The sequence below is a fragment of the Leptothoe sp. ISB3NOV94-8A genome, from assembly GCF_043421595.1.
Taxonomy (GTDB): domain Bacteria; phylum Cyanobacteriota; class Cyanobacteriia; order Phormidesmidales; family Phormidesmidaceae; genus Leptothoe; species Leptothoe turfae.
In genome coordinates this window covers 6458841-6515054 of the sequence record NZ_JAXSQW010000001.1, presented here as the reverse complement: position 1 = coordinate 6515054, position 56214 = coordinate 6458841, and the positions used below count along the sequence as shown (strand labels likewise).

The 56214-nt window shown below is 46.7% G+C and carries 63 protein-coding genes (1 of these 63 cut by a window edge); 37 read left to right on the top strand and 26 right to left on the bottom strand.

Going from position 1 to position 56214, the window contains the following annotated elements; translation table 11 throughout:
* Positions 1-139: 139 nt before the first annotated feature.
* The 4 genes from SPB21_RS27980 to SPB21_RS27965 form a co-directional block, all read right to left on the bottom strand.
* Positions 140-2557, bottom strand: a complete 2418-nt coding sequence (locus SPB21_RS27980; protein WP_499868315.1) for a tetratricopeptide repeat protein — start codon at positions 2555-2557, stop codon at positions 140-142.
* Between the two features lie 218 nt (positions 2558-2775).
* Positions 2776-4110: an FAD-binding oxidoreductase gene (locus SPB21_RS27975; protein WP_499868313.1), complete on the bottom strand. Its 1335-nt coding sequence runs from the start codon at positions 4108-4110 to the stop codon at positions 2776-2778.
* Positions 4111-4388: 278 nt separating this feature from the next.
* On the bottom strand, positions 4389-5486 hold the full coding sequence (gene mraY, locus SPB21_RS27970; protein WP_163663424.1) for a phospho-N-acetylmuramoyl-pentapeptide-transferase: 1098 nt from the start codon (positions 5484-5486) through the stop codon (positions 4389-4391).
* Positions 5487-5692: 206 nt separating this feature from the next.
* The gene (locus SPB21_RS27965) at positions 5693-5938 is read right to left on the bottom strand and encodes a DUF3134 domain-containing protein (RefSeq protein ID WP_163663426.1); all 246 of its coding nucleotides are present in this window, start codon (positions 5936-5938) and stop codon (positions 5693-5695) included.
* Positions 5939-6302: 364 nt separating this feature from the next.
* Between SPB21_RS27965 and SPB21_RS27960 the strand changes: the two genes are divergently transcribed.
* The 8 genes from SPB21_RS27960 (at position 6303) to SPB21_RS27925 (ending at position 14572) form a co-directional block, all read left to right on the top strand.
* Positions 6303-6893 carry a PAP/fibrillin family protein gene (locus tag SPB21_RS27960; protein WP_499868755.1) on the top strand — a complete coding sequence of 197 codons (591 nt, stop codon included), beginning with the start codon at positions 6303-6305 and terminating at the stop codon, positions 6891-6893.
* Positions 6894-6898: 5 nt separating this feature from the next.
* A complete protein-coding gene (locus tag SPB21_RS27955; protein WP_499868311.1) occupies positions 6899-7678 on the top strand; it encodes a PD-(D/E)XK nuclease family protein in 780 nt (259 codons plus the stop codon).
* Positions 7679-7953: 275 nt separating this feature from the next.
* A complete protein-coding gene (locus SPB21_RS27950) occupies positions 7954-9816 on the top strand; it encodes an NAD(P)H-quinone oxidoreductase subunit F (protein ID WP_499868309.1) in 1863 nt (620 codons plus the stop codon).
* A 52-nt stretch (positions 9817-9868) separates the two neighbouring features.
* A complete protein-coding gene (locus SPB21_RS27945) occupies positions 9869-11365 on the top strand; it encodes an NADH-quinone oxidoreductase subunit M (protein WP_250565303.1) in 1497 nt (498 codons plus the stop codon).
* Positions 11366-11431: 66 nt separating this feature from the next.
* Positions 11432-12718: a CO2 hydration protein gene (locus SPB21_RS27940; RefSeq protein ID WP_499868307.1), complete on the top strand. Its 1287-nt coding sequence runs from the start codon at positions 11432-11434 to the stop codon at positions 12716-12718.
* A gap of 71 nt (positions 12719-12789) precedes the next feature.
* Positions 12790-13191, top strand: a complete 402-nt coding sequence (locus SPB21_RS27935; RefSeq protein WP_499868305.1) for a fasciclin domain-containing protein — start codon at positions 12790-12792, stop codon at positions 13189-13191.
* 8 nt (positions 13192-13199) lie between these two features.
* Positions 13200-13355: a hypothetical protein gene (locus SPB21_RS27930; protein WP_163663438.1), complete on the top strand. Its 156-nt coding sequence runs from the start codon at positions 13200-13202 to the stop codon at positions 13353-13355.
* A gap of 167 nt (positions 13356-13522) precedes the next feature.
* Positions 13523-14572 carry a bifunctional riboflavin kinase/FAD synthetase gene (locus SPB21_RS27925; protein WP_499868303.1) on the top strand — a complete coding sequence of 350 codons (1050 nt, stop codon included), beginning with the start codon at positions 13523-13525 and terminating at the stop codon, positions 14570-14572.
* On the opposite strand, the gene SPB21_RS27920 is transcribed toward SPB21_RS27925, so the two are convergent.
* Complete coding sequence (locus SPB21_RS27920; protein WP_163663442.1) at positions 14558-15448, bottom strand: AEC family transporter; 891 nt, start codon at positions 15446-15448, stop codon at positions 14558-14560. The two genes, SPB21_RS27925 and SPB21_RS27920, sit on opposite strands and share 15 nt — an antisense overlap.
* Before the next feature lie 3 nt (positions 15449-15451).
* Positions 15452-15637 (bottom strand): hypothetical protein, encoded by a 186-nt coding sequence (locus SPB21_RS27915; RefSeq protein WP_499868301.1) that lies wholly within the window; start codon positions 15635-15637, stop codon positions 15452-15454.
* Between the two features lie 89 nt (positions 15638-15726).
* Between SPB21_RS27915 and SPB21_RS27910 the strand changes: the two genes are divergently transcribed.
* Together SPB21_RS27910 and SPB21_RS27905 are read left to right on the top strand one after the other, a co-directional pair.
* Entirely contained in the window at positions 15727-16434 is a 708-nt protein-coding gene (locus SPB21_RS27910; RefSeq protein WP_499868300.1) for a queuosine precursor transporter, read from the top strand.
* Positions 16435-16542: 108 nt separating this feature from the next.
* On the top strand, positions 16543-17394 hold the full coding sequence (locus SPB21_RS27905; RefSeq protein WP_163698705.1) for an AraC family transcriptional regulator: 852 nt from the start codon (positions 16543-16545) through the stop codon (positions 17392-17394).
* A 58-nt stretch (positions 17395-17452) separates the two neighbouring features.
* Here the strand turns inward: SPB21_RS27905 and SPB21_RS27900 are convergent, their stop codons facing one another.
* Positions 17453-18667 carry a SagB/ThcOx family dehydrogenase gene (locus SPB21_RS27900; RefSeq protein WP_499868298.1) on the bottom strand — a complete coding sequence of 405 codons (1215 nt, stop codon included), beginning with the start codon at positions 18665-18667 and terminating at the stop codon, positions 17453-17455.
* 415 nt (positions 18668-19082) lie between these two features.
* Here SPB21_RS27900 and SPB21_RS27895 point away from each other — a divergent pair, with 415 nt between their 5' ends.
* From SPB21_RS27895 to SPB21_RS27875, 5 genes are all read left to right on the top strand, one after another.
* Positions 19083-20585, top strand: coding sequence for a sensor histidine kinase (locus SPB21_RS27895; RefSeq protein ID WP_163663450.1), 1503 nt, complete (start codon positions 19083-19085; stop codon positions 20583-20585).
* A gap of 15 nt (positions 20586-20600) precedes the next feature.
* Complete coding sequence (locus tag SPB21_RS27890) at positions 20601-21257, top strand: response regulator (RefSeq protein WP_163663452.1); 657 nt, start codon at positions 20601-20603, stop codon at positions 21255-21257.
* A gap of 303 nt (positions 21258-21560) precedes the next feature.
* A complete protein-coding gene (locus SPB21_RS27885; protein ID WP_163698709.1) occupies positions 21561-22316 on the top strand; it encodes a carbonic anhydrase family protein in 756 nt (251 codons plus the stop codon).
* Positions 22317-22429: 113 nt separating this feature from the next.
* Positions 22430-23113 carry a response regulator transcription factor gene (locus SPB21_RS27880; RefSeq protein WP_163698711.1) on the top strand — a complete coding sequence of 228 codons (684 nt, stop codon included), beginning with the start codon at positions 22430-22432 and terminating at the stop codon, positions 23111-23113.
* A gap of 85 nt (positions 23114-23198) precedes the next feature.
* Positions 23199-23588 (top strand): response regulator transcription factor, encoded by a 390-nt coding sequence (locus tag SPB21_RS27875; RefSeq protein WP_163663458.1) that lies wholly within the window; start codon positions 23199-23201, stop codon positions 23586-23588.
* Positions 23589-23652: 64 nt separating this feature from the next.
* On the opposite strand, the gene SPB21_RS27870 is transcribed toward SPB21_RS27875, so the two are convergent.
* Complete coding sequence (locus SPB21_RS27870) at positions 23653-24957, bottom strand: hemolysin family protein (RefSeq protein ID WP_499868297.1); 1305 nt, start codon at positions 24955-24957, stop codon at positions 23653-23655.
* Between the two features lie 101 nt (positions 24958-25058).
* Positions 25059-26006, bottom strand: a complete 948-nt coding sequence (locus tag SPB21_RS27865; protein WP_499868295.1) for a branched-chain amino acid transaminase — start codon at positions 26004-26006, stop codon at positions 25059-25061.
* Positions 26007-26090: 84 nt separating this feature from the next.
* On the opposite strand from SPB21_RS27865, the gene SPB21_RS27860 reads away from it, so the two are divergent.
* Positions 26091-26909: a TrmB family transcriptional regulator gene (locus SPB21_RS27860; RefSeq protein ID WP_163663464.1), complete on the top strand. Its 819-nt coding sequence runs from the start codon at positions 26091-26093 to the stop codon at positions 26907-26909.
* 51 nt (positions 26910-26960) lie between these two features.
* On the opposite strand, the gene SPB21_RS27855 is transcribed toward SPB21_RS27860, so the two are convergent.
* The 3 genes from SPB21_RS27855 to SPB21_RS27845 are packed head-to-tail and all read right to left on the bottom strand — an operon-like array spanning position 26961 to position 28319.
* Complete coding sequence (locus SPB21_RS27855) at positions 26961-27326, bottom strand: VOC family protein (RefSeq protein WP_163663466.1); 366 nt, start codon at positions 27324-27326, stop codon at positions 26961-26963.
* A 39-nt stretch (positions 27327-27365) separates the two neighbouring features.
* Positions 27366-27755: a hypothetical protein gene (locus SPB21_RS27850; protein ID WP_163698714.1), complete on the bottom strand. Its 390-nt coding sequence runs from the start codon at positions 27753-27755 to the stop codon at positions 27366-27368.
* Entirely contained in the window at positions 27756-28319 is a 564-nt protein-coding gene (locus tag SPB21_RS27845; protein WP_163663470.1) for a Panacea domain-containing protein, read from the bottom strand. It abuts the gene before it with no gap.
* A gap of 181 nt (positions 28320-28500) precedes the next feature.
* Between SPB21_RS27845 and SPB21_RS27840 the strand changes: the two genes are divergently transcribed.
* Together SPB21_RS27840 and SPB21_RS27835 are read left to right on the top strand one after the other, a co-directional pair.
* Positions 28501-29409, top strand: a complete 909-nt coding sequence (locus SPB21_RS27840) for an AAA family ATPase (RefSeq protein WP_163663472.1) — start codon at positions 28501-28503, stop codon at positions 29407-29409.
* A gap of 121 nt (positions 29410-29530) precedes the next feature.
* Entirely contained in the window at positions 29531-30409 is an 879-nt protein-coding gene (locus SPB21_RS27835) for a dienelactone hydrolase family protein (protein ID WP_499868293.1), read from the top strand.
* A gap of 36 nt (positions 30410-30445) precedes the next feature.
* On the opposite strand, the gene SPB21_RS27830 is transcribed toward SPB21_RS27835, so the two are convergent.
* A complete protein-coding gene (locus SPB21_RS27830; protein WP_250565752.1) occupies positions 30446-31363 on the bottom strand; it encodes a DNA/RNA non-specific endonuclease in 918 nt (305 codons plus the stop codon).
* A 304-nt stretch (positions 31364-31667) separates the two neighbouring features.
* On the opposite strand from SPB21_RS27830, the gene SPB21_RS27825 reads away from it, so the two are divergent.
* Positions 31668-32663 (top strand): tyrosine-type recombinase/integrase, encoded by a 996-nt coding sequence (locus SPB21_RS27825; protein ID WP_499868292.1) that lies wholly within the window; start codon positions 31668-31670, stop codon positions 32661-32663.
* On the opposite strand, the gene SPB21_RS27820 is transcribed toward SPB21_RS27825, so the two are convergent.
* The 6 genes from SPB21_RS27820 to SPB21_RS27795 all read right to left on the bottom strand — a co-directional run bounded on the left by SPB21_RS27820 (position 32647) and on the right by SPB21_RS27795 (position 37106).
* Positions 32647-34557 (bottom strand): hypothetical protein, encoded by a 1911-nt coding sequence (locus tag SPB21_RS27820; RefSeq protein WP_499868290.1) that lies wholly within the window; start codon positions 34555-34557, stop codon positions 32647-32649. The genes SPB21_RS27825 and SPB21_RS27820 overlap by 17 nt on opposite strands.
* Before the next feature lie 33 nt (positions 34558-34590).
* The gene (locus SPB21_RS27815; RefSeq protein WP_499868289.1) at positions 34591-34905 is read right to left on the bottom strand and encodes a hypothetical protein; all 315 of its coding nucleotides are present in this window, start codon (positions 34903-34905) and stop codon (positions 34591-34593) included.
* Positions 34906-34972: 67 nt separating this feature from the next.
* Positions 34973-35968, bottom strand: a complete 996-nt coding sequence (locus SPB21_RS27810) for a hypothetical protein (protein WP_499868287.1) — start codon at positions 35966-35968, stop codon at positions 34973-34975.
* A 3-nt stretch (positions 35969-35971) separates the two neighbouring features.
* Entirely contained in the window at positions 35972-36214 is a 243-nt protein-coding gene (locus SPB21_RS27805) for a hypothetical protein (RefSeq protein WP_499868285.1), read from the bottom strand.
* Positions 36215-36412: 198 nt separating this feature from the next.
* Complete coding sequence (locus tag SPB21_RS27800; protein WP_499868283.1) at positions 36413-36805, bottom strand: hypothetical protein; 393 nt, start codon at positions 36803-36805, stop codon at positions 36413-36415.
* A gap of 52 nt (positions 36806-36857) precedes the next feature.
* Positions 36858-37106: a hypothetical protein gene (locus SPB21_RS27795; RefSeq protein WP_499868282.1), complete on the bottom strand. Its 249-nt coding sequence runs from the start codon at positions 37104-37106 to the stop codon at positions 36858-36860.
* 641 nt (positions 37107-37747) lie between these two features.
* Here SPB21_RS27795 and SPB21_RS27790 point away from each other — a divergent pair.
* From SPB21_RS27790 to SPB21_RS27740, 11 genes are all read left to right on the top strand, one after another.
* Positions 37748-37966 carry a hypothetical protein gene (locus SPB21_RS27790; RefSeq protein WP_499868280.1) on the top strand — a complete coding sequence of 73 codons (219 nt, stop codon included), beginning with the start codon at positions 37748-37750 and terminating at the stop codon, positions 37964-37966.
* A 35-nt stretch (positions 37967-38001) separates the two neighbouring features.
* Entirely contained in the window at positions 38002-38211 is a 210-nt protein-coding gene (locus SPB21_RS27785) for a hypothetical protein (RefSeq protein ID WP_499868278.1), read from the top strand.
* Between the two features lie 210 nt (positions 38212-38421).
* Positions 38422-38628 carry a hypothetical protein gene (locus tag SPB21_RS27780; RefSeq protein ID WP_499868276.1) on the top strand — a complete coding sequence of 69 codons (207 nt, stop codon included), beginning with the start codon at positions 38422-38424 and terminating at the stop codon, positions 38626-38628.
* Between the two features lie 552 nt (positions 38629-39180).
* Positions 39181-39693: a hypothetical protein gene (locus SPB21_RS27775; RefSeq protein WP_499868274.1), complete on the top strand. Its 513-nt coding sequence runs from the start codon at positions 39181-39183 to the stop codon at positions 39691-39693.
* Entirely contained in the window at positions 39656-40282 is a 627-nt protein-coding gene (locus SPB21_RS27770; protein ID WP_499868273.1) for a hypothetical protein, read from the top strand. The genes SPB21_RS27775 and SPB21_RS27770 overlap by 38 nt, the downstream gene beginning before the upstream one ends.
* A gap of 209 nt (positions 40283-40491) precedes the next feature.
* Positions 40492-41454 (top strand): hypothetical protein, encoded by a 963-nt coding sequence (locus SPB21_RS27765; protein ID WP_499868272.1) that lies wholly within the window; start codon positions 40492-40494, stop codon positions 41452-41454.
* Positions 41455-41495: 41 nt separating this feature from the next.
* Positions 41496-41810 (top strand): hypothetical protein, encoded by a 315-nt coding sequence (locus SPB21_RS27760; RefSeq protein ID WP_499868270.1) that lies wholly within the window; start codon positions 41496-41498, stop codon positions 41808-41810.
* Between the two features lie 330 nt (positions 41811-42140).
* Entirely contained in the window at positions 42141-42524 is a 384-nt protein-coding gene (locus SPB21_RS27755) for a hypothetical protein (protein WP_499868268.1), read from the top strand.
* A gap of 219 nt (positions 42525-42743) precedes the next feature.
* Positions 42744-43211 carry a superoxide dismutase, Ni gene (sodN, locus tag SPB21_RS27750; protein WP_006518321.1) on the top strand — a complete coding sequence of 156 codons (468 nt, stop codon included), beginning with the start codon at positions 42744-42746 and terminating at the stop codon, positions 43209-43211.
* Between the two features lie 83 nt (positions 43212-43294).
* Positions 43295-43723 (top strand): S24/S26 family peptidase, encoded by a 429-nt coding sequence (locus tag SPB21_RS27745; RefSeq protein WP_499868266.1) that lies wholly within the window; start codon positions 43295-43297, stop codon positions 43721-43723.
* Positions 43724-43756: 33 nt separating this feature from the next.
* On the top strand, positions 43757-44248 hold the full coding sequence (locus SPB21_RS27740) for a GNAT family N-acetyltransferase (protein ID WP_163663478.1): 492 nt from the start codon (positions 43757-43759) through the stop codon (positions 44246-44248).
* Positions 44249-44266: 18 nt separating this feature from the next.
* On the opposite strand, the gene SPB21_RS27735 is transcribed toward SPB21_RS27740, so the two are convergent.
* Positions 44267-44704, bottom strand: coding sequence for an acyl-CoA thioesterase (locus SPB21_RS27735; RefSeq protein ID WP_490793647.1), 438 nt, complete (start codon positions 44702-44704; stop codon positions 44267-44269).
* Between the two features lie 114 nt (positions 44705-44818).
* Between SPB21_RS27735 and SPB21_RS27730 the strand changes: the two genes are divergently transcribed.
* From SPB21_RS27730 to SPB21_RS27720, 3 genes are all read left to right on the top strand, one after another.
* The gene (locus SPB21_RS27730) at positions 44819-45676 is read left to right on the top strand and encodes a universal stress protein (protein ID WP_163663482.1); all 858 of its coding nucleotides are present in this window, start codon (positions 44819-44821) and stop codon (positions 45674-45676) included.
* 163 nt (positions 45677-45839) lie between these two features.
* The gene (scpB, locus tag SPB21_RS27725) at positions 45840-46481 is read left to right on the top strand and encodes an SMC-Scp complex subunit ScpB (RefSeq protein WP_163698718.1); all 642 of its coding nucleotides are present in this window, start codon (positions 45840-45842) and stop codon (positions 46479-46481) included.
* Positions 46482-46638: 157 nt separating this feature from the next.
* A complete protein-coding gene (locus SPB21_RS27720; protein ID WP_163663486.1) occupies positions 46639-47010 on the top strand; it encodes a DUF760 domain-containing protein in 372 nt (123 codons plus the stop codon).
* 110 nt (positions 47011-47120) lie between these two features.
* On the opposite strand, the gene SPB21_RS27715 is transcribed toward SPB21_RS27720, so the two are convergent.
* Complete coding sequence (locus tag SPB21_RS27715) at positions 47121-48353, bottom strand: HhoA/HhoB/HtrA family serine endopeptidase (RefSeq protein WP_163663488.1); 1233 nt, start codon at positions 48351-48353, stop codon at positions 47121-47123.
* Between the two features lie 259 nt (positions 48354-48612).
* Between SPB21_RS27715 and SPB21_RS27710 the strand changes: the two genes are divergently transcribed.
* The 4 genes from SPB21_RS27710 (at position 48613) to trhO (ending at position 52502) form a co-directional block, all read left to right on the top strand.
* Positions 48613-49419 carry a LysM peptidoglycan-binding domain-containing M23 family metallopeptidase gene (locus SPB21_RS27710; RefSeq protein WP_163698720.1) on the top strand — a complete coding sequence of 269 codons (807 nt, stop codon included), beginning with the start codon at positions 48613-48615 and terminating at the stop codon, positions 49417-49419.
* A 143-nt stretch (positions 49420-49562) separates the two neighbouring features.
* Positions 49563-50531: a hypothetical protein gene (locus SPB21_RS27705; protein WP_499868265.1), complete on the top strand. Its 969-nt coding sequence runs from the start codon at positions 49563-49565 to the stop codon at positions 50529-50531.
* Between the two features lie 77 nt (positions 50532-50608).
* Positions 50609-51457: a histone deacetylase family protein gene (locus SPB21_RS27700; protein ID WP_250564906.1), complete on the top strand. Its 849-nt coding sequence runs from the start codon at positions 50609-50611 to the stop codon at positions 51455-51457.
* Positions 51458-51608: 151 nt separating this feature from the next.
* Complete coding sequence (gene trhO, locus SPB21_RS27695; RefSeq protein ID WP_499868264.1) at positions 51609-52502, top strand: oxygen-dependent tRNA uridine(34) hydroxylase TrhO; 894 nt, start codon at positions 51609-51611, stop codon at positions 52500-52502.
* Between the two features lie 116 nt (positions 52503-52618).
* Here the strand turns inward: trhO and SPB21_RS27690 are convergent, their stop codons facing one another.
* The 5 genes from SPB21_RS27690 to SPB21_RS27670 form a co-directional block, all read right to left on the bottom strand.
* Positions 52619-53446 carry a M48 family metallopeptidase gene (locus tag SPB21_RS27690; RefSeq protein WP_499868263.1) on the bottom strand — a complete coding sequence of 276 codons (828 nt, stop codon included), beginning with the start codon at positions 53444-53446 and terminating at the stop codon, positions 52619-52621.
* Positions 53447-53459: 13 nt separating this feature from the next.
* Positions 53460-54161, bottom strand: a complete 702-nt coding sequence (locus SPB21_RS27685) for a TIGR00266 family protein (RefSeq protein ID WP_163663500.1) — start codon at positions 54159-54161, stop codon at positions 53460-53462.
* Positions 54162-54215: 54 nt separating this feature from the next.
* Positions 54216-54893 (bottom strand): TIGR00266 family protein, encoded by a 678-nt coding sequence (locus SPB21_RS27680; protein WP_499868262.1) that lies wholly within the window; start codon positions 54891-54893, stop codon positions 54216-54218.
* Between the two features lie 37 nt (positions 54894-54930).
* A complete protein-coding gene (locus SPB21_RS27675) occupies positions 54931-55593 on the bottom strand; it encodes a TIGR00266 family protein (RefSeq protein WP_163663505.1) in 663 nt (220 codons plus the stop codon).
* 148 nt (positions 55594-55741) lie between these two features.
* A protein-coding gene (locus tag SPB21_RS27670) for a CHAT domain-containing protein (protein WP_499868260.1) crosses the window boundary here: on the bottom strand, positions 55742-56214 show its final stretch. 2326 nt of this gene lie beyond the right edge of the window; the window shows 473 of its 2799 coding nt (coding positions 2327-2799); the start codon falls outside the window, past its right edge — the gene reads right to left on this strand; the stop codon is at positions 55742-55744.

Below are 56214 nucleotides of genomic sequence, written 5' to 3'. Positions count from 1 at the left end.
ATGAGGCCATTTTATAACGAAGCCTGACGCTTTAGCCTTCACATCCGCTCCAACGCAAAGTCAGGCACGTAAAGCTCTGTGATTGCTGGGTTTCATTCTTCAACCCAGCCCACGAAGCTGTTTTCTGAGCAAGTTGCCATTAATTTGGGCCAAACTTAGGTAGTTCAGTTTGTTGGATTAATGCACTTGCCATCTCAACTGCCTCGGCAACACTCCTTAAAACTGTAGCTTTGTTACCTGGATCTTGGATAGAGTTAGCTTCAGTGAGTACTTGCTGTAGCAATGCCGTGACGACTTGGTTCTCGGCAAGCTTTCCACTAACCCGTGCAAAGCTATCTAAGAACAAAGCTTTTGCATCAGAGTCCATCGACATGTCCAAAGTGAGCGACTGTTGTAAAACTGCTTTAGCCATCTCAAAATCTTTGATTTTTCCGTATGACAATGCAATACTCCTCAAGACCCAAGCTCTAGTAACAAAATTCGGGATGAGTTCAGTTTTGGTAAGTACCTCCTGTAAAATCTCTTCAGTGGCTTGAGATCCGGAGAAACGATCTGATATCCCTGCGACTATAGTCAAAACCAAAGCTTCAGCACCTGGTTCTGGAATGGAATTATCCGTAGCGGTAGCTCGCTGTAGAATTGCTTTAGCGACTTGAGTATCGGAGAGTTGCCAAGGCGTTATAGCGATTAACAGTAAGATTCTCGTTTGCTCTGTCGAATCTTGAATCGAGTCAATCGTAGCGACTGTCTGAAGTAGAAGCTTTTCGACAGCTTGAGTATCAGCAAGCTGTCCATAGGCTTCGACAATGCCAATTAGGATTCTGGCTCTAGTATCCGGGGCAGGAATATCGTTAGCTGCCGTGACTGCCTGTTGCAGGATATCTTGCACTAATTGTAAGTCGCCGAACTCGCTGTGTGCTTTGGCAATATCCGTTAAGGCCCAAGCTTTGATACTCACCTCCTGGATGGAGCTAACTGTAGTGATTACCTGTTGTAAAATATTTTGAGTGATCTGAGAATCAATAAGCTTTCCAGATGCCTTGGCAATGCTGATTAAGATTACAGCCTGGTCATAAGATTCCGGGATTGAGTTAGCTGCCGTGACTATTTGTTGTAGAATCTCTTTGGCAGTTTGCGGGTCAGAGAACTCTCCAGACACCTCAGCAATGCTGCCTAGGACTATCGCCTGGTCACGAGACTCTGGAATTGAGTTAGCTGCGGCAAGCGTTTGTTGTAGAATCTCTTTGGTAGCTTGTGGTGCAGAAAGTTGGCCGCTGGCCTCTGCTACTCTCTTCAAAAATCTAGCTTGGGCATCTAAGTCTTGAATTGAGCTAGCTGTCGTAATTGCTTGTTGTAAAACCTCTTTAGCGGCTTGTGGGTCAGCAAGCTGATTGTAGATTTGGGCAATATCCAACAATGCCTCAGCTCTAGTTCTTGAGGCTGGAATTGAGCTAACCGTTGTGAGTATATGCTGGAGAGCTGCCTGACCTGCTTTCGGATTAGAGAACTGGCCAGATAATTCTGTAATGCCTTCCAAAGCACTTGTACGTCTTCTACTCCTCTTATCCCAGTCTGAAACAGCGTTAAGAATGGCAAGTATCTGTTGTAAAACTTCCTGGGTAGCTTGATCATTAGACAGTTGACTATAGACTTTTGCAATTTTGCTTAAGACCCAAGCTCTAGCATCTGCATCTGAGATAAGGCTAGCTTCGGCAGCGATCTGTTGCAATAGCGCTTGAGCAGTCTGAGTGTCGGGAATTTGGCCAGATGCTTTTACAATTTTACTTAAGACTGGAATTCTCTCTTTTTCTGGCCTTGTGCTAATCTTTACGAGCATTTGCTGCAATAGCTCTTGTGCCTTTGGAGAGTCGGAAAGTTTACCATAGGTTTCTGCAACCTTAATCAAGAACAAAACTTTCTCTTCTTCTGGGATTGAGTCAGCTAAGGTAAGTGTTTGTTCCAGAATCTCCTTAGCCATTTGAGGTTTAGGGATTTGTCCGTAGGCTTCTGCCAGCCTAAGTAAGGTGCGTGCTTTTTCATCTGGCTTGGTAATGGAGTTAGTTGCAGCGAATACGTCCCCTAAGACTTCTTCCGTTATGAGAGGTTCAGAAAGTTCGCTGGCTACATATGTAATCTGTCTAAGAACGTTCCCCTTAGCTTCATCTGGAACTGAGTTAGCTACAGTAATTGCCTGCTGTAATACCTCTTTAGCTACTTGAGCATCAGGGAAAAGTTTGGATGTACGTACAACTTGCCACAAAATTGTAGGTTTTTCAGTTGAAACTGGGATTGAGTCAGCTGCCGTAAGGGTTTGTTGTAGCAGATCTGCAAAGTCTTGCTCCCAATTGATAAGAGGTGAATCCACCAACTGAACAGTGAAATTTGATTCCGCCGTTTCTAGGCGTTGAGACAGTGATGATGGTTCATCCTGGTGTTGAGTGAATGCCCAACTACTTTCCAAAAATCTACTCCCAACTAAGCCTAATGCGATCGCAAGTCCTAGTAGAGATTGCCTAACCCAAGTTCCTGTGGACCTCCCCTGCTGTTTGTAATTCATGGCTTGGCGATGATAAATTTGTGGGAACAAAAATAAGAGCCTCCATAGAAGAGAAATGCCGAAACCCACTTGACACGTTCACAGCTTCATAGTTGTGAAACTGAGCGGCGGTCAATATTTTTGCTGTATCACCTGCTGATTATTAAATCCGTCCGCTCATGCTTAGGGTTTTGATTTTATTCAGGGCATTGCAGCAGAAGCTTGACTACACGCTAATATTAAAGTCGTTCTAACCAGCCACGCATCTTGCCAGGGTTTAATAAGCCATAGGGATCAATTTGAGCCTTAAATGCCACCTGGGTTTCGTTGATCTGCTTACGGCCTCCATCTTCCAAAATGTAGGTGTGAGGGTTGGCAATAAAGGCTCCCTGCTCCTCGTGATAGCGAATAATCTCATTGAGGCGCGCTTCGTTGGTGTAGCGCACTAGCTGTAGTGCAGCTGGGCAGACCTGTCCATGTACCCGAAAGAACTCTAAATGCATCATCGCTTCATCGCCAAAGTGCTGATACATGTGCTCAATCAGCTTCATATTTGTGTCGTAGGGAAACAGCGTCTGTAAATAGGTGAGGCTGTCATCCACATTCCGAGCATGGAGTGTGGTGTGGTTCCAGGTGAATTCTGCCAGGGCAGCCCCTTTCTTGGCGTCCTCTGCAGTTTTTTGATAGGTGATTTTGCCGCCGGCTGTTTTGACCAATTCATTAAAAGGCTCTAGGGACAATTCTGAGATCATCAATAGAGCGGCTGCTTTACCTTCAGGTAGGGCATCCTGTAGCGCTGCAAAATAACTGGGTATGGGCCAGGCATGAATGCTGATCAGCTTTTTAATAATGCCGTCGGCTTCGCCCAGGGTATACCCAAAGCGAGCAGCGTCCATAAAATTATCGAAGGTGACAATCACCTCTGCCCAGGGATAGGCTGGGCCTAACGGAATTTCCAGCTCGGTGATAATGCCATTGGTGCCGTAGGCGTGATTTACTTTTTGCACCTCGTCACCGCGCAGTTCAAGTATGCGGGGTTCGTCTTCCATGGTGACCACACGGACCGCATGGAGGTTACCGCGATCGGCCAGCTGACCATAGGTGATGGAACCAATGCCGCCACTGCCACCACCAATAAAGCCACCAATGGTAGCGGTGCGGTAGGTGGAGGGAACCATGCGAAGTTCCCAGCCCTGCCCACGGGTGATTTTATCAATAGCCGCTAGTTTGGCTCCAGCTTCTACACAAGCCAGCCCCGGCTTTACCCATTTCACTTGATTGAGCTTACTCAGATCTAAAATTACGCCGCCTTTAAGGGGGATGCACTGACCGTAGTTACCTGTGCCTGCGCCTCTGACTGTTAGCGGTGTCTTGGTGGCAACACAAGCCTTAGCCACTTGAATTACCTCTGCTTCCGTGGAAGGTCGCACTACCAGGTCAGCCACTTTGTTTTCTAACTGGGCCGTCAGCACAGGGCTGAAATGATAATAATCCTTGGAGAGTTTAGCGACCTGGGTAGGGTCTTGGATTAGGTCCAGGTTGTTGGGCAGCAGGGAGAGGATGGGAGAGGCCATAGTTGGAATAAGGCGGAGGGGTAGAAAAGATAACCGATGCTGAGTTAGCAATGTCGGGACTGAGTCCCTGAAAAAGTATTTGGCATCTGCCGTAGGAGTAGTGTGGCAAGAATTTTCGGTTGGATCAAGGTGATTTGTGGTGATGCTAGTGGCTTGCACCCCACGACAATAAAACAGCGGCACAGAGACCGCTGCTTCAAACGCTGTATGAAATTAAAACGGTAAAAGTGGACAAGTACATCGCACCGTAGTGCTTACCTGTCCGTTATCGAGAAGACTTAATACAGTGTGGTCAGTGCTACGCACGATAGCAGACCCGCTATCATGTAGAACACGCTAACGACCTGAATTTCGGACCAACCGGATAGCTCAAAATGATGATGTAAGGGAGCCATCTTAAAGAGACGCTTGCCTTTACCGTCGGGTCCTTTAGTGGCCTTGTAATAGCTCACCTGCATAATGACTGAAAGGGTTTCAGCCACAAATAGCAGGGTGATAATAAACAGCGCAAACAAGTGACCGCTCAAGATGCCGACTGCGGCCAGGGAACCGCCTAATGCTAGGGAACCGGTATCGCCCATAAACACTCTGGCAGGGTTACGATTGTGGGTGAGAAAACCAACACAGGCTCCACTCATGGCGGCACAGAAGATCATTAGCTCTGGATAGTTGGGAGCAATCAGGGCACCAAACCCTAATAGCGCGATCGCACCAGTGCCACCCATGAGACCATCCACACCATCTGTCAGGTTAGTCGCATTACTCTCAGCCACCATGGTGAACCCAGCCAATGGCCAGAAAAGTAATCCCAGGGGCAGCAGGATACCAAAAGGCAAGTCCAGTTCAGTAATTTCAGCGGGCTGACTAGTCATGGCCCAAGCACAAAAGGCAATGGCAAATCCAATTTGCAATGCCAGCTTCATCTTGGGGGAAATGCCCTTATTGGAACGACGTCTTAGCACTTGCCAATCGTCAAGCCAACCAATAGAACCATAGGCCAGGGTCAAGGCACAAACCGCCAATGTATTGACAGCGCCACCCGACGCAATAGCTGCTACCAGAATTGCCACAGGGACAAAAAAGATACCTCCCATGGTGGGAGTTCCAGCCTTTTTTAAATGCGCTTTAGGGCCTTCTTCCCGAATAAATTGCCCTGCCTTGAGGTGCTTTAGCATTGGCACTACACCGTAGCCAAGTAAAGCTGAACCCACAGCGGATAATAGAAATGGCATTAGCAGACTGGATTGAGCTAACCAGTCACGACCTGCCCATATATCTAATCCCGCTGCTAAACATGACAGGGTACCCATCAAAAGTACCGAAAGGCCTGTACCCGTTAGGGCCGTTGCCCTAGAGGTAAAGAATTTAGCATCCACAATTCACGTCCTTCACACACCACACACTTCAAGCGTTTAGCCTCACTTTCCGTACAGAATCGTCTGTAGATAAGGAGTGCTAAAAATACAAAAAGGCCTCACTACCTAGATTTTCCAGTGAATGCTGCTAAAAGTCTAGGAATACAGGCTACAAACTTACTAAGTCAATATACTTAGCTCTGCACAGCCTTGCTTGTAGAGGATGTTTAATCCCCGTCGGGTTCATCACTATCGGAATTGTCATCCGAATCATCGAAGCTAGCATCATCACTGCCCATGAGGTCAGAGATTTCTTCGCTATCAGCTTCTTCACGAACGGCTTCGGTCTCACGGGGAATCAGACGCCCTGTGTTTTCTAGCCAACGCAGAATGGAGGAGTCACCGCGCTCGGGAATGACGACTGCGTGTTGCTGGCGAGGAATTTGTCGTACGGAGGGATTGTATTTAGTCATACGCGTTTGTGGTTGAGACTAGACTGGGGGTAAACAACTATAGCTAACTCATCTGAGCCCAAAGAGCAGAAGCCCCAAAGATCAGAAGACTGAGTATACGCTGATTTACCGTACCGTTTAACCTACTTTTTTCTACACAGAGATCCTGAAACTCTGCATCAAAATATACAGTACCTGAGCACTCATCATTGTTTGTGATGGTCTTCAGCTGAATATTAAGCATTTCTTACCATGCCATGCCAATAAAGTATGAAAGGATGCTCATGTCAAGTCCCTGACAACAATAATTTGCTAGTCCTTTGAAATAGGCACAGTATGGTTAGGTGTCTGTTGGCATCTAATCTATCTGTCACCATCTATGACAATGCTTGAGAAAACTGACCTGTTAGACGCGATCGCACCCACAAACCGTGGACTGCTGGCAGATGACCCTGAGCAAAAAGCAGACATCCTCAAAAAGGTTGCCCGTTTAGAGGCTAGTAATCCCACCTCAAATCCTTTATCAGCAATAGATTTGCTCAATGGCAATTGGCAATTGCTCTATACCACCAGCACAGAATTACTCGGCATTGATCGCTTTCCGCTGCTAGCCCTCGGCAACATTTATCAATGGGTGCAGATCGAGCAGATGCGTATCTATAATCTGGCGGAAATCAGGTCGGTATTAGGTGGGCTGGTATCTGTGACAGCGACATTTGAACCGGTCTCTGAGAAACGCGTCAATGTACGCTTTGACCGAGCAATTTTCGGTTTGCAATCGACCCTCGGCTATCAGAGCCCTAGCCAGTTTATTGAGGCGATGCAGCAAACCGATAAGTTTAACTTTTTTAAGGGCATTGACTTTACGGTAAGTTCCAACAGAGAACCGGGTTGGTTAGAGGTTACCTATTTAGATCAGACCATGCGTATTGGACGGGGTAATCAGGGCAGCGTCTTTGTGTTGAGAAAGGCTTAAATACTATGGCGCTGTCTGTTCTATCGCTATCCCAGGCCCATCTCACCCTATTAGATAGCTGTCCACGGCGATTTCAGTTTATCTTCGACCAATCTTTAGCGGTACCGCCCACACCGGATGGACAGGATGCAGCCCTGTGGGGGAATCAATTTCACCTGCTGATGCAACAGCAGGCCCTGGGGCTACCCATCGATGTGATGGCAGCGGCTAACGCAGATATGACGGCCAAGATTGAGGCACTGCGAGGGTTAGACCCCCACCTGTTTCAACCTGACCCTGATGAACAGCTGCGCCAAAGTGAGCATCAGCGTACCCTGGCATTGAATGGCTACATATTTACAGTGATTTACGACCTGGTCGTCTTAACTGAGCAATCAGGGCTAATTGTGGATTGGAAAACCTATCTCAAGCCACCCTCAAGAATGCGTCTGGCTCAGAATTGGCAAACTCGCTTGTATCTGTATGTATTAACTGAGACCAGTGGGTTAAGGCCTGACCAGGTAACTATGGTCTACTGGTTTGTCCGCAATCGGAATGAGCAAGGCGATGATTTACCCCCTAGCGACTATCGATTTACCTACAGCCTGCAGCAGCATGAGCAAACTAGAGCAACACTATTGCAATTGACTGAGCGGCTGTCTTTACTACGGCAACGTGGAGAATTCCCCAAGACTGATATTTTGGACCGTTGCACCCATTGTCCGTTTCAAATGCGCTGTCAGCGGTTAGGGACGTCACCGCTGCCGATTAACCTCAATGATATTGAAGAGCTATCAATTCATTGATTTAGATAAATCCACCTAAACAGTCACATTAAAAATACTCTATTCAAGGTCTGGCGTTTTTGGGTGTGGGTAATTAAACTTAAAATATCGATAGATTTAAGTAAATCGTTCTAAGGCACAGATAGATTTTATTAAATGATCTTCTGGTTGGCTTATGGGTGTGAAAAGCTCCCTGACTAGAGCTAGGGATACTCTGGTCAAGATTTTCCTACCCAAGCTGCATGCCTCGGATTTTAAAGTTAAATCCCTAATCAGTTGCTTCTTGAAATTACTCCATGGCTGAGGTTTGCTTGCGCGCGGGATGGCTAATCCCTTTTTACTCATTGCTCGGTATCTTGCTGACGATACCGTGGATGTCAGTCCGACGAACGGGGCCACGGCCTGCTGGGTACTTGAATCTTGCTACGACAGTATTGGCTTTAGTTCATGCCTTGCTAGCGTTGAGTGCTGTCTGGGGTCAGGAACCCTTACGCTTGTCCATCGGCTGGATGCAGGTGGCAGATCTGTCAATTGAGCTGCCGTTTGAGCTATCTACCCTCAATTTAGTTGCCGTGGTGGTAGTAACAACTCTGAACCTGCTAGCGCAGATTTATGCCATTGGCTACATGGAAATGGATTGGGGCTGGGCGCGTTTGTATAGCCTGTTAGCCCTGTTTGAGGCAGGGATGACAGCGCTACTGCTGTGTGATTCGGTGTTCTTTAGCTACATGATGCTAGAGATTTTAACCCTGGGAACTTACCTGATTGTGGGCTTTTGGTTTAATCAGCCTCGGGTGGTTACAGGGGCACGGGATGCCTTTTTGACTAAGCGGGTAGGGGATTTGATTCTACTGATGGGGTTAATTGCTCTGTATCCGCTGGCTGGTACCTGGAGTTATTCGGAGTTGGCTCAGTGGTCTAGCGATCAACCGATTGAGGGATTAACGGCCACATTGGTGGGATTGGCATTGCTGGCTGGGCCGATTAGTAAGTGTGCTCAGTTTCCGCTGCATCTTTGGCTTGACTCTGCCATGGAGGGGCCACTACCAACAACAATTTTGCGTAACTCTGTGGTTATTCCGGTGGGAGCGTGGGTCTTAATTAAGCTCACACCGGTTTTGGCACTATCTCCGGTTGTGGATACTGTGGCGGTTGCCATTGGCACGATTACGGCCATTGGGGGAGCGCTGATCTCCATTGCCCAGATTGATACGAAACGCGTTCTGTCTTACCTGACAAGCGCCTTTATGGGGCTGATACTGATTGCTGTAGGGACTTCTCAGGTTGGTGTAGCGTACTTTTTACTGATGACGTTTTCGGTTGCGATCGCAGCCTTAATTGCCAGTACAGGATCCATTGTGTTTACCTGCGTCACCCAGGACTTGACCCTGCTAGGAGGTCTCTGGTCACGGCGTCCGGTCACGGCGTTGTCCTTTATTTTTGGGGCCCTAGGCATCTTAGGACTGCCTCCATTTGGCGGGTTTTGGGCGATGCGTTTTCTAGAAACTGGTCTGTGGTACGACGGTCAGATTCTGCCCTTTGCTATCGTGCTTGCCATTAATGGTCTGTGTGCCTTTAGTTTGGTGCGGATGTTTTGTCTGATCTTCGTAGGTCAACCCAAGGCCATGAGCACCCGCGCCCCTGAACCGCTTTGGGCAATAGTGTTGCCAATGGCAATCATGGCGGCACTTACGCTGCATGTGCCCATCATGTTGCAGACCCTCAAGCTATTGCCGATTATGCAAACTGCCATCGGTGAGACCGGTTTGCTACTAATTTGGTCCACGATGCTGGGCTTGGGCCTAGGTTTTGTCTTTTATGGCATTCAGCGAGAGAAACTGCCTGCTGACTACGTGCCACAGTGGATGACAAATTTGTTTGCCTATGACTTCTATACCCCCGGTCTCTACAAAAATCTTTTAATTTGGCCCGTGGCCAGCATTGCTAGCGTTTTTGATTGGGTAGAGCGCTACATCATTGATGGGTTGGTCAACCTGGTAGGTGCCCTATCGCTACTGAGCGGGGAAACCCTGAAATATAGCAACCCTGGCCGGTCTCAGCTGTATGTGCTCACCATTACTGTGTGCATTGTGCTCCTAGGTATTGTTATGACGTTGAGCACCATGAAAAATCTCGGTCAGCTCACTGCAGCATTTTAGTCTCAGATTTTCAATCTTGTTCTGCCTGTTGTCTTAACCCATTCAAGTCATGATGTTAACTCTGTTAATGGTGCTTCCACTGCTAGGGGCCATAGCATTACTATTTTTCCCACCTGAGAAGGCCAAACCATTAGCCCTACTGGGTTCAGGGGTGACGTTGCTCTGGACGATATGGTTGTTCAGTCAGTTTAATCTCAGTGTTAGTGAGTTTCAGATGGTGGAGTCTCTAGACTGGTTGCCAGTCTTGGGGCTGAACTATGATTTGGGTTTAGATGGGTTAGGGCTATTGATGATTGCTCTAAATACTCTGTTGACATGGATCGCTATCTACAGTGCTCGCCCTGACCTTGAACGTCCTCGACTGTTCCATGGCTTGACGCTAATTACCAGTGGCATTATTTCAGGAGCATTCCTAGCACAAAACTTTCTCCTCTTCTTCCTCTTCTATGAAGCCTGTCTAATCCCTCTATATTTATTGATCAATATTTGGGGTGGTGAGAAACGTAGTTATGCAGCCACTAAATTTCTGATTTACACAGCGATTTCCGGTGCATTTGTATTGGTTAGTGGCTTTGGTTTGTTGTGGTTGGGTGGGGCTGATAACTTTAGCTACGCTGCGCTAACCGATACTGATTTATCGGTGCGGCTCCAGGTGATTCTCTTAATTCCTATGGCGATTGGCTTTGGCATTAAGGTTCCCATGGTGCCGCTGCATACCTGGTTGCCAGATACGTATGTAGCAGCGTCTACCCCTGTGGCCATCATATTAGGTGGTGTGTTAGCCAAACTGGGGACCTATGGCCTGTTGCGGTTTGGCCTCAGTTTGTTGCCTAAGGGATGGGCCGTCATTGCTCCCTGGCTAGCGGTCTGGGCTGCAGTCACCATTATCTACTGTGCTTTTTTGGCGATTGTGCAACAAGATATCAAACGCATGGTGGCCTATAGCTCTGTTAGCCATATGGGCTATGTGCTTTTGGGGAGTGCAGCCGGTAACAGTCTGAGCATATCGGGCTGCATTGCCCACATGATTGCCCACGGTTTAGTGTTAGCCATTCTGTTTAACTTGGTGGGTGTGATCGAAGCCAAGGTTGGTAGTCGAGATTTAGACAAGCTGAACGGTTTGATGAACCCTGTGAGAGGGTTACCGTTTGTTAGTGCAACGCTGCTGTTGGGGGCGATGGCAAGTGCCGGCATCCCTGGATTGGTTAACTTTGCAGCGGAATTTGCTGTCTTCCAGGGTAGCTATCGAGTGTTTCCGGTTCAAACTCTCATCGGCATTGTTGGCACGGGACTAACGGCAGTTTACTTTGTGATTTTACTTAATCGCACATGTTTTGGTCGTTTAGATAACCAGCGAGCGTACTTTCCAAAAGTCTCCTTCAATGAAAAAGCGCCAGCTTTGTTACTGGCTGTATTGATTGTGGTACTGGGTGTACAACCAAACTTGTTGATGCGTTGGAGTGAGCCGATAGCAGTGAACTCCATTGCGATCGCACCCATTCAACACTGGAGCATTGGCAGTCTTTTTTCAGACGATGCTGCATCTTAATCAGCCATCGATATTGCTGACTTAGCGGTCTTTCTTGACTTCCGTATACTTGTTTTCGTAAAAATCATGGTAAACACCACTACAACGATTCCCCTGTCTACCCATCCCTATGCTGAGGTTATTCATCGGCTCGAAGCTGGCGGCTCCATGTTGCCCGATACCCCAGAAAATCTCATGCAGATTATCGGTATCTACAAAGCCTATGCGGTACCGATGGATTTTTATTGGCGAGATCTGTTGTACATTGGCGAACGAGTTTTTCTACAGCCCCTGCCATTTTTCAAATATTTCATTTCTCAAGAGTATCTGGACCGTCAGAACACCTATGCAGGTGATCAGTCACCCTTAAGGATATGGCGAGGGGTGGGGGAAGCCCATCCCGAGCTACTGGAGTTCATGGCTAAGGGAGAAGGTAAGCGCAAGTGGCCCCGGCTATTTCATCATCTAGGACATGACCGCGTCAATATGGAGTTTGCGGAAGCCTGCATGCGAGCAATGTTTTGGCATGAGGATCTCAATCCCAAATTTAACGCGTATCTCTATAGCGAACCCTATAAGGCCGCCGCAGATCAAGCAATTAAAGCCTATTTCAAAGGTAATCCAGCCATGCTGGGGCTTTATAAGCTCTTCCCCGACATGTTCTTAGAGCAGGTACGACAGATGTCCTATTACGCTAACCTTGGCTTGTTTTGGGAAGTAATGGCCCCGGTGTTTTTCGAGATGTCAGACATCTATGATGAAGGTGGCTTTAAGGGAGTACCCGATGCCATGAACTTTTTAGTAAATGGCATTTTTGCAGTGGCTGGTCGTCCCATCTATCACCATGTGTATGTCGGTGATGAGTGCTTTGAAGTCATTCCTAAATCAGCTGGATTTACCTGGCTTTATGAGGCAGCCCTGCCTTATGTGGAAGCCGTCTTTTATCGTACAGCACCATTTCGAGGCACTAAATCCTACGATGCCCAGGTGCATCAAGTGCCAGACCAGCAGCCAGAATTTCACTATGGCATTCTCTATGCCGATGTGTTTCCGGTGGGTAGTGCAGGTATTCCACCAACACTGTTAATGCAAGATATGCTGCACTTTTTACCGCCCTATCTGCAGGACTATTACCAACAACATTGTCGTGGTGAAGACGATCAGCTGATTCAGCTAGGCATTACCTTTCAGCGCTCAATGTATAACGTGACATCAGCGGTGATTCAAGCATTACGAGCGGCGTTGTACTATCCACTAGATGATCCAAACCCAAAGCATCTGATGGCCAACCGCGAATTTTTTGAAGCTCAAATGGATCGGCTCATACGCCCAGAAGCACGTCTGCGAGATATTCAGACTGCAAATTACCGCTAAGTGTGTGTGTCTTGCCGCGTAGTGGCAAAAGCCCACGTTGAAGTTTATGTCCTCTGAATTTTGCTTTAATCATGGCAACGATTGTCGATATCGCGCTTGAAAATCCTGGTTTTGAAACCTTAGTGGCGGCTGTTAAGGCAGCAGGCTTGGTGGAAACATTGCAATCTGAAGGGCCATTTACGGTGTTTGCACCCAATGATGATGCCTTTGCAAAACTACCTCCCAATACTGTGAATAATCTGGTGCAGAATCCTCCTCAATTAGGCCGAATTCTCTGCTATCACGTGGTTTCTGGTCGTTGGGATAGTGCCCGTATCCGTGAGTTCTCCCAACTGACATCAGTGGAAGGTTCGCCCATTCCTATTCGTAGCCAGAATCCCCTAGAAGTGAAAAATGCCTCGGTGATTGCGGCTGATATCGAAGCCAGCAACGGCATTATTCATGTCATCGACAATGTAATTTTGATGGATTAATACAATTCATGGGTAAAGTTTTGCAGGAACTTGATCTGTTTTTTTGGATAGCGGCTCTGATGATCGCTGGGATGACGATAGTGGATGTGGCAGACATTCAGATGGTAAGTCCCTATAGCGACTTTGTTCAGGCGATGACTGAGCCAGTAGACTCGCTTCAATAAAGGCCGTTGCTGATCTAGAGGATGCGTTAATCGATCACGTCGCTCATTAATCTGAGCTTGAGCAATGACATCATACCGAGGATTTGCAACGCCTCATAAAACTTCTGAGGTAGTCATGTTGACGCAATTCCGCGCTATGCTCAGATTTTTATGTAAAAATGTAAAGCGTGTGGATTACTTCATCTCCTACATCGGCTAAAAAGCCGACTAAAATTGCCCTCGGTAACTTTGATGGTGTCCATCTCGGTCACCAGCATGTTATTGAACCTGTTTTAACCCATAAGGGCGGTCTGCCCTCTTTGGTCTTAGCTGACGATATGTGTTTGCAGGCCGCTGCGGCCTCTGGCTATAGTGATTTGCCTGGCGTAGCGTCTGTTTCTGAATCATCGAAATCTGGCTTTGCTGAGTGGGCGTCGGTAGTTACGTTTTTTCCCCATCCCAAAGAGTATTTTTCCGGTCAGTCGCGCTCATTACTGACGCCGCTGGAAGAAAAAAGTCGCCAGTTGGCCTGTTTAGGAGTAGATCAACTCGTGCTGCTGCCGTTTGATGCGGCATTGGCTAACTTGGATGCGGCGATGTTTGTGGAAAAGATCCTGATTCAGGATTTGCAGGCGACGCATATTAGTGTGGGGAGCGACTTTCACTTTGGTAAAGGGCGCGGCGGGAATGCTGAGTTGCTGTATTCGATCGCAACCCGTCACCATATTCCAGTCACCATTGTTCCACTCCACAATGACACCGAAGGGCGCATCAGCAGCTCCCGCATTCGGCAAGCTCTGGCGGATGGTGAACTAACCAAAGCTAATCATCTACTGGGGCGACCCTATGCCCTCAGCGGGCAAGTGACCTTAGGGAATCAATTGGGACGTACCATTGGATTTCCAACCGCTAACCTCAAGTTGCCAAGCGATAAATTTGTTCCTTGCCAGGGCGTTTATAGCGTTAAGGTGTTTGGCATTCTACCAAATCAGAAACCTTTGCTGGGTGTCATGAACATCGGTAATCGCCCTACGGTTGCAGGCCAGGATTTGAGTGTCGAGGTACATATATTTGATTGGGAAGGGGATTTGTACGGAGAGACTCTGACAGTTAGTTTAGAAAGCTTTATTCGACCTGAACAGAAGTTCGGCTCTCTAGATGCCTTGAAAGAACAAATTTTCAAAGATTGTGTGACAGCAAAAGAAATGTTGAATACCTCCACATCACCGGTTACTTAGCCACAGCACGATAGGGAGTGTGCCTAGGCTGAGTAATGTGGACACGACAATGGTCCTGGCAACTCGCACTGTGTCTCCGCCCAGTTCGATCACCCAGATTAACGAATTCACTGCCACAGGCATAGCGGCTTGCAAGATAACAACTTGGCGATCAATGCCAGTGAGCCCCACCAGGTTAGCAATGTTAACTGCTATCAGTGGCGACACGATTAATCGTAGTCCTGCCCCCATGAGCTCGTAACGGCCAAATACAAACGGCGTTTCCGACAGCTGAATGCCTAGCATTAATAGAGCAACTGGGATCGCGCCTTCACTTAAAAGGGTGACACCTCGATCGATCGATATGGGCAGCACGGTACTTGTGCCTTGTAAAATAAGCCCTGCGATCGCAGCCCACAAAACCGGTAAACACGCGGTATAGCGTAAGCCTTTAAGAATTCCCTCTCCTTTGAGCACTATAGGGAAGACACTGGCAGTCATCAGGCTAGAGCCCACCAGGTAAACAATGGCTCGTTCGAGTCCGGCTTCTCCTAGGGAGAATAAAACAAAAGGAAGGCCCATGTTGCCCACATTGGCAAAGATTGTTGTGGCGATTAAACTCTTTTTCTCATCAGATGAGAACTTGAGTACTTTACCCAGGGTGACAGCAAGTAGATAGAGTACGGTGGTGTGGAGAACAAAGGCGATGAGGATTGCGATCGCATTGCCTAACTCCAATGTTGTTTTAGCTAAGCTGTGCAGTACGAGCGCTGGCACTAATGCATAAATGCTCAACCGTGCTAAGGTTTGCCGCTCTAGCGTAAACATACGCCCCACCCAAACACCCACCAATGCCACCAGTGCGATGGGCAGGACAGCTGAAATTAAAATGCCCATACCCTAAGAATCAAGAGAACCGCCATCCCATTCATGGTTAGGATCTGGATAAAAGGTGATGCCGCTACCCTCGCCACCACCACAGCGAATGGCCACCAACCAACCGCCTGGCACCTTGGCTCTCCAAGCACCTAAGCCACCGATGGGCTGGTTTTTACAGTCCAGCTTTTCCCAAATCAATGCCGACATCGTGATCTATGTTTAAGTACTGGCCATAAGGTCATGGTATCGCCTAGTATCCTTAACTGGTGGGTTATCCAGAACACGACTTGGGCTCAATGACGAAAACAGCGAACCAGATACGCGGCTTTAAACACTTAGACACCATTACAGCTCTGTTTGTCACAGTACTGTTGATTTCTAATGTGGCGTCGACCAAAATTGTCGATTTTGGCCTCTTTACCTTTGATGGTGGCACATTACTATTCCCCCTCAGCTACATTTTTGGGGATATCCTGACTGAAGTTTACGGTTACGCCCGGTCTCGTAAGGTGATCTGGACGGGATTTATGGCTGCACTGGTTATGTCTGTCACCTTTATGGTGGTGGGGGCGCTACCTGCTGCTACAGATTGGCCCCACCAAGAGGCCTATGATCAGATCCTGGGGCTGACGCCAAGGATCGTTATGGCTAGCCTGATTGCCTATGTCGTTGGTGAGTTTTCCAATTCGTTTATTTTAGCCAAGTTGAAGTTGGCGACCAAAGGTCGCCAGCTATGGATGCGAACGATTTCGTCTACGTTGGTGGGCCAGGTGTTGGATACAGGATTATTTATTGCGATCGCATTCTGGGGCCTATTTCCTCCCAGCCTGATGGTGACTCTAGTTGTGTCCAACTACATCTTTAAGTGCGGTGTAGAAATTCTCTTTACCCCCATCACCTATGTATTAACCGGCTGGCTAAAACACCAAGAAAACGAAGACTTTTACGATCGCCATACAAATTTCAACCCCTTTCACCTTTTACCAGGTCCCATGTCTCGATAAGCCAGGTCTTCCTATGGGTATTTAATGGTCGAAGCAAATCTACAATAAGCAGGTTGCTTGATAGATCTTATCGCTACACTGAGTCTTTAAATGTGTGTGTATCTATCAATGAGTCGTCGAGCAGCCCCTAAAGAACGTGTTAAGTTTTGGCGTGATCCGGCGTTGCGTGGTTTAGAAATGCTCCATGCCACGTATGTGACATACGCTTTCTCGCGTCATGCCCATGAGGGATTTGGCATCGCCATTGTCGAGTCAGGCGCAATGGAGTTTGACTATCGTGGTGCCAGTCATATTGCGCCCCCTGGGAGTGTGGTGATTACTCACCCTGGTGAAATGCATACGGGGCATGCGGTCTTAGAGACAGGGTGGACCTATCGAACGCTTTTGCCAGCTATCGATTGGCTACAGCAGGCTGCCAAAGAGTTGAGTGAATGTTCAGGGGCAATTCCCTACTTTTCATCTCCTGTTATCCAAGATAAGTGCCTTAATCAAAAGTTAGTTAATCTCCATCGCACGCTCGAAACATCTCCCTCATCCTTAGAAAAAGAATCTCGTTTTTTATGGGGCTTAACGCAGCTAGTGCATGGATATGCCAGCAATCGTCCCCAGATAAAATCTGTTGGCAAAGAAAATTATTCTGTTCAACAGGTCCGAGAGTATCTTCACTGTCACTACACCCGTAATATTTCACTGGACGAATTAGCTAGGCTGACAAACTTAAGCCCATTTCGTTTGCTGAGAGCATTTAGGAAACAGGTTGGCTTACCTCCCCATGCTTACCTCAATCATGTGCGTGTTCATCAGGCTAAAACCCTTCTAGCTGAAGGACATCCCATTGCTGAAGCAGCTCTAGCGACTGGCTTTGCCGATCAAAGTCATCTGCATCGACACTTCAAAAAAATGCTAGGGGTAACCCCTGGACAGTATGTCCAAGGCTGTCGACTTATTGCTGTCAGATAATCATCAGTTGCCTTAAACAATCAGAGAGTAGCACTGTTTAACAGCATCCATGCAGCGGTTATGCAATATTTCCTACAGTCACTAAGTATAAGGCTGCTTCTTCTATACCATCGATACCTAATAATTCATTGAGTGCATCGTCGAAGAAAGCACCAACACCGCAAACACCAAGCCCCAAGGCTGTAGCGGCTAAATATAAATTTTGACCTAGATGTCCGGCTTCCATTAGGACATAGCGATAGGTGCGTTCGTGATATTTCCAGCGAGTGCGTTGGAAAATGCCTGAGATCACAAAACAAACCTGTGCTTCGCCCAGAAACTCCTGGTTTAGGCCTGCTCTGATAAGTGGCTGACGGAGGTCTCCAGATTGTACGAATTCTAACCGATGATGCTCCACAGCATGGTGATAAAGTCCTGGATCTAATCCTTCGACGCGGTGGACAATCGGATAAATTTCTAAAGGATACAGCGCTCCAGAAGAGGGCACTGTCCGAAACTCTCGCTCATCCCAGGTGATGCCTTGAGCTAGATATAACAATTGGGCAAGTGTATCTAGCGATATCTGGCTCTGGGGGTTGTAGTTACGGCGCGATCTCCGAGTGGTTAAAGTTGTCGCTAGATTCAGCGTAGTAGGTGATGATTCCTCTGAGAGGGGAAATTGGGGCAGTTCAATTTGCTGGGCATCTGGGTAAGTCTTGTACAGCGGTGGCGCTTGTCCCCAATTGAAAATAGTGGCAATGGCTTCCCCATATCCAGGCTGACTCCACCTATGGTAAAGCTGCCCTATATCCTGATTGACATCAGAATTGACATCAGAGAGGCCACCGGGTTCTGAAGGGGAAATAAAACGCTCAAAGCCAATGCCAGTGGCGATGGCCAAAATAAACAAAAGAAGATTACGGCGTCCGCTGTTTGGTAAGACGACTTGTTTAGGGGGAAGAGGTGGGGCCTCTGTTGATTGGCCTGTGGCTGTTGATTGGCCTGTGGCTGTTGATTGGCCTGTGGCTGCTGATTTAGGGTGAACTTTGGTTAGGGAAGGTTCTTGAGGGCGATCTCGCAATCGATTGCGCATAAAGGCTTTAACCCGAGTCCAGGTTTGGATGAGATGAATTGTGGCTAGGGTGACCCACAAATACCCCACCTGACTGTGAAAGCCAAAGTGATGCAGCCCCATTGTATCGGCGATGAGTCCGGTGATAAAAACGTAGATGCTGCTACCCATGAGCAGGGTAATCACCACATAGTCAAGATCGCGCCGTTTTACTATTGCCATAGGCCCCCACAAAGCGCTTGTCTAATAGTCTAGCGAGCCGTTGTGGGATGTGCGTAGGGCCTATCAAGAGTTTTTGAGCAAAGCATCTCGACGGCTAAGGAGTACCACCTATGTTGACAATGCTCTGTGTGGAATAAAACCAGCGCAAAGCTGGCTATGGGGGCAGATGCGCTGGTTGCTTCGACAGCGACTACTATCCAAAATAAGCCGCTGAGCCTAACTTTTATTAGACCCATTGCATCTAAGAAAGCATTAAGATCATCATGAGATTGCTCTCATGATTTGAATCGTTTGCATTGAATCGCCTTGATGTCAGAAACATATACTGCCTTGATAAAGATGACTAGAAGACCATATAACCTCATATACTGGCAAAGTTGGATGACTAATACTGAATCCTTAACGAACTGAGCCATTGGACTTATCTTTTCTCAGAAAGCGCTTATTTGCACCGTTTTATGCCAGCTTTACGGTGTTAGTTGTCCTGCTATTAGCTCAGGAAGTGCTGAGTGTAGCCGTGAGTGTTGCCAGACAACGGACCTCCCAAGAGATTACTAAGACCGTTGAAATCAAGCGTGAAAGCGAGCGCCTACTGAGATCTGCCTTAGAAGAAAAAGTGGCCCTGCGTGGATATTTGCTTAGCGAAAATGAGGATTACTTACAACAGTATCAAGCTGGACGTCAACAGTTTGAATCAAGTTTGGCAACTCTTTCAACCCTTTTAGCTCAGGATCCATCTCAGCAGGGTACTCTATCGCTGATTGAAACCTTTCATAATCAGTGGCTACGAAAATTTGCACAGCCGGTTGTCGATGGCTCATTTGATCGAAATAGCTTAGCGGAGGAAAGTTCATTAGATACTCTGAGGGAAGCAGTCAATCGCATTCTAGAGTATGAGAAGTCTATCCTAGAAGCACAGAATCAGCGACTAAACCGTCTAAATCGCTTAAATGTTTGGGGCTTAGGCCTCAGTGGTACTGCCATTGTGCTAATTGTTGTTGGCAGTGCACTGAACTTAATTCTGCTACGCCGTCGTATTCTCACACCTTTAAGACAACTTATAAGGGTCGGGGATAACTGGCGGCATGGTCAATTGGATAGGAGAATTCAGCATGTGTCAGAAGATCCGATGGGAGACCTGGCAACTACGCTGAATGGTATGGCTGAGGGGATCAGCGTACGGCAAGAACGGATTCAACAACGCAATCAACAGCTAGAAGATTTAATCGGTACACTATCCCACGATTTACGGACTCCTTTGTTGGCTAACCGTGGTACCCTCAACGCTATTGTTGGAGGGGCATTCGGTCCAGTGAGTAATTTGCTCAAAGATTTGTTAGAAGACTATCGTGAAGCTAACGATAACTTGATTAAGCTAGTGGAGGCACTGCTAGATATTAGTCGCTATGAAGCGGGGGGTAGTCAGCTACTTAACTGTGAACCTTTGAACTGGGATAAAATTTGTAATCGGGTGATTGTTTGGGAGCAAAATAGCTCGGAAGGGAAATGTGTATTAGAGGTCAACATCGCGTCTAAGATTCCGGTCGTGTACGGTGATGCCATCGAAATTCAAAGGGTTTTGCAAAACCTAGTCGATAATGCTGTACGGCTGAGTAAGCCAGGGAAGCCGGTTTCAATTGCAGTGACATCGCGGCATGATTTAAGTGTGTATGTAGCCGTACGTGATCAGGGACCAGGTCTTAAGGAGGAAGAGATCGGCTTGTTGTTTTATCGGTTTTCTCAAGTTGCAGGCCGTCAAGGACGAGCTGGTCTGGGCCTCTACCTCTGTCGGCAAATTATCGAGGCCCATGGCGGTAAAATTTGGGTAGAGAGTATTCCAGGTAAGGGGGCTACCTTTTGGTTTATGCTACCGATGAATGCCCTTACATGTGATGTCCCCAGCTTGGAGTCTGGTTGACGTTTCGAGGTAACTATGGCAACTGCTCCTATTCGTGTTCTTTTGGTAGAAGATCATGCCCTAATGCGGCGTGGCTTATCGGGACAGTTTCGCTTAGAAGATGACTTTGAAGTGGTCGGCGAGGCTGAAAACGGTCAGCAGGCTATTGAGCTAGCAGCTCAACTACAGCCTGATATTATTTTAATGGATATTGAAATGCCTATTCTGGATGGTATTTCAGCAACTCAAGCCATTAAAGCAACAGAATCGGAGAGTCGAGTACTGGCATTGAGTGCTTTCGGTAAAGATAGCCAGGTCGTGGGTATGCTGGCAGCGGGGGCAGATGGCTATTGTCTCAAAAGTATTGAATGGCAGCAGTTAATAGCAGTGTTACGGTTGATCCAGGGCGGCGGCACCTATTTAGCGCCGCAGATTGCCCACAAGCTTTCTTCAATGTTGAAATCAACGACAGCCCCGGTTCCCGCTCAAGATAAAGCACCTTCGATGCTTACGGATCGCGAGCGTGAGGTTTTGCAACTGATTAGTGAAGGTTGTTCAAATCAAGAGATTGCCGATCAGCTTTACCTATCCTTAGGCACCATTAAGGCGTATGTGCGTACTATTTTGAATAAACTCAGTGTTGATGACCGAGTGCAAGCTGCCGCCAAAGCCGTTCGTGAAGGTCTGATTTAAGCCTGTGCCATCTGCGGATAGCCAGGTGGATATCTGGCAGACTATCCACTGGAACCATAGAAACGGTCAATAGATAGTATTACAAATCATCATGTCTAAGCCATAGTAATGGAGCACATGCAGCATGGCTGCTATGGGAGCTGTTTATTCAAGTTGGCTGTGAATCATTTTTCTCCACCCCATAACCTTTATAAATAGTCTTGTCCGTTTTCAACGGACAAGATGGTTTTAATCAATAGTTTTAGGATGGCTCCTCGCTGTCGTCTCTCTTGAGAGAGGTACTTTATATGGAGCTTTCTATCTATGTCGTGGCTATCAGCTAAGCATTTACTGTGTCATCACTGGATGAAGTCTTTTTTAATAATTTTGGGAATTGTTGGCGCTTTTATTGCTGGCACTCTTATTAATCAGAGATCTTATTACTCATCATATAAAGGGATAGCAATCAGGCCATGTCCTGACAAGCAACGACAGTCTCCCATTGAACTCCAAACCACCATTCAAGTGGATTTAACTCCGTTACAGTACGATTATCATTCTGTTCCTCTGACAGTTGTGCACAATGGTAATACTATTCAGGTTAATTATCGATTTGGTAGTACGCTGACCCTGGATGAACAGCTGTATACGTTAGAGGAAGTGCATTTCCAGGCTCCGAGCGAACATGTTGTCGCTGGTATGCCCTATGCGATGGAAGTTCAACTTGTGCACCGCTATGGTGAGCACGTTGTAATTGTAGGAGTATTCGTTGAAGTTGGGGAAGGTAATCCTGTGATGCAAAGTATCTGGGACCATATGCCTGCCACACCAGGGCTCAAAAAGACTTTTGACAATGTAGCGATTGATGCTGCTCAATTATTACCTGACAACCTAAGGGCTTACTACCGTTATTCAGGTTCTTGGACAGAGCCACCCTACAGTGAAAGTGTTACGTGGATTATTATGAGAGATCCGATTACTCTTTCTATTACCCAGCTAGAGCAATTTATCGCTGTTTTAGGTGAAACTGCTCGACCTGTTCAACCTCACCATAATCGATTGATTTTAGAAGCGAACTAGGATGTTTCCAGCTTATTTAAGAGATATTTCTAGCTTATTTAAGATACGGTTTTGTAGCAATTGGGGTCTTATTGCCAATGTTTTCTCTTTCTCAACCTTGCCCTATAACTGCTATGAGCCGTATTTTGATTATCGAAGACTCTCCCCGCGTGGCATCTTTCCTGGAGAAAGGGCTGCGGGCAAATGGCTATACCCCAACCATTATAGATAATGGGGACGATGCGATCGCACTTGCCCTCCACCAACAGTTTGACCTGATCATCCTCGACTTAGGGTTGCCGAATAAAGATGGTCTAATTGTGCTGGATGAGTTTCGAGGGCAAGGTATCTCCGTGCCAATTATTATTCTTTCTGCTCGTCATGAAATTAACGATAAAGTCGCTGGGTTTGAACGGGGTGCTGACGATTATTTGACCAAGCCATTTCGGTTTGAAGAATTGCTAATGCGGATCCAAGCTCGTCTACGCAATGCCCATCTCCAACAGACCCACATCGACACATCTAATACTTACATCCTAAGATTCCGAGAGGTTGAACTAAATTTGCATTCTCGCGAAGTACGTGTAGCAGGACGCTCGATTAAATTGTCAGCTCGAGAATTTATTCTTGCTGAAACGTTTCTGCGCCATCCTGGTCAAATCTTAAGTCGAGAACAACTATTGGATCACGTCTGGGGATACGACTATGATCCAGGCTCCAATATTGTTGATGTGTATATTGGCTATTTACGCAAAAAACTGGGCCGCCACTTCATTGAGACCATTAGAGGGTTAGGCTACCGTTTGAAACATGAATAAGCTCTCATCGCTGTATCATCGAGATTTTAATATCGTCTAGCATGCTGAACAGTAGCACAGTGTGAACGAATATTAAATTCTGAATATGGCCAAGATTTTACTTGTGGATGATGAACCTCGAATCGTCACATTCTTAGAAAAGGGACTTAGGAGACAGCATCACCAGCCTGAATCAGCGTTTAATGGTCGCCAGGCTCTGGATATAGCTCTTTCTGAGTCTTTCGACCTGATCGTTTTAGATTTGGGTTTGCCTGAGCTCGATGGATTTGATGTATTAATGAATTTACGCAAAATGAATCAGTCTCCACCGGTTGTGATTATTACAGCCCTTGGAGAGTCCGACTGCGCTCGAGCGATTGAGCTGGGAGCCGATGACTGTCTGCATAAGCCGTTTCGATTTGGTGAGTTATTGGCCAAAATCAAACGCCTTTTAGGAGAAACAGAACAGAACATTGCAGAAGCTAAGGTCGGCTGAGGACGTCAGGTTTTCCAACCCTAATCCATAGAATCTATGGATTAGGGTTGGAGAGATGGTGCCGTCATCCTTCATCTTCGCAGGGATTACGTTTGGGTGTGATTAGTACCTTATCCACCCGATTACTGTCCATGTCCATCACTTCTACGACGAATCCATTCCAATCAAAGCGATCGGTTGCTGTGGGAATGCGCCCAAGTTGGTGAATCACTAGGCCCCCCAGGGTATAGTAGCTAACTGTTTTATCAGAAAAGTCTCCTAATTCAAGACAGTAATAGACATCCTCAATATTCATCATGCCGTCGAGTAGCCAGGATCCATCTTCCCGTTGGCGCGGCTGATCGCCAGGTTCGTCCAGAGATGGCGCATCTCCCACGAGGGCTTCCAGAATATCCCACAGGGTGACTAATCCCTGAATGACGCCATATTCATCAACCACAAGAGCGGTGTGCACACGCGAACGTTTGAACTGCTCGAGTAGGGGTAGCGATCGCGATATTTCTGGAATCACCAGGGGCTGTTCCAGATCTACGGTTAAATCTAAAGGATTTTGGTTCAGGGCTCGATTTAATAGGGAGTTAACACTGACCAGACCGAGAATATTGTCTAAACTACCCTGGCATACGGGTAGACGACGATAGCGACTGGCAATAATCTTGCGTTGATTTTCTGTGGCAGTATCTTCTAAATCTAGCCACATGATTTCAGGGCGTGGCGTCATGATAGAGGTAACTTGGCGGTCTCCAAGTCGAATCGCCCGTTCCATGATTTCCCGTTCAGCTACCTCTAACGTGCCTTCCTCAGTCCCTTGTTGAATAAAGGCCCGAATTTCTGCTTCCGTGACACTGGGGCCACGGTCGGGTTGAATATTCAGGAGGCGCACCACCAGGTTGGTTGAAAAGCTAAGCAGGGCAACAATGGGAGCGGCTAGTTTTGAGAGGGTCGCCATGGGCCGAGCAATGACTTTTGCAATGGCCTCGGGCATGGTCAGCGCCACTTGTTTGGGCACTAGCTCCCCTAAAATCAGTGATAGATAGGTGATAATAGCAACCACCAGCGGAAAAGCCAGGGTATTGGCATAGGTCCCCAAACCAGGAATCTTGCTAATCAAGGCGGCCATAGGGGCTGACAGGGCCTGGCCTCCAAAGGCACCACTGACAATGCTGATCAGGGTGATGCCCACTTGCACCGTAGAGAAAAAGTTATCGGGACGTTTAGATAACTTGAGGGCCGCCTGGGCACGACGATCACCGTTGCGAGCAGCTTGCTCTAGGCGCACCTTGCGAGCTGATACAATGGCCAGCTCAGACATGGCAAACACGCCATTGGCAATGATTAACGCCAAAATGATCAGAATATTCGTGAGCATAAGAGCAAGCAAACAGCAGAATCTTTATCCTACTATTAGTCTGTTGTCTCCCTCTTTGATCACTGCTGATTTGAGCAGCGTACCTGAGTGTTGCGCCAAATTTAAACGTTTACTCTTGTGAGCCAACTATTGTAGTGCGGCTCTTTCCCGAGCATTATGGATTGAAGACTTTCCCGAAGCTGATGGGTTATGGGCTGCATTGAGGGAAGATCATAATTCTCAATACTCAAAACAGGTGTAACTTGAGCAGCAGTTCCTGAGAGAAAAATCTCGTCAGCAATAAAAAGCTCAGATTTATCAACAGGCCGCTCTATGACTGGTATGTCTAAATTCTCGGCAATGGTAAGAATGCTGTCGCGGGTGATGCCTTCTAAAATGTCTTGGTCAAAGCTTGGGGTAATCAGCTGGCCATTTCTCACCAGAAATAGATTCATGGCAGACGCTTCGCTGACCTTACCTTGGGAGTTCATCAGGATGGCTTCGTCAAAGCCGGATTCTACGGCTTCTGTTTTGGCGAGGGCTGAGGCAATATAAGCGGCGGTGGTTTTACCTCGGAGGGGCTGGCTACGATCTTCTTGCCGTGCCCAAGAGCTAATGCGACAGCGTACACCATTGCGAGCGAGGTAATCCCCCATGGGTACACCATAGATTAGTAAATCTTTTTCGACTTGGTGAAATCGAGGAGCGACACCCAGCCCAGACGTGTAAATCAACGGCCTGAGATAGAAGGCTGTAGCAGGCTGATTGCGTTGTACAAATTCAATGAGTGTTGCTTGAAGTGCATCTCGGGAAAGGTGGTAGCCCATAAATTTAGCGCTGTTGCTCAGGCGCTGACAGTGGGCCTCAAGACGAAAAATCAACGCTTCTCCGTCAATGATGAAACCGCGAATGCCGCCGAGAACAGCGGTGCCATAGTGGAGTGCATGGGTGGCGATAGAAATTTGAGCTTGGTCAAAGGGGACAAACTGATTGCGAAAATAAGCCGTTGGCAGAAAATTAGGTGCTGCGAATTTGGCCTCGGCAGGGCGCTGAAGCGTGGTGATACTCATGGTTTGTAATGCTACTTGTGTGATGACTGACAGGATTCTACAATAGCACCACTGAGCAGTGGTGTCATTTCTTGTCACAGAACTATGAGCGATGCACAGCAGTTAGAAAATCTGACGAATCTGGGGTTGACCCGCTATGAAGCGGCGGTCTATCTAGCGTTGCTAGAACGGCAGGATTTTACCCCATCTCAACTAGCAACCCAGGCAAAGGTGCCTCGGCAGCGAATTTATGATGTGTTACGGGGGTTGTGCGATCGCAACCTTGCCCTCGAACGCCACTCTGGCAGACAACGCCTATTCCAGGCCGTTGATCCGACCCAGGCCTTACCGGGACTAGTGCAAGCTAAACAGCGTCAGTACGCAGCCGAACTATCTCGCCAGCAACAACAGTCTGAGGCAATGGTGGCCGCCCTAGCCCCACTCTATGCAGCAGGCCATCGCAATCAAGATCCCCTGGCCTATGTCGAAGTATTGTCAGATCCCAACCACATTAATGAACGAGGCAGCCATTTGGCCCAGGCCGCTGAACATAGCATTTGCGTATTTTTTACCTATCCCTCTCTACTTAGCTATGAAGATGGCCTAAAACTCGTGGAAGGTCCCCTGAAACAAGGCATTACCTATCGCACCATTTACGAACACAATGTGTGGCAAGATCCTAGCAGTCGTGACTTTATCCGCCAGTGCCAGGACTGGGGGCAACAGGTACGATTTGTTGCAGAAGTGCCGTTTAAAATGCAGCTGTTTGATGAGCGGGTGACGCTACTGTCATTGCAGGACCCGGTGGTCAGTTCTCCCAGCTTTACGGCATTGAGTGTTACCCATCCAGGGCTAGCAAAGACCTTACAACTCTCCTTTGAAGCACTCTGGAGAGAAGGTGATGCCAAACCACTGCAAGGTTAAAAGGTAAGAGACACGACCGTTACCAGGTGTAGGGTTTTATTGTTAGCTTATTTATTCATCCAAATCTTTCCCAATCATCAGACGATGACCATCAATGGTGCGTAAACCAAACTCTCTCATGCCCCACGGTTCATCGCGTAGGGGTTTTACAATCTCCACATTGTGAGCTGTCACTTTGTTATACTCACTGTCCACATCATCCACAACAAAGTAGGCAAAATAAGAATGGTCGCCTAGCTCTCTTGCCGGAATGGCATTGGGGCATTCTCCAGCCATGATGCGGCAGCCATCACGCCTATACATCCGCCAGCCTGGGTCCCCCATGTCTTCGATGGTGAAGCCCAGAACATCGCGGTAGAAAGGGGCTGAGATTTCAAGATTGGGGACAGCAATGACGTAGAGGGTACGCTGAATCATGAGCTGATCTTGGGTAAGGGGACTACGAAATTTGTGGCACTACATCTCTAAAAAATCTTTAAGGGCAAGCTTATAGCGGTTCTTCAACCGTTTCGAGGCTAATCCACCGGCTTGAATGTGTTGGAGTACGGCTCTAGAGCAATAGCCTTTATGGGTGCGATGTCCCATGGGTAGCAATTTGGCTAACTCCTTAACTGTTAGTTCACGGGCAAATCGGTAATTAACAACCGATTCATGAATGATAAAGTCTGGCACATCAGGACCGGGTTTGAGAATACAGACAGTTTCTGACTTGGGTTGGCGACTATTGACGCTGACAAATAGGTGTCGAGTTTTAGTGGTTTTTGCGATCGCAATATACAAATGCTTCCCTTTCGGCGGTGTTTTAATTAAAAACGCATCGCCGAGACGAATAGAGAGGCTAGCCATTTAACCCTCATCCTCTATAACTTGATCGAGATAGGCCTCGCGCGTAACATCGTCTTGAATGCGCATAATTTCAGCATCACTTTTGCCCAGATTTTTAAGAATCTCTTCTACCACAATGGGAATGGCTGATCCTTCAGGATCGCTCCATTCAGGTAAATCATGGGTCCACTCGGCGACCTCAAAAGGATCCAAATGACCAAACGTGTTATACACCTGTTGAAGGATCTCTTCTTCTTCTTCACAAAGTTCTCCATTGCCTGGATCTTCAAGCAGAGAAACACAGTTGTCTTCACGGGGAGAGATAAATTTGGACCACAGAGGTAGCGCGTCATCAACGGGTTGCCCCTTGATCAAATCATAAACACCGCTAAGGACCGGACCATAGTCCATGGACACATAATGGTCACCCGTAATCGGCTGCTCCATTTGTGCCAACGCGACTCGATCGGCAATGTACAGCATCTTGAGCAACCCAAGATATTTTATCGGTTCACCATGGCACTTTAATAACAGGGCTGCAGCTGCTATTGCCTTCTCTGGCTGAAACTGAAACTCAATGGTCATCGCGTTTATTACCTTGTGGCGCACCTCGACCTAGTACATTTTTATTGTAGGCAATGCAACGCCCCCCGTCATCCGTAGGTGGCATGGGGCAAAGTTCTCTAAAAACGTTTGCCTGTGAGCTACATCATTCCAAAACCTTGAACTGTGTGGGTAAGCTGTAGGCAGTTCACTAAGGGCAACCATGCGCGATCGCATCGACCAAATCGTTCAGAACCTGAATAAAACCATTGTTGGCAAAGAAGAGCCCATTCGCCTGGTGCTGGTGGCACTTTTATCCGGTGGTCATGTTCTGCTCGAAGATGTCCCTGGAGTGGGAAAAACCTTACTAGCAAAGTCCCTAGCCCGCTGCATTGATGGAAAATTTCAACGGGTGCAGTGCACACCCGATTTACTGCCCAGCGATGTCACTGGCACAAATATCTGGAACCCCAGCAGCGGCACGTTTCAGTTTATGCCAGGACCAGTATTTGCCAACATACTACTGACCGATGAAATTAATCGTGCGACACCGCGAACTCAGTCGGCACTACTCGAAGTGATGGAAGAACATCAGGTGACCCTCGACGGCGTTTCTCGCCCGGTACCCGAACCGTTTTTCGTGATTGCAACCCAAAATCCTGTGGAGTATCAAGGAACATTTCCATTGCCTGAAGCCCAGATGGATCGCTTTGCCCTATCCCTAAGCTTGGGCTACCCCAGTGCTGAAGAAGAACTGAAGATGCTGCAAAATTTGACCCAGCCATTTAAACCAACTGATCTAGAGCCCTGCATTACCCTAGACGAAATGCACAGTCTGCAACAGCAGTGTCAGCAGGTCAGGGTCGAAGACTCCGTACAGCAGTACATGATTAATCTGGTGCGTGCCACCCGTGACCATGAGGATGTTGCCCTTGGTGTTAGCCCACGAGGGACAGTGGCTCTCTATCGCGCAGCCCAAGCCTTAGCCTTTCTAGAAGATCGAGACTATGTTCTACCCGACGATGTCAAGACCCTTGCCACAGCTGTTTTAGCCCATCGAATCATTGCCAGTGGCGGCCACAAAAGCGCTCCCATCATTGCCCAGCTTTTAGACACGGTGCCCATCCCGTAGGGGGCGGCCTTGTGCCTACTCGCCTTGTGCGTACCTGCCCTGACACGGTTCAACCCATGCTTCTCAGGTTATCTTTAGAAAAATCGATTACTCTTTAAGCGTTACTCTCGCGTTAGCAACAATGCGCAAACTGTTAGGTCTTGCCCTGGTGACAGCTCTATTCGCCTTTAGCTGTACCTTGATCAATCCTCCTTCGTCTAGTCAAACTCCTGCTAATGACCAAAGTGAGGCCATAGCAGAACTCCACAACGACGATGTTCCAGTAGCGTCTCCTGCAGCCAAAGATGTTGCAGCTGAGACTATAACGGCACAGGATGTTACCTATGGAACCCTTGATGGCATTCCATTTGAAGGCTATCTTGTTAAGCCCGCAGATGCCACTGAACCTTTACCAGGCTTAATTGTAATTCAAGAATGGTGGGGCCTTAACGACAATATTCGCACCATGACCCGTCGCCTTGCTGCTGAAGGCTACGCCGCCTTAGCTGTTGATCTGTACGATGGGCAGGTAGCAGAAACCCGCGATGAAGCTAAAACCTTAGTGCAAGCGGCTATTCAAAACTCAGATCGGCTGACTCAAAACGTGATAGCCGCCCATAACTATCTTACCAATGAACAACAGGCCCCTAAGGTTGGCAGTATTGGCTGGTGTTTTGGTGGGTCCTGGTCTTTCAATGCAGCCCTGGCGCTACCTGAAGATCTTGACGCGGCTGTGATTTATTACGGCAGCCAACTATCCACTGATCTAACCACCCTTGAACCCTTACAAATGCCAATTCAAGGACACTTTGGCGCTTTGGATACCAACCCCTCTCCCGACACAGTTCAATCATTTGAGACAGCGCTCAAGAACCTTGGCAAAGATACTGATATCTATATATATGAAGGAGCCAATCATGCGTTTGCGAATCCTTCTGGCACCCGTTACAACGCTGACGCGGCAGACCTTGCCTGGCAAAGAACTATAGCGTTTCTCAGGCAGCATCTTAGCAATAGTTAAACGTATTTGTCAGCGGTGTGGAAAGGACTGCAATTTCTAATGGGCACTTAGTTTAGCCTCAAGCTCAATTTGTAAAGCCTCAGGAACATCCGATAGTAAATCGTAACCTGTAGCAAGCTCAATTCGATCAACAGAGGTTTGATACGTTTGCCATTGATCATCGAGACGCTTGTTATTAGGCATATCCACAGCGATGATCTCAGTGTTGTAAGAAACGTTATCCACAGTTGGTTCATCGTCAAAAATCACAATCACTTTCCAGGTACGGCTGGGAGGGATAACTCGCTCCTTAGCAATAGGTTCCTTTTGACCATAGACTCCACCAACGATATACAGGATCTTATTTTGCTGATAGATCAAGTCACGGGAATAATTTTCCAGCTCTTTCCAGGGTCCACGATTATTCTCAGCCGTCTGAGGAAAAACATTGGTCATTAAAAATGTTGCCGAGTTATCTTTTTTGCTAGCTGTACGATCCGCTGAAGGCACCATATGCCCACGATCATAACCACTATTGGTATAGTCTCCAGGGGCTACTTTATATGTCCCCTTGGGTAAAATGCCATCCGGGCGAAAGTTGTTTTGTCGCTCGGTACTACCAATCCAGTCGCGACTTGAGACCCAACTAGCCCAACGCAATACACCTCGACTTTGACTGTAAGCCAGAACATATTGCTCTCTATCAATTAAATAGTTATTAATATTTTCTTGCCCGGCGTGGCTAGGATTGCCCAGAGCAATATGGGGATTGTTAGAAAAATAAGTTTCCCAGTCTAATGCTGGTGTACTTTGAGGCAGTTGTTCACAAGCGCGACCGTTATCATCACCGTCCAAATTATGGGGGTCACCCTGAATGTCATTAAGGACTAATTGCGCCAGGTCTTGACTGACAAAATCACCACAGTCACAATTTTGCTCGACACAGGGGGGAAGATGGGCGTTGGGATCGGCCAATTGAGTGGCTAAATTATCGCAACTTGTCAGTATGAGTAAGAAAGCTGATGTTCTTACTGAATAACGTATCCAGCGTAGCCAATATGCTAAATTCTGATGCCTCAAGGTTCCGCTTAAAAGTACTTATATTTTCACCCATGAGTTTACCCTGAGGTTAGTACAAAAATATTATAAATATTACAATATAAATCCTTATACATCCTTTGCTATCCCCCATGGAGGGCTAGAGCCTTTGCACAGCAAGGGTTTCATTGAAAATTTGCGTTCTGTGACCTGTCGTTTTAGCACAGGAATAGCACAGCAAATGGCTAAAGGCATCCGACCCCGGACACGCTCGAAAAAATTGTATATACGCTTTACACATCAAGGCGTTCAGTTCTACAAGCAATGGGGGTTAGCGGATAACCCAGAGCACGTTGCACGCATGGAATACATATGTAAGTGCATCAGCCAAGAAGTAGCAGCCAAGCGCTTCACAGACCTAGAAAAATACTTCGTTGATGCTGAACTGTGGGACTGGATGAAGGTTCATTCTGCGATCGCAAAGAAGCCCGAAAACTCCACCAATAGAAGCCTGCTTAAGAAGCTAAACAGTGAGAAACCAAGGTTAAACAGCCCTGAACACGTCCGTAAATGGCTAGATTCCATGAACATCGCGGCAGCTACCAAAGCCAGATATCTAGGGGCCATCAAGTCTGTAGCACCTGCTATCTGCCAAGGCGTTAGTTATTCAAGAAAAAATTCTGTTGAACCAAACCCATTTAGTGAAGATGAGCAAAAACGATTGTTGATCGCTGCTGATGAGCTTGGGCTAGAAACCTACACCCTAATTAGCTTGTGGCTATGGTGTGGCTTTAGACCAGGTGAAGTTAGAGGGCTTAAAGTTAGTGACTTCGATCCTGTTTTAATGAAACTTTCAATAAAACGCAGTATTACTGCTGAAGGGAAAGTTAAATGCACTAAGACGGGCAACTCTCGTTTCATTGAGCTTTCATTGAGACAAAAACAAACCCTAGAAGATTATCTTGCTAATACCAACAACAAAGGGTATCTATTCCCCAGTACCCATAACCACAGTAATTGGGTTTATCGGGTATGGAGGAAGGTGCTTCAAGGCGCTGACATCAAAGAAGACTTTCGCCCTTATCGCATGAGGCATACAGCCATTACAGCAGCTGTACAGCGTGACCCTAGAAGAATAGCCCTGATCGCAAAAGAGTTTGGCAACAGTCCAGATATCATCTTTAAGCATTACCTAGGTTTCATTGAACCGTTTAATGAAACTAATCCAACGACTTAGCCCATAGTGGTGGATCACCTTTTTTAGAACCGTATGCTGAAATGTGTACGGCTTTTACTTCGGCTATTACACGCGATGCTGCACCTTCGGTGTAGGTAAGCTTGCTGTCAGTCAGGTAGCTACCATCAATAATTTGTGAAGTCAGATAGCCTATAACCTTATCGGCTTCAGTCTTATCCCTGGCGTTCACGATCACCTTACTGTTGTCGTTTAGTTTCAGTGTTGCCATTAATGGGCCTTTCACGTAATCAGGAAATGACAACGGCACATCAGGATTTATATCAGACCTTGGATGTGGAACGTGCATAGACCATTTTGACGTCCCACCTGCTGTTCTTACCCAAGAGATCGCCAACTGAGGAACCTGGCCTGATTTCACTTCCCAAAGCATAGGTAACGGTGCTGGTTCAGGGCCACATTTAGTGTTCTCATGGACTAACTGAAGTTGTTCCTGCAAAACAAGTAAAGCTTGCGTCACACCATCCAGGCCACTACCTCTCCATTCAACTATTTCTGGATCATCACCACAGGCAGAGATATCAACCTCGCCTGAATACTCCCAAGAAAGTAAGTCAATAATTTCGTTCAGTTTTTGAATCGTCTCAGAGCAACACGTTGAATCATCTGGTTCAGGATTTGGATCAGGCCCTGGTTCATCTGGCTGTGGCCTAGGTTCAGGCAAGTCATCTGGTGATGGTGGATCGTCCAAGTTAGGCGAACCCGTATCATCTGGGTTGCCCGTTGGTGAATCTGGTGAAGTTGGTGAAGTTGGCGCATCGTCCGGAACTTCAGGTAATCCATCCGGCAGCGGTGTATCAGGTAAGTTCGGTCTAAAGAAATTGGGGCTATCAAAATCTAAAGGTGCATAAGTTGGGCGTGTCGGTGTTTTCGTGGGTTCACCTTGTGGATCGCCGCAATCATCCGGTAAGCCGTCTTCTCTCGTAATTATCCAGCCATTATCAACAATTCGAGCGTTAGGCCCTTTCCTGGAAACATCTAGAGTACGAAGAAAAGAGCTTCCTGTCCCAGACGCAAGCCTAACGCGCTGCCCCCCCCTATCAGTCACGTATCTAAGGGGGCCATTCCCAAAAGAAGTACTGCCAGCAGGGCCATTCTGGAGAACTCCATTGTTATCCAAATACGTATAAGGTCCTTGAACTGCCTTGTACCTCGTAGGACATTGCCCCCCTTCAAAAGGAGCAGGGCCAAAAGAATCATCAAATGCACTGCCGCCACCTTGTAACAGATTCCCTATTTGCCTTCCTATCCAGCCACCAGCTAAGGCACCACCCAGGGCACCAAATGGCCCAAGCTTTGAACCTAAAGCACCACCAATGGTTGAGCCTACAAAGTCACCGATCTCATCAGCTGGGTTGTTCGTTGGATCAAGGACTGCATCAGCTATGTTGTAAGCGTCGATTGCAAGTCCAACAGCGCCAGCTATTTCAGAGCCAGCCTTTAGCGCTCCATTTAATCCTTTCCTCGTTGCAGTTGCAGCATTTTCGGAGGCAGCTCTACCAGGTTGTGAAATTAAGTCATCAATAAAGTTGTTTAGCTCTGCATCTGAAAGATTGTCAACTGCCCTTTCAAAAGAACGAGTATCAAAAAAACTACCTGACGTTCTGTAACCCCTTAGTGCAGCAGGGTTAGCCTGAACGGTACCCCTAGAAACAGACCTAGCAGAATCAATCAAACTTTGAGTACTTGCATTGCTAGGTCTTGCATCTAAAAGGGCATTCCCGACAGGATCAACCATTGAACCTGCTGAACGTGGCACCAGAACACCACCCGTATTGTCATAAACCACGGTTCCATCAAGGAATGGGTTATAGGAAAGTGGCTTTAGATCAAGTACTGGAATGGTGCTATCAACTGGCATTTTGCTTACCTCCAAATAGTTTCAATGAACCGTTTAATGAAACTTTTCCTAGGACGTAAAACCAGGGGGTAGGGTAACTGAACCCGTTAGGCCAGGTGAACCCTCCCAAAGTGTTTGACCTTCTAGTGCATAGTTAGGGTTTAGAGGTACAGCACCACGAAAAATAATGAAGGTTTGACTGCTATTTTCAGAGCCAAAAGTCTGGTCAATTGATACTTGCAGAAAAGGTCTGCGATCAGAATCTGAACGCTCAGAATAGTAGCGACCTGCTGCAACGCGAGTGTACAGATCAGTGGCGTAAACCATCAGTTTTTCAACAGTATCTACGCTTGCAGGAATTGAACCAGGAAGTGGAGTAGCCATAACTATCTTTTGAATGAAGTAATGTCATTCAGATACTAGCTTCTATGAATAAGTAACGCAATCAAGATTATGTAATTTGAAAATGATTCACTACAGCTTGAATCAAATCTGCTGGATTATTTGGAATCACAGAATCATCCCAAGTTGCTAACATTTTCCACTCAACTCCACGCAGCGAAACTTCTAGTGGGCCATCAGCAGAAATAATGTTATCCACAAATTGATTGAGAACAAGTTGATTGTTTATCCAGCATCTCAAGCTGTTAGTTTCAACTAAGAAGGCTATCAAGAAAAACTGATCATCGCCTGGAATACTGCCGAGGTTCACACCACCGAATTGACCGTCTGATCTTGGGGCATAAACTTCTATTTCATTAAGTCCATTTACTTGAAACAAAAGCCTTCCTTTAAGTTCAAGCATTCCTCGTGAATTATCGTCAGGGAAACTACCTTTAACCGATAGAACACCCACAACCATTCTGTTTGCTGAAAGCTCAACGGGACCGACACTTTTTAGATACGTCCATTCATCAGCGCTCCTGAGTTTTCCACCTGATACGTCAACGATTCCATCCCACGGCTTCGCATTATATATAGTGCCTTGCAATGTAGTGATGTCTGTTTCTGATCCTGAAAAGAAAGGTCCTGCAAAGCTTGAATACAATTGCTCCAAAGCAAACAAACTTGCACCTGGCCAACTATCGAGTAAAAATTCTGGCTCTGGAATGAGGCCGTTACCGTATGAACCAGCATCGTGAATGAAGATCTGGCAGTCCTTTATATATTTAACAAACCTCACCATTAACCTATATTCAGACTCGATACCTATCTGTATAAGGCTAGGAACATAAGGTCTTATTTCATGCGTTTGAACTGATGCCCACAATGGATTTTCATCAGTGCCATAGTTCACAAGCACGTTCAGCCTGCCTGCTAATTCCCATGTAGACGGAAGGCCTATGATTTCCACAACGATTGATGCAGCGCTAAATGTATCAGTGCTAATCAAGTAGTTCTGATCACCATCATCTTTTGTAATTATTGAACTTGCTAGAACTGCCATATCTCAACTTTCAATGAACGGTTCATTAGAAAAAGGAATATACTCAGGGAAGTTTCTGATCATGAATATTTCATGGTGAGTCACCTGTTTTTGGATGGCCCTATCCTGAGTCTTTAATTCTTTAACGCAACGGCTGATTTCATACAGCAAAATAAGCTTTTGATTGATTCCTCTTGCTACATTCCAAACAGCACCTAGGACTGTTATAACTCCAGTAGTAAGAGCGATTAGTAACGATAACTCCATGTCAATTAAATTTAAGAAAGGACGAAAAATAAGGGGCACTACTCAGCTACCAGAAAACTGGGAAGTAGTACCCGTAAAGGTGTGGGCTGAACGATTTGGTTACTCTGCTCGTCATGCCCGCAAATTGTGTCAATACCGACGTGTTAAATACGCATATAAAGCACGAGGTAAATGGTTCGTTCCCACACCTAAACTGGCCTAGGCAAGATTGGAATCTACAGGCATAAACACCTTGCGGATTTTGTAGTTTCCAGGTAGTAGGCTTTCATCAACTGTCTTGCCTGGAAGATTAACCAATGCCTCACGAACGAATTCAGGATGACACCAGAAACGATACTGACGAGAGCGGTTTTCTTGTGCAGCATTGCCACCAACTACAGAGTCAGGTGCAAGTTGAGCAACCATGCGAACTAGAACACGTTGGTATGAAACTTTTTTGTCAATTACAACGTTATCCGCCAAGTCACCTTCACCCGTTAAGGTTGCGCCAATATTGTCACGAATGGCCTTAGTTGAGTAAAACCACTTTGCACCCTTGAATCGATAAGTTGCCTTACCGATCGTGGCGTCTACAGAAGCTAAATCAGTCACGGTCAAGTCTCCTAAAGTAATGGGTTAGCAAGGAATGGAAAAAGCAAATGGCCTACACCATTACTTCGTTAGCATCGATGGAAAAGCCACCATCAGCGTCATTGGTTTCCACAACTGGAACCACAATGGTGTAAGTGATACGCCCATTAGGTAAGTCGATTCGTTCGGTGACGCTTAATCCCGATAGATCAGCTTCAGGGTTAGCAGCAGCAAAGGCCTCAATGGCATCTTTGGACTTACGGGCAGTTTCCAAAAGTTGCTGTTCGTTGGTGGTAGAAACAGTAGTGATTGCAGCAGCCATAGGGGTTCCTCCAGGTGTCAATGGTTATAGAAAAATTGAATCGCTATCTGTAAAAATATAAGCTCAGATTATCTATAGGCGTCAAGACGTTTGACCTGTCGTCGTTAGGGCCGACTAGCGATCTGAAAGTCAGGGGTGAGGTGTTAGACCCCTAAGGTATTTGTACTCTTACGAAGTTATTGCTGAAGGATTTAGAATTTCAATGGAAGTTTCATTGAAAATATCCGGATTGATTAATGACAGGACACGGAGGTGCAAGGCCAAATTCTGGACCTAAGCATAAATGGCATTTACACGGGAAACCGTTAAAGACCTATGCTGTAAGGGTTCCAGAAATAATTACGGCTGCCGACATCGCTAGAATGATTAGAGAGAAAATAGAATTGCTTGAGTCATATAACCTAGACTTATCTGAATCAGAGGAATAGATAAGTAGAGAATGGGTTGTCAATTCTATTTATTTGTTGCATCTTGAACATGTACACATTCAAGGGAGTATTCAAAACGCTAGCAAGCCAACCCAGGCCACACGAAAGAATAGGGGTTTGAGGCGTTACACTTCCTAGTTCTAATAGAACTTCTATTGGAACTTTTCCTAGAAGCTTGAACACGTACATATTCAAAGCATTTATTTTCGCACAATGAACCATCCACAAAAACCACTTCTCAGCAAAGGTAATGAAATCAAACTCAAAACAGCCAACGGGCTAATAGATGCCAGAGTTGAAAGCATTTCATTTAGTCAGCCTGAAGTAACGTACAGGATTTTAGTTTGGGCACTTGAAGGGGGCCTCAAGGGTAGCGTCATGGTCATTCGTGAAGAACTTTTAGTTCAGCTGTTTGAACCTGTACTTGCTTAAGCCTTTTTGAACGTGTACACATTCAAAGATTCTCAATGAAACTTTCAATGAAACAAAAAATACAAGAGCAGCAGAAGTATTACAGCCGTGTTGACGTGCCAGTAGGAACCATCAAAAAAGTTAGGGGTGGATGGCAGTTCAATTCACTTATTGCAGGCTTTAGTGACATGACTGAAAACAAGCGAATCACCATCGTTAAGGTCTTATACGAAGCTTTTCCAGGTGGATACTTTACGGGAGTTTGATTACTAGTGAATGAAACTGACTCTTTGGTTATTCAAGACAGAACCACCTTAGAAAAAGTAGGTGAACTGAAGTTAGTTAAGGGTAAGTTTGTAGCTGATTTTTTTAGCTTAAATCTATTAATCCCTATAACTAATATTGACGATATGAGAATGATTCTCACTCAACATAATTTAGTTTCAAGGTAGTAACACAAAAAGGAAAAAGAAAAAATGAAATACAAAGTAACTTACAAGGTTCGTAGAGCAATCGTTGATCCTAATACTTCTAGAATCCTAAGAATGGAAGATTTGTATTCAGGTTCTTTAGATATAGAAGCTAACTCTATGTCTGAAGCAATAGTAAAAGCAAAAGGAATGTACTTAGGGCCTGATGAGTTTGGAATTACTGGTGTTCATTCTAATGAGGAGCCAGAGTGAAACAGTACAAAGTACTAGCTAAGTGTCAGCTTCCTAGGGATAGTAAACCAGGTCTTTCAATCCTTTCTATAACTGCTATTTGTGCAGAGCGAGCTGAAGAAAAAGCTATGTCGTATAACTTCGTAGTTTCAGTTAATCAAGCAGCAGAGGTAGAAGATTGAAAAAATTTCAGTGCTTTTGGAATGACAAAGAAACTAATTGGTGTCACGTAATCTCCATTCCTTTGACAGATGAAATGACAGCTATCGAGCTAACAAAAATACTATCGGAGTTCACTCAAGGTGGAAACACAATCATGTCAATCAGTCTCCAAGAGTCACCACTGGACGCAGACACAGGGCCAGCACTTCAACATAAAACTCAGCACAGAAGAAATCACTGAGATAAGTTCTAATGGAACTTCTATTAGAACTAGAAATGTTGGGGTCATTGGCGAATCAAAGTACAAGGTTTCACGAACTGAACTCAGAAAAATTGAATACGATCGTGACTTTCTAGTTCAGTTCACTGCCTATCATCTAGCAGGTATTTTCGAAGCTATGGAGATTAAAGATGCCCAGAAACTCTTCTACGAAGCCCGCAGGTTCCACCTCAAGAAAAGCGGTAAATCGTGAAGCTTTTTTCTATGATTTCAGCTTGCGTCGTAAATACGAAAAGCGACGATCACCCAATGATGTTTACTTTGCTTCGAATTTAGAGTTCAAAACCTACCTTGAATTAAAAAGGACTGAAATTGATTTCATCTATCAGCCTTCCTTACCTCTGATTAGTTGCAATGAAAGTTTTAATGAAAGATCAAAATCATGGGATTTCAAGCTAGTAGGTGAACGAAAAATTATTGAATGCAAAGGTCAGTGGATTAATTCAAAAGCCCATAGGGATAAGAGGTATTTATTCCTACTTGAATGTCATTTAGCGGAATCCAACGGCTACAGCATCACGATAGTTTCAGACCTTGGTTCAGGTACCAAACAAAAGCCTTTTCAACTAGGACCTTACACAGCAGTACATTACGAGGACTTAATCAATGGCTTACATTCTTCCCAACGAAAAGTACAACGGTGATCTACGTTCTAAAAAAGGTGAAGCCTTAGACTGTGACCTTCAATTTAATTGGCTGATCGTTAAGCATGACGGTGACAATATTTGTGTACTGGCACACTGCGAAAAAGAACCCGCAAAAGCCCTGGACAAAGATGGGAAAACTGCATCCTTCCCTGGCATCGTTGGGTTCACAGTTTCTACAAAAGCTGATGCAGTAGCAGACAAGTTAAGCGCTAAATTGCTAGCTCAGTGTGAAGAGGGCAAGTTCTACTGTGGTCGAATCACGATGGGGGCCAGTGAAAACATTGCTGAAAAGGCTCTATCGAACGACAAAAAGTTTGAACTCTATGCTGAGGACTTAGCCAGCTTCACTGAAATTGAAAAGCCTGATAGTGTGCCTGAAACCCTTGAATTTCCTAAAGCGTGGGCAGGTGGCAATGGTCGCAAGTCCTACACAAGGGCTGAAATTGCAGAGCAGCGTTTAGAAGCCTTGGAAAAGGTACTGCTCAATGAAAAGCTTCAAGCCTGTATCGATGGTATGCAAGGCATCTTGGGGGATGAGATGTCTGAACAGATGAAGTTTGAACTCATCGTTTCATTGATTGCGTAGCCAAGAAAAAAGGGAGGTTGCGTAGCCTCCCTCTAGTTTCATTAAGACTTTCATTAAAACAAACGATGGGGCTAAACATCAACGAGTTACGAAAAAAAACCCAGACACACTGGTCAGACATTTGGGACCAAGAAAAAAGTAGGTATCAGAACACCATAGACCTAATGCAAAAGGTCGTTATCCTTCCTCATGGTGAAATTCAGTACCCAATGGCAGCTGTATACCTATGGCTGAATAGCAACTGGGCGACACAGGTACCTTACCTATTCAGTTATGGTCCTGAGGGTGCTGGAAAAAGTCTCATTGCAACTCTCATTGAAAAAATGATTGATATTGAATGCTTGAGCGCTACCAGTACAGCCAGAAGCGTTAGGAACGAGGTGAATAACCTTAGGTTCCCTGAAGGCTATGACGGTGAAGAAAGTGATTGTTTCTTCCTTGTCTGGGACAATGTGAACTTGGACACCTTTAATGACCCTGACATGCTTGGTGTGTTTCTACAGGGGGCTATTAAGGGTAAGGACATTTGGAAGATTTGTTCTAGTACTTCAGGTCAAAACGACAGCTTTAGAACTTTCTCGCCTAAGGTCTACAGTTCAGTCTGGCCCTTGCATTGTGATCCAAAACTGAAAGAGCTTACGCGGCGTTGCATCGTTCTGATCCATGAAAAGTTAGACGAGTCTGAACTAGGCGAGCGTGAATTACTGGACATCGAGTCTATTGACTTCACTGACTTTTTTGAACTGAAGATTCTGAATTTCTATCAGGACAAAGAGAGATTCTTTAAGTACGAAGAGTTTAAGAAAGCCTGGAAGAAACAACGCAAAAAAGGATTGCTCGATAGCGCCAGGAAAGCCATCTATGCAGACTTTGCAGCTACGGGGTACATCATTGGTGCATGGGGGACACCTGCTGAAGCGTTTAACGTGATTAACGGCTATGAGTGTTTTGCTGACAGGATAAAAGAGAGTTCTCTATCTCCCCTTGTGCAGTCCTTTAAGAGATTCATAGCAACGGAAGATGGTGACTTTCACAACAAGGACCTAGACGCCCATATAGAGCTAGAGCTAGGCAATCACAAGCTACTTGAGAAGCCAAGGACAAAGGAAAAGCTTGAAGCAATGATGCAATTAGGCTACGGGCTCCACAACGGAATGTGGCTTAAACAGTAGCTCTGAAAAGTTCCAATAGAAGTTCTAATGGAAGTTCAATCATGACTCAAGAGTACGAAATACCTAAGCCCGTTACTAGCATTAGCAAAAACGAACGTATTGGGTTTAACGCAAAGTTCACTATCAACCCTTCCTTGAGGTTAGCAAGATTACGCAACCTACCTATGAGTGGAACCATCAAGGATTTTTCCATCGGCACAACCTACACGACTATTGAATGCTTTGGAGGTGTGATTTTAACCATTCCAAACCACAGAAATATTCAAGTCATTCACTCAGTTAAGGATGATTTTGATAACGCCAAACCTCAAAGCAAGTCAACAGCAGAAACATTCAGAGGAGTGTCAATTGAATGAGGATTAAGAAACAGTTCTGGAGACACACAAACAACCTGTTTGGCAATCCTTCAGCTCAAGAATGTTTAGGAGCTCAAGTGCTGGCGTTAGATAGGTGCTCAAACATTACCAATGATCAGGTGACCAAGAAAGGCTACAGGATATGGCACCTATCACCTGGACAAATGGAGTTGATTGATGGCAAGCCAGACTTCATTACCTGGATTGACACGGATAGATACACATGCCATGAGGGTAAGCCAAAGCCTCTGAATTGGCAGGACTAACGCCACGGTCTTAGGGGCATCTACAGAGTTTCAATAAACGGTTCATTAAAACAAGGAAAGGATCATGGATATAGATACGCTACGTTTTCAGGCTAATCGTGTAGCCGAGCTAGGGAAACTTATCACCAGGATGCAAAGCGAAATCCAAGCCCATAAGGACGCACTACACACCATCGAAGTAGTAAGCATGAAGAACGTGCTCGACGATAAGAGCCTCAAGAATGCTGACAGTAGAAAAAATTCATACGAGTTAAGTCTGATCGAGCATGAAATATATCAGCGCACTAAGGCTCATTTAATGGCAGCCAAAGAGCAGCTAGGGGTTAATGAAGCAAACCTTGAATTCCATAGAATGCTGTTTATGTTGAACCTGAAATTCATAGGACCTTCAGAGCGGGGAGTATTCATCCCTGAAAGCAAGCTGTTGCAAACTGCGAATCAGTTCTAATAATTGACACGAGTTTCGCACGGTCTATAATCACGAAAGTCGCAGAACGCTAAGTTTCAAAAGGATTTATACATCCTTTGCTATCCCCCATGGAGGGATGGGAAAACGGCAGTATACTGTTAACTGCGCTGGACGATTTCGCTGGACGATTTCGCTGAACGATCTTGCCGGCGAAGTTTCTAGCAGAAGCCCCATCAACTATTGAATCGATTGGTGATTATGCTCAACAACGCAATTGAATTACTAAACGCTTGGTTCCCTGCTACTGAGGTCCACGCTCACTGTGATGGCCCTTGTGGGGTTTATGATCCCTCTGCTGCCCGCATCACCGCTGAAGCTGTGCTCTCGATGACTAAGAAAATTTTGGCCCTTGAAGAGCCAGCAGATGCCGCTGGTAAAGTAGTCTACGCGAACACTCTTTCTCGCTACATCGCGATCAAGGAAGAGCAGGCTCAAAAGACTAAGGATGATCTCCTGATTCTATGGACTGACTATTTTAAGCCCGTGCACTTAGAGTCCTATCCTGATTTGCACGATACTTTCTGGAAGGCGGCAAAACTTTGCTCTGCCTGCAAAGTAGAGGTCAGCCAGCAGCATGCTGAAGAGCTTATGGCTGCTGTTGAGAAGATCCACACCATCTTCTGGGCAACTAAGGGGCGTGATGTGGCTTGGTATACCGCTAGCTAGTAGCTATGTAGCTCATGTTTCTATAGCAATCCCGCAGGGTCTTTCCCTTGCGGGATTTTTGTATTCAAAACCAAAGGCTGTGAATGGTAAGTCGTAAAAGGGGAAATGGGTATAGCCCATCACGTGAGGTACACAAAAGTGTACTGCCTAGTGCCGGATGGAAGGAGTATATTCAATGGCTATCAGGGCGACGGCGACGGTTTGTGGTTCGTGAGAATTCTATGGTGCCAACGCTGATGCCTGGAGATACGATTTTAGCCAAGATGGGAGGAGCAGTGCAGGTTGGTGATATTGCCATCGCCCAAGTACGCACTAGTCAGGTTGTTGCACCTGATAACTCTGCTGTATTGCTCCTCATAAAACGGGTCGGCGAAATCTTCTATGACGGTAGTGTATACCTGATCAGCGATAATACAAGTGAGCCGCAAGCCCGTGATAGTCGACATTTTGGTGTCATAGCAGCGAACCGTGTTATCGGCCGCGTTACGAGCCGTTTGGCTGTCTCACAGTAGTTGTGTCTCCACCCATTTTTGATTAATTGCTCAATGGTAGCCCCCATTACTATTAGCCCCGCAACCCGCAATGATATTCCATTACTCTTTGAGCTTGTTATGGCTCTGGCGGAATATGAAAATCTGGCCCATGAAGTGAGTGGTGCGCCAGAAGATTTAGAAAAATATCTCTTTGGCGACAGTCCTAAAGCCCACGCGATTGTTGCGCGTATTGATGGAGCACCTGCTGGGTTTGCACTTTATTTTTTTAATTTCTCTACGTTTTTAATGAAACCAGGTATTTATTTAGAAGATCTCTTCGTTTTGCCTGGATATCGCCGTCGAGGTATCGGTACTGCCATTTTTCAATATCTCGCCCAGACAGCTTTGGCTAAAGGGTGCGGCCGTTTTGAATGGAGTGTTTTGGATTGGAATCAGCCTGCCATTGATTTCTATAGGTCTAAAGGTGCCGTGATGCTCAATGATTGGCGCACCTGTCGTGTTGCGGGTATAGCTTTGGAAGAGTTGGCTAGCAGTGAGCAGTAGTGCAGTACTAGTGGTCCATCAATCTACAAAATATTGATATAGTGAGTCCAACATAGGCTGGAGCTCAGGAGGTAAGCGCCGGACAATTTTTCGTTTGCTGATGTCTATAGGAACCAGCAATACTTGACCGGTAATACATAGTTTTTGTGCGTCTTCTGTCGTATCGTAAATTTCATAAAGCCAATTCATTCTGACACTGCGTTGTATATCTAATCGCGTTCTAACCAACCCTTTGGCTCCCAAGATCAGGGGTTGGTGATAACGTAATTGCAGGTCGATGACAGGTAAGTCATAGCCTGCTTTGACAAAGTCTTCGAATGCAAATTCCAGGGCACGAAGACACTCCACCCGGGCTGCTTCCATCCATTGAACATATGTGCCATGCCAGACAATACCACCATAGTCGGTGTGATGAGGCTGTACTCGAAAACCATAGTCAAACCAGCGGTTAGTCATAAATAAGTTGACTGTCAAACTACGAATTGTGAACCCTGATCAAGTTTATGAAAACAGGGTGCTTATCATAGATATTTATACATCCTTGAGAGTTTATCCAATAGGATTTAGTCAATGATCGAGAAGATTTTGTTGGCCAGCTCCGGCCCAGGCAACACTGAGACAATGTTTAAGGCCCTGCTGGAAATCCCCATGATTCAGCGAGCGCAGGTAACTGTATTAAAGGCTATCCCGCCTCAAACAGCTTCCAACGACATGGGTGATCAGCGTGCTGACAGTGAACAAGAGTTGTCAGACACGGTGACACGCTTGGGTATCGAAGCATCGAAGGTAACCCCTATGCTACGAGAGGGCGATCCTAAAGATGTGGTGTGTAAGGTCGCTGATGAAATTGACGCCAGTCTAATTGTTATGGGCTCCCGTGGGCTCGGTGGTCTAAAGGCAATTTTCAAAAACTCGGTCAGTCAGTATGTGTTTCAGCTATCCTCTCGCCCCATGCTACTGGTGAAGGATGATATATATAGCATTCGACCCATTAAGCGAGTCTTGGTTGCCCTAGATAAATCTGATATGGCAAAAGAGTCGCTGAGAGTTGCCATCGACCTCACCCGTGATATCCAGGACAGTGAATTGATCTTTGTTCATACTCTGTCAAACTTGCGTAACTCCATTGATGAGGCCATTAACGCAAATCCAGAGACTGATCCAGTTCTAGCGCCTGCCATCGCTGAAGCAAAGCGGTATCGTATCAACTATCGTTGTTTGGCTCCAGCCGGTAAACCGGGTCAGCGTATTTGTGTATTGGCTGATGAGCTCAATGTGAATCTACTGATTCTGGGTTCCCCTGACCGGCGTCCTTCCATTGCTAAAGGCTTACCTGATATTGATCGGTTGCTAGGTGGGTCTTTGTCTGACTATGTGCGTATCAATGCTCCCTGTCCGGTGTTACTGACTCGTATGGCAACTAATTAAGTAAAGCTGATTGGTTTGGGGAGTGTTGAATTTTGAGTCGAGTGTTGATGCCAAATTCAACACTCCAAACCAAGAATTTAGCTGTGATCGGCGATTACTCTACGGCCAATGGGGGTAGGATATGCCTGCGTTTGCTATCCTTGACCCACGTTTGTAGGTATTGATGACTATGGCGTCTTTGTCCCACACCATTGAAGCAATCTTGTACCTTAAGGCCAAACCCTTAACCATTGCCCAGATTGCCGAGTATGCCAAGTGTGATAAGGCGACTGCGGAGGAAGGGTTGATCCAGCTGATGGGAGATTATTCTCATCGAGAGGGAGCATTGGAAATTTCTGAAACTGAAAATGGCTATAGCTTGCAGTTGCGTCAGCCATTTAAGCCGCTACTCGATGAATTGATTCCTTTAGATATTGGTTTGGGTGCATTGCGGACGTTGGCCGCGATCGCAATGAAAGGTCCTCTCAGTCAGACCGACCTGGTTGACTTGCGTGGGTCAGGGGCTTATGGACATGTGCACGATTTAGTTGACCAAGGCTTGGTTCGTCGCCGTCGTCAATCCGATGGACGATCTTTTTGGTTACAAGTGACCGAAAAGTTTTATCAGCGTTTTGAGATTGATAAACTTCCACAGATTAATTTACCTGACGTCACAAATGATACGTCTGAGCCTGGTGAAACCTCGATGGAAACATCCGCCAACACAAATGATGATTCAACCATAGAAACAGAGACGGAAACAGTGCCAAACCCTCTTTCAGAGGTGAGTGTAGCAGTTGAACCAATGGCTCTGTCAGAGACTTGAAAAGTTCACTAAGGCTAGTAGTCAATTAAGATATCGTTAAATCAAGCGATGTGATGGGGCATGTTTAAGATATGTCGTTCACACTGAACTTCTTGGAAGTGCTAGCTGAAATCGGCTTGATCACGCTAAGGTAATTAGAAGAAATACACAACCATTTATGTTTAACCCTGATAGCGCCCAATTTATCGGCATGGGTTCTGACGATGCACAGGTCAATCAATTACTGAAGTACCTACAGCATCAGCCACCTGAGGTTCTTACTCGCGTGGCCCAATCCGTGAGCGGTGAGATCAAGCAAATCATCTCTCAAAACGTTCAGGGCCTCATTGGCGTGCTGCCGTCGGAAGGGTTTAACGTGCAGGTGACAACTGACCGTGAAAACCTGGCGGGGTTGTTGGCTTCAGCCATGATGACGGGATACTTCCTACGTCAGATGGAACAGCGAATGGAACTTGAATCCAGCCTGTCAGGGGTATCCTCTACACTAGATAGTGATTCAGATAGCGAATTCCCAGAATTTGATAGCTAGGCCATCTAAAGCCTAGCTGTTACTACTTGGTTTTCAAGCTCACCACCAGTTTGCAAGTAAATGCTTGCAAGCATTTACTTTGATTACGAGGACTCACTACAGCAAGTCATTTACTGCAGATTGTTAGGCATTTTAGTAGGTTTGACCTTAAGGGTCTTCACTTCACCTTTGCGATCAATTTCTACTTTCAGAGCCTTGCCAATAATACTAGCCTCAACCTGAGTCTGTACATCGGTAGCGGTAGCAACCTCAACCTCATTCACTTTGCTGATGACATCACCCCGTTGGATCCCGGCAATTTCAGCCGGTGTATCTTCCATGACGCGAATAACCATTACACCTGACTCTGCCTCGATAGTGAAGTCAATATCTTCATCGGCATTAATGCGCTGACGCATCTCTGGATTAAGGTTAACCATCTGGATTCCCAGATAAGGGTGCTTCACTTCACCATCTTTAAACAGCTGATCACCAATGCGTTTAGCCGTCTCAATGGGAATTGCAAATCCAAGCCCCTGAGCACCGGCACGAATTGCTGTATTCATGCCAATAACTTCTCCTTGGGCATTAAGTAGTGGCCCACCAGAGTTACCAGGGTTAATGGCAGCATCAGTTTGAATAAACTGCACACGTTTGTCAGAAATGCCCACTTGGGAGCTGGTTCGACCAATAGCACTAATAATGCCAGCGGTAACACTGTTATCTAGACCTAGAGGGTTTCCAATGGCAATGGCCCACTGACCTGCCGCTAAATTATCCGTTGCTCCTAGGGGAGCCGTTGGCAGGTTCTCACCATCAATTTTGACAACTGCAACATCGGTGACCGGGTCGGTCCCGACTACCTCACCTTCAAATGAGCGTCCATCATTTAAGGTCACATTGACTGTTTTAGCCCCTTCTACAACGTGGGCATTGGTCATAACTTGACCATCACTCGTCATAATAAAACCAGAGCCAGTTCCCTGTTCAAGACGTTCGGGTAAATCTGGTTCCACCGGAAATTCATCTGTGAAAAATCGCTTGAATAAAGGATGCTCAAAGGGTTCTGATACTCCCCTAACTGAACGTGAAGCATCAATACGTACAACGGCAGGTCCCACCTGCTCGGCGGCAGCTGCAATAAAATTAGGATTATCAACCGACGGATAGCTGGGCTGTGGAGATTGAGTTAAAACTTCTGTAGGCTCAGTTGCCGTCTGCAAAACCGAAGTAGCAATTGGTAGTTCACTATCCTGTTCCTCGACAACCGACTTGAAAAAGTAGCTATGACTGGCCCAGCCAGCACCACTACCCACCAGAAGGAGGCCTACATATAGACCGAGTTGTTTGGGAGAAATTTTCATTGCTGCTTCCTCATCTCTAGGTGATGAGGGTTCTAATGAACTTACCTTAGCGAAGATTACCTCGAAAATGTATCGGCTTAAGTACACACTCCTGATACAGACTTATCCATGGTACTGAATGTTGGTGCTGTGCTCAGGTAAATTTCTCTACCAATCACTGCGGAATGGTGATTTGCTATTGTTCGTAATCCTGGGTGCTCCAAGAATGCATGTATTCCAAAGATTTTATAAATTTTTCCTATTCCTATCTGGATTTAGTTTGCTTTCCCTGGGTTGGCTGAAGCCGTTGCAGGCATCAGCGTGCCCTGACGCGGCGCTTTCCCAAATGACCAACCACCGTGTTACAGCGGGAGAAACGCTGGAGGGTGTGGCTGCACAGTATGGGTTACGCCCGGCAACATTAGCGGCAATCAATCCACAATTGCCAGCTCAAGGAGCTCTGCCCACGGGGGGAGTGGTCGAAGTCCCCCCATTTAATGGTGTTCCTGTCCAAGTCGGGGCGGGTCAAACCTGGCAGTCATTGGCAGAGCGCCATGGGACAAGGGCAGACCTTTTATTTGAGGTGAATGGCTGCCCTGATACCTTACCCAGTCGAGTATTTATTCCTGCTGGTAATCGTGGGGGCACTATGGCTGCTGAAACTACGCCTTCAGCAGTTGCCTTAGGGTATCCATTGCCCGTTCCAGCCAAGCTTGTGTTGAGTTATGGTTGGCAGCCTCATCCCCGACGAGATGAACTGGTTTTTAACAGTGGTATTGCTTTTTCGGCAACACCAGGGACTGTGGTGACATCAGCTGCAGATGGCACCGTAGCGTTTGTGGGAGAACACAATGGCGCTTTGATCGTGGTGGTTAATCATAGCAATGGCTTGCAGACCCGTTATGGCAACTTGGCTGATGTTGAGTTTACCGTTGGTGATGCAGTTACCCAAGGGACTGGATTGGGCACCGTAGCAGGTGAGTCGCAGGATTCTTTTATGTACTTTGAGGTGCGGACAAATTCTAGTGAGGGCTGGATTGCTCGCGATCCAGGTCAATATTTGTCTGAATTAGAATTACAGCAATAGCTCACTTGCGAAACTCGATAAAGTATCGGATATCTGAAGAATTGCAGCGTAAAGCTAGTCATTGCGATAAAGAAGGCTTACAATGCCGTTATTCTAGGTCCAATACCAAGGGTGAGGGTGCTTTTTAAGGAACGTGTTGTGCTATGGCTAGGCATCCAATCTTGTCTGAGCAACTATCTAAAAGGTTAAAAGCGCTGATGAAGCGTGCTTCGAGACGTGTATCACCTTCCCGTAGCAGACGGGGCAGCCCCCCCTCATCTCTAAAGCTTAAGAAAGTGGCTGTGCCCAAGCCGCCTGCCGCTAAAGCAACCCGGACCATAGCTCATAAGACAACTGCACCTCAGAAAAGGTCTGCTAAGTCGGGTTCATTTTGGTCACATCTATTTTGGGTGCGGCCATGGCTGCTGGTCGTTGCCCTGTGGCTGACATTTATATTGATGATTGCGATCGCACTCGCTGGTCTTTCTAACCCTGGCCGTGAGATGACTCTGGAGCCTGTCAATAGCAGCATTGCAGGGCAGCCCCTAAGCACTCCTGATGCCGCTGCTTTTTCACGGCTGAGCATTCGTAATGAAAAAAGTGTCCTGAGTCAGCGAGATCCGGCAGCGACGTTACCAGGGGCAAACGAGCAAGCTATGCCAGCTTGGCCACTGTTATTCATGGTCGTCACCTGCGCAGGTGGCTGTCTACTGGTATCTAAACAAGGTCTGTTAACAGCTGAGTCTCGTCGTAGTCGCCGCCGGGTTGCAACCGCTCCTGTGCCTCAAGCAGGTTCTCGCCCTGTACGCTCTGCACGAACCCCAGGTAAAACCGTTAGTAAACGGCAACGTCGTGGTAAACACCGCCGTTTGGCAGCCCAGCAGCGCTCAGCCCCTAAAGGCATGGCAGTGCAGTCAGGCCAGAGACCTGGGCACCATCAAGTACCTGCTCAGCCATCAGCACCCATGACGTCACAACCAATGTCATTTGCTGTGACTAGCCAGTCTGCTCCGTCTGGTCCATCTGTGACCGTTGTTCCGGACAATGAAACGTCTCCCCTGGATTGGAAAGAAGGGAGTCTGGCCCATAAGTTAGATGTCCGCCAGACTCGCTCAATCAGTTCTTTCTTGTAAACCGCGTTTTGACGGGTCTGCCGGTTATTTATCACCCTGACTATGTGACGCCTTTGCCCACAGGGCACAGGTTTCCGATGCCAAAGTTTCAGCTGCTGCGGGACCTGCTGGTGCGCGATGGCGTCATTTCAGAAAAGCAGATTTATCAGCCGGGACGTCCCCCTAGGGACTGGCTCGAATTAGTGCACGATTCGCCCTATGTACAAGCTTATTGTGATGGCGGATTAGACGCTAAGGCTCAGCGCCGCATTGGTTTGCCCTGGAGTGCGGAATTAGTGCGACGAACCTGCACCGCAGTCGGCGGGACTATCTTGACGGCCAAACTAGCACTCAATCAAGGGTTGGCCTGTAACACCGCTGGAGGAACCCACCATGCCTTTCCAGGATATGGAGCAGGATTTTGTATTTTTAACGATATTGCGATCGCAACCCGTCTTCTCAAAGCCCAAAACTTACTTAAAACCGTCCTAGTCGTTGATTTAGACGTACACCAAGGCGATGGCACCGCCTGGATTTTTCGGGATGACCCCAGCGTATTCACATTTTCCATGCACTGCGCAGTGAATTTCCCAGGGCGTAAGCAAACCAGTGATTTGGATGTGCCCCTGGATGAAGGCACTGAAGATGACGAATATTTAGCAAAGCTAGAGGCCCATCTGCCCGATCTATTGGCTCAGGTAAAGCCTGATCTGGTTCTATACGATGCTGGTGCTGACCCCCATCGGGATGATCGTCTGGGTAAATTGGCCCTGACGGATGAGGGGCTATATCGCCGTGATTGGTATGTCTTAGAAACCTGCGCGAAAGCGCGATACCCGGTAGCCTGCGTAATTGGCGGTGGCTATGGCAAAGACATGAACGCGCTGATCTATCGACATTCATACTTACATCGGGCCGCCAGCGAGGTCTACCGGAAATATTGCTAGAAATTTAGGATAAAGTTGTAAGGCTTTAGCAGCAGCGTTTCCTGGAAGCAGTAAAGCCTTACTAACGGAGATGTCACCATATTCAGGAAATTTTGGCCATAGCTGCTGAAGTCCGATCTAAACCTAATTTCAAGCATCAAAAATCTTTCCCATGCCTTGGACCGTTATTACCTTCTATAAATTTGTTCAGCTCGATAATTTTGTTGAATTGCGTCAGCCCCTCACAGAGCTTTGTAAAACGCAAGGCATTAAGGGAACCATCTTGCTAGCCCTTGAAGGAATTAACGCTACGGTAGCAGGCACCAATGAAGCAGTGGAAAAGTTACTGTCCCACCTTAAACAAGACCCCCGGTTAGCCGATCTCACCCACAAAACCTCATCCGCAGCAGAGCAGCCCTTCTCGCGTATGAAGGTGAAGCTGAAAAAAGAGATTGTCACCCTAGGACAGCCGGACGTGAGCCCGACTAAAAAAGTCGGCACGTATGTGGACCCAAAAGATTGGAATCAGGTAATTTCTGATCCAGACGTGGTGGTGATTGATACACGCAATAATTACGAAGTGGATATCGGTACCTTTAACGGTGCCACTAACCCACAGACTGAGTCTTTTCGTGATTTTCCTGACTATGCGGATCAGCAGTTAGACCCAGCAAAACATAAACAAGTAGCGATGTTTTGTACCGGGGGGATTCGCTGTGAAAAAGCATCATCCTACTTGCTAGAGCAGGGATTTGAGCAGGTTTACCATCTTAAGGGCGGTATTCTAAAGTATTTAGAAGAGGTCCCACCAGAAGACAGTCTTTGGGAAGGGGAATGTTTTGTGTTTGATCAACGGGTGACCGTACAGCATGGCTTAGCAGAGGGCAGCTATGCCATGTGCCGTGGCTGTGGACATCCGATATCCGATGAAGATATGCAATCACCCTATTACGAACCAGGGATGGCATGCCCTAATTGTTACGACCAACTGACTGAGAAACAGCGTATGCGATTTGCCGAACGTATAAAGCAGCGACAGCTAGAGAGAGAACGAAAGTCTCTTTAGGCGCCTGTGCTTAAATAATCAGCCCATTACCCCATCACTCATTCACCCATCGACAGCCCCAACCTGAGTCTTTATTTTTGTTCAGTCCCCTAAGAGGCACAAGAAGAGCCCCATAACTAAAGATTTGACCTCAAAGCGTCGGGTAAGGGAGCTTTGTCTCCTACTCGATACCCTTGCTGCGCAATCAGGCGCTCAAGATTGCGCACCCGCTTTTTAGATGGAGGGTGACTGGCTAATATGGCTAAGCCGGAACGCTCTGATCGACTGAGCCGGTCAAAGAAGTCGGTGGCTCCAGCAACATGACCATAGACTTGGTTAAGCAGTGTCAATCCGAGTCGATCAGCGTGTTGTTCTTGCTGTTGCGAAAACTGAGCAGTGGAAAGTGTAGAAATGCTAGCGCTGGCGATGGAACCCCAAGAGCCAAAGTCACCGAGTAAGGACGATAGGGATAGACGAATTAAGACCTGACGGCTGAGGCCGCGCAGATGATCTCGATTGGCAAAGTGCCCCAGCTCATGGCCTAAGACCATCATTAACTCGTTTTCAGAAGCTACTTCGGCGAGTAAACCCTGGTAAATGATAATGTGATCGCCTGGAATAGCCAGGGCATTCACGGTCTGATCTGGCACATACAATACCTGATAATTCCGTCCGTTAGTCTGTGCGGCAGGTAAGTACGTCTCCAGCCGGTCTAATAGCTGATTAAGGGTTGCTTGTGTCGCTGACACTTCAGCTTGAGCCGCGTAAATGGGCACAATTGCCCGCCCCAGTTGTTGCTCTACACGAGTCGGGATAAACCATACCAAAGCTCCTGCTAACCAGAAGGCAATGGCAATGGCGATAGCGATGCCTGTGAGAAATAACCCCAACAACACTAACAGCTGATGATGGCTGGGTGGGGGTGTTTTGTCACTATACGCCGCTGTTCCAGGCGGAAGTTCCATGGGCATTGGTCATCTAGTTGTTACTCTTGGTTGGGCGGAAGGGATTCAGGAAGTTAACCAGTGAGTAAACATTACGGGACTGAATCCACAGTCGACCCGAGCCACTAAAGCGAGCCACGAGCCCTTCTCCGCCAAAAATACCAGTTCTCAACCCCCTAAAGGATAGACCACTGATCATTTCAACGTTATAGCTGAGGCTATCTTCAAAGGCGACAATATAGCCCGTATCCACTATATAATTGCCTTCCACAGGGATTTCTAAAATTGCGCCAAAGGAACTAAACCAAAAATCCCCCTGGCCGGTAACTCGTAAGAGAAAAAGCGATTCTCCACTAAAGAATCCTTTAAAGCCTTGAAATTTGCTGTCAATGGAGACGCCTGGACCAGCTGCGACAAAACCAGATGATTGCACCATCAGACTTTGATTGCCGTCTAAGATATAGTGTTGAATGTCTCCAGGCACACCTGGCGATATGTATAGATCACCAGAACTTCCCTGGGCTGTAAACTCACTGATAAATAAAGATTCGCCCCCGAGCATGCGGCCAAGGCCTTTTTTCCAGCCGCCTTTTGCTTTGGATTTCATATCAATGCAGCTGTCCATAGCTGCCATGGCCCCAGCTTCTACAGAGACTGTTTGATTGGGCTGCAGGCTAAGTTTGAGGGAAGCGTACGCTGGGTTATGGTCGATGGCATATGTGACTTGATTACTCATATCGCTTGGTTCCTGATTCATTTACAGTGGTCGGATTTGGCTTTGCTCACGCTGCTAACGAGGAGGCAGTTTGCCCCCCACTAATCGCCCAAATGATCCAGGATTGTGGGTTTGGCAAAAGACTTTACCGCGACCTCTAAATTGGCAGACAAATCCTTCTCCACCAAAGAATGCGCCAGCCCAGCTTTTGTTAGCTTTGGAGATGCTGTAGTCAAGGGTACGCTCAAAGGCGACAATGTGGCCTGTATCGACGACATAGTCTCCATCCACATCTATTTCGTAAATGCCACCAAAAGCGCTGAGCAACAATAGGCCTGAGCCGCTAGCTGTGAGCCAAAAGAGAGATTCTCCTGAGAAGAGACTTTTAAAGCCAGTGAAGCCTAAGTCAATATCAACATCGGGTGTACTGGCCATGTAGCCAGTGGATTGCACCACAAGTTCTGTTGCTTTGAGGGTATAGGGAAGAATATCGCCGATTAGTTTGGGGGAAAGATAGAGTTCTGCCGAGCTATTTCCTGAGCGAAAAACGCTCAGGAACAGCGATTCTCCAGCTAGCATGCGCTTTAAGCCACCAAAGACGCCGCCCCCCTTACCTTTGCGGAGTGTGGTGCTAACGTTCACAAAGCCGCTCATAGCGACCATGGCCCCGGCTTCGGCAATGAGTTCTTCTTGGGGGTCCATGAAGATTTTTGCGATCGCACTATCCGGCTGATGTAACAGTTCAAGCTTCATACTCTTTCCAGGTTATATAGATGTTATCCAGCACTCTCTACCGCAGCTTCGACCTGAGGAAGCGAACCAACCCATCCATACTGCGGGACTGGAGATAAATTTTTCCTCGACCCTGGAGCCGGTTGATAAACCCTTCTCCAGAGGTGATGGAGCCCACCATACCTCCCGACAAGCCAATGTTCATCTTGATGCCTGGTTCGTAGGCCACGAGATGACCGTTGTCGACAATAAATTCATCTTTGACAGTGACTTCCGAAAGGCCACCATAGGCACCAAAGAAAACGAGTCCACGACCACCTAGCTTGAGCTTAAATAACCCTTCGCCAGCAAACCAACTAGCGAAGCCGGCCCACTGTAGTTCTACCTTAACGCCTGAGCTGTGGGCGATATAGGCTCCAGGCTGCAGACACAGTTCATTACCATTCAGCTCCATGCGGGCAATATCGCCAATGGTTGACTGGGTGAGCACCAGCGTTTGGGGATTATTAGTTCGATTAGCAAAGTGATTCAGAAATAGGGACTCGCCACCGAAAAACGCTTTGAGCAACCCTGGAATCAGGCCACCAAAGAAGCCTGTACCCATGGATATTTGCCCGTCCATGCTCGCCATCGCTCCCGCCTCGGCAAAAATACGCTCTCCCGGCTGTAAGGTGACAAATAAGGTGGCAAACGCTGGTTTGTAGCGAATTTCGTACTTCATCGCTAACACTCCCGTATTTGAGTCGTGAATCGGTAGTTATCCCTCTCAGACTACCTAGAACGGGCAGGAAAGTAACAGCTTAAGTTGATAAAGCGCAACATGAACATGATTAATATAAGTATTCACCCAGGAGCATTGGCTGAGTTATTCATAGCCAGTTACCCACCAGAATCAACGGAGCCCAATTTCCAGGATGACCATCCCGTTGAATGGCTGCTATCTGGGCTGCTTGTAAGGCTTGGGCTTTATTGAGGTTTGGATGCTCTTTCAGGTTGCGGTAGAAGTGACCCATAATATCGGCAGTGATGGCATCATCAATCAGCCATAGAGACGCGATCGCGCTTCTGGCCCCAGCCCGAAGTGCGACACCCGCTAACCCTAAGGTTGAACGATCACTGCCTAACCCGGTGTCACAAGCTGTCAAGGCGATCAGTTCAATCGGATGAGTATTGGATGAGTTATCTCGAATTAATTGCTCTAATGCACCAAAGGTAAGTTTCTCGCCATCACCCGTCACAATAAATGTGCTGTCAGGGTCTGCACTAAACTCTCCATGTGTGGCGATATGCAATAGGGAATAGTGGTTCTTTTTTAATGCTTTGGCCAGATTTTCTGATGTGA

Bases quoted from the DNA above. Each gene is read 5' to 3' on its own strand.
- SPB21_RS27860 (WP_163663464.1), top strand. From the start codon at position 26,091: ATGAGCGATGCACAGCAGTTAGAAAATCTGACGAATCTGGGGTTGACC.
- SPB21_RS27765 (WP_499868272.1), top strand. From the start codon at position 40,492: ATGGCAGCTGTATACCTATGGCTGAATAGCAACTGGGCGACACAGGTA.
- SPB21_RS27915 (WP_499868301.1), bottom strand. From the start codon at position 15,637: ATGTCGGCATTGATTTGGGAAAAGCTGGACTGTAAAAACCAGCCCATC.
- SPB21_RS27940 (WP_499868307.1), top strand. From the start codon at position 11,432: ATGGTAAACACCACTACAACGATTCCCCTGTCTACCCATCCCTATGCT.
- SPB21_RS27935 (WP_499868305.1), top strand. From the start codon at position 12,790: ATGGCAACGATTGTCGATATCGCGCTTGAAAATCCTGGTTTTGAAACC.
- SPB21_RS27735 (WP_490793647.1), bottom strand. From the start codon at position 44,704: ATGACTAACCGCTGGTTTGACTATGGTTTTCGAGTACAGCCTCATCAC.
- SPB21_RS27875 (WP_163663458.1), top strand. From the start codon at position 23,199: ATGGCCAAGATTTTACTTGTGGATGATGAACCTCGAATCGTCACATTC.
- SPB21_RS27685 (WP_163663500.1), bottom strand. From the start codon at position 54,161: ATGAGTAATCAAGTCACATATGCCATCGACCATAACCCAGCGTACGCT.
- SPB21_RS27900 (WP_499868298.1), bottom strand. From the start codon at position 18,667: ATGGCAATAGTAAAACGGCGCGATCTTGACTATGTGGTGATTACCCTG.
- SPB21_RS27930 (WP_163663438.1), top strand. From the start codon at position 13,200: ATGGGTAAAGTTTTGCAGGAACTTGATCTGTTTTTTTGGATAGCGGCT.
- SPB21_RS27920 (WP_163663442.1), bottom strand. From the start codon at position 15,448: ATGGGCATTTTAATTTCAGCTGTCCTGCCCATCGCACTGGTGGCATTG.
- SPB21_RS27715 (WP_163663488.1), bottom strand. From the start codon at position 48,353: ATGAAAATTTCTCCCAAACAACTCGGTCTATATGTAGGCCTCCTTCTG.
- SPB21_RS27730 (WP_163663482.1), top strand. From the start codon at position 44,819: ATGATCGAGAAGATTTTGTTGGCCAGCTCCGGCCCAGGCAACACTGAG.
- SPB21_RS27855 (WP_163663466.1), bottom strand. From the start codon at position 27,326: ATGATTCAGCGTACCCTCTACGTCATTGCTGTCCCCAATCTTGAAATC.
- SPB21_RS27770 (WP_499868273.1), top strand. From the start codon at position 39,656: ATGGCTTACATTCTTCCCAACGAAAAGTACAACGGTGATCTACGTTCT.
- SPB21_RS27865 (WP_499868295.1), bottom strand. From the start codon at position 26,006: ATGAGTATCACCACGCTTCAGCGCCCTGCCGAGGCCAAATTCGCAGCA.
- SPB21_RS27815 (WP_499868289.1), bottom strand. From the start codon at position 34,905: ATGGCTACTCCACTTCCTGGTTCAATTCCTGCAAGCGTAGATACTGTT.
- SPB21_RS27785 (WP_499868278.1), top strand. From the start codon at position 38,002: ATGAAACTTTCAATGAAACAAAAAATACAAGAGCAGCAGAAGTATTAC.
- SPB21_RS27675 (WP_163663505.1), bottom strand. From the start codon at position 55,593: ATGAAGTACGAAATTCGCTACAAACCAGCGTTTGCCACCTTATTTGTC.
- SPB21_RS27825 (WP_499868292.1), top strand. From the start codon at position 31,668: ATGGCTAAAGGCATCCGACCCCGGACACGCTCGAAAAAATTGTATATA.
- SPB21_RS27945 (WP_250565303.1), top strand. From the start codon at position 9,869: ATGTTAACTCTGTTAATGGTGCTTCCACTGCTAGGGGCCATAGCATTA.
- SPB21_RS27890 (WP_163663452.1), top strand. From the start codon at position 20,601: ATGGCAACTGCTCCTATTCGTGTTCTTTTGGTAGAAGATCATGCCCTA.
- SPB21_RS27905 (WP_163698705.1), top strand. From the start codon at position 16,543: ATGAGTCGTCGAGCAGCCCCTAAAGAACGTGTTAAGTTTTGGCGTGAT.
- SPB21_RS27870 (WP_499868297.1), bottom strand. From the start codon at position 24,957: ATGCTCACGAATATTCTGATCATTTTGGCGTTAATCATTGCCAATGGC.
- trhO (WP_499868264.1), top strand. From the start codon at position 51,609: ATGCCTTGGACCGTTATTACCTTCTATAAATTTGTTCAGCTCGATAAT.
- SPB21_RS27955 (WP_499868311.1), top strand. From the start codon at position 6,899: ATGGCGCTGTCTGTTCTATCGCTATCCCAGGCCCATCTCACCCTATTA.
- SPB21_RS27880 (WP_163698711.1), top strand. From the start codon at position 22,430: ATGAGCCGTATTTTGATTATCGAAGACTCTCCCCGCGTGGCATCTTTC.
- SPB21_RS27680 (WP_499868262.1), bottom strand. From the start codon at position 54,893: ATGAAGCTTGAACTGTTACATCAGCCGGATAGTGCGATCGCAAAAATC.
- SPB21_RS27705 (WP_499868265.1), top strand. From the start codon at position 49,563: ATGGCTAGGCATCCAATCTTGTCTGAGCAACTATCTAAAAGGTTAAAA.
- SPB21_RS27780 (WP_499868276.1), top strand. From the start codon at position 38,422: ATGAAATACAAAGTAACTTACAAGGTTCGTAGAGCAATCGTTGATCCT.
- SPB21_RS27775 (WP_499868274.1), top strand. From the start codon at position 39,181: ATGCCCAGAAACTCTTCTACGAAGCCCGCAGGTTCCACCTCAAGAAAA.
- SPB21_RS27700 (WP_250564906.1), top strand. From the start codon at position 50,609: ATGCCAAAGTTTCAGCTGCTGCGGGACCTGCTGGTGCGCGATGGCGTC.
- SPB21_RS27805 (WP_499868285.1), bottom strand. From the start codon at position 36,214: ATGGAGTTATCGTTACTAATCGCTCTTACTACTGGAGTTATAACAGTC.
- SPB21_RS27960 (WP_499868755.1), top strand. From the start codon at position 6,303: ATGCTTGAGAAAACTGACCTGTTAGACGCGATCGCACCCACAAACCGT.
- SPB21_RS27760 (WP_499868270.1), top strand. From the start codon at position 41,496: ATGACTCAAGAGTACGAAATACCTAAGCCCGTTACTAGCATTAGCAAA.
- SPB21_RS27755 (WP_499868268.1), top strand. From the start codon at position 42,141: ATGGATATAGATACGCTACGTTTTCAGGCTAATCGTGTAGCCGAGCTA.
- SPB21_RS27850 (WP_163698714.1), bottom strand. From the start codon at position 27,755: ATGGCTAGCCTCTCTATTCGTCTCGGCGATGCGTTTTTAATTAAAACA.
- SPB21_RS27840 (WP_163663472.1), top strand. From the start codon at position 28,501: ATGCGCGATCGCATCGACCAAATCGTTCAGAACCTGAATAAAACCATT.
- SPB21_RS27795 (WP_499868282.1), bottom strand. From the start codon at position 37,106: ATGGCTGCTGCAATCACTACTGTTTCTACCACCAACGAACAGCAACTT.
- SPB21_RS27885 (WP_163698709.1), top strand. From the start codon at position 21,561: ATGTCGTGGCTATCAGCTAAGCATTTACTGTGTCATCACTGGATGAAG.
- SPB21_RS27910 (WP_499868300.1), top strand. From the start codon at position 15,727: ATGACGAAAACAGCGAACCAGATACGCGGCTTTAAACACTTAGACACC.
- SPB21_RS27810 (WP_499868287.1), bottom strand. From the start codon at position 35,968: ATGGCAGTTCTAGCAAGTTCAATAATTACAAAAGATGATGGTGATCAG.
- scpB (WP_163698718.1), top strand. From the start codon at position 45,840: ATGACTATGGCGTCTTTGTCCCACACCATTGAAGCAATCTTGTACCTT.
- sodN (WP_006518321.1), top strand. From the start codon at position 42,744: ATGCTCAACAACGCAATTGAATTACTAAACGCTTGGTTCCCTGCTACT.
- SPB21_RS27720 (WP_163663486.1), top strand. From the start codon at position 46,639: ATGTTTAACCCTGATAGCGCCCAATTTATCGGCATGGGTTCTGACGAT.
- SPB21_RS27975 (WP_499868313.1), bottom strand. From the start codon at position 4,110: ATGGCCTCTCCCATCCTCTCCCTGCTGCCCAACAACCTGGACCTAATC.
- SPB21_RS27845 (WP_163663470.1), bottom strand. From the start codon at position 28,319: ATGACCATTGAGTTTCAGTTTCAGCCAGAGAAGGCAATAGCAGCTGCA.
- SPB21_RS27835 (WP_499868293.1), top strand. From the start codon at position 29,531: ATGCGCAAACTGTTAGGTCTTGCCCTGGTGACAGCTCTATTCGCCTTT.
- SPB21_RS27790 (WP_499868280.1), top strand. From the start codon at position 37,748: ATGAACCATCCACAAAAACCACTTCTCAGCAAAGGTAATGAAATCAAA.
- SPB21_RS27950 (WP_499868309.1), top strand. From the start codon at position 7,954: ATGGCTGAGGTTTGCTTGCGCGCGGGATGGCTAATCCCTTTTTACTCA.
- SPB21_RS27745 (WP_499868266.1), top strand. From the start codon at position 43,295: ATGGTAAGTCGTAAAAGGGGAAATGGGTATAGCCCATCACGTGAGGTA.
- SPB21_RS27965 (WP_163663426.1), bottom strand. From the start codon at position 5,938: ATGACTAAATACAATCCCTCCGTACGACAAATTCCTCGCCAGCAACAC.
- SPB21_RS27740 (WP_163663478.1), top strand. From the start codon at position 43,757: ATGGTAGCCCCCATTACTATTAGCCCCGCAACCCGCAATGATATTCCA.
- SPB21_RS27690 (WP_499868263.1), bottom strand. From the start codon at position 53,446: ATGGAACTTCCGCCTGGAACAGCGGCGTATAGTGACAAAACACCCCCA.
- SPB21_RS27980 (WP_499868315.1), bottom strand. From the start codon at position 2,557: ATGAATTACAAACAGCAGGGGAGGTCCACAGGAACTTGGGTTAGGCAA.